The following is a 56501-nucleotide window of genomic DNA, read 5'->3' on the forward strand; positions in this document are numbered from 1 at the left end:
CGGTGAACGCACCGGCGCCAGCCGGTTGCAGCCCTTGACCTCAGCCATCAGACCTTAGCCGGGAGGCCCGAAACGCGTCCCTTTGCGGTTCGGCGGAGACGGGCGGCAGCTTTATCGCCGCCGGTCGGAGTAGGGCTGACGACTGCCCGCCAGGGCAGGAGCCGAAGGGGGCCATGTTTCACAGGGGTTTGCTTTAAGAAGAACCGGAGAGAAAAACCGAGGCGAGCACTGAGAAAATGTATACCGGGAAGGTGAACACAGACAGGAAAAGGCCGGAAAAGTCCGCCTCAGGACAACCACTGAACAACCCCGCCCGGCTGAGCGGGGCCATCATTCAGCTTCAGCGCATCATACTGAGCAGCCTGATAAAACGTACAGCCCTCATTCCTGCCTGCCAAATGACATACAGGCTGCACACGTCCATGACCGCCATCAGTGACAGCGCCAGCGGATTATTCACCCCCGTCATCACCTCATGTATTTTTACTGCCTGGACTAAATCCATAACAACCCTCTCTGTCTCATTCTACTGGTTAACAGGTTTATCGGTCTTCGCCTCAATACAGCGCACTTTACCTGGCCGGGGAACGTTAAACTCGTAACCGGTATACCCCTGTGGTTTGATAATACTGTTCCTGAACTGCTCGCAGACATCCATATTGGGCATCCGGGTGACGTTCCAGGTACTGCCACCCGGTACGCCGGATGCGATAACGAGGTAAACAAATATGTGAGTCACAGTTTTTCCCTTATCAGAAGCACCTCATCAGGCGCTATATTACCGAAAATTAATCTGTTTATAGCTCTGCGATTAATACCCGTTTCTGAACGTCTCTGTTATTCATCGTCAGAATCACCGCCGCTGCGCCAGTACTCAATGTCTTCATCAAGCGCTTTGATGTGTTCGTCCAGCGCCACAAGAAGCTGCTCCGTACCCGTCTCCAGCGGCCCTGAAAGGCCGTCCCATTCCGACACCATTTCCGTTATTTTCGCGCGAATGGTGGAAAGTTTGCGGCGCTGGCTGCGTGCCGTTTTCAGTTCGGTAACGTAATCGCCTCTGCTCATGCTACCTCCCTGCCCTGCGTGAGCTTGTTCGGCACCATCCAGCGCTCCAGCACCCGCACCGCTTCGCCAGCCTCCTCTGACCGGAAACCGGCCTCGGCGGTGAGCCGCCACAGCGGTTCGCCATAAAAATACAGACGGACAAAACCGGCCATCGAGGGAAAGCGATCGGCCCAGCGGTAAAACTGACTGATAAGCTCGCTCTCGCTCACCTCTGTGTCTGACCACTTTGACGCCCAGCTGGCGACCGTGGCAGGCGTATGGAAGGCGAGTTCAATTTCAGCCTGCGCCGTCAGCGCCTGAACCGCCCGCGCCTTCAGCGCCTCCCTGCGGCGAAACTGTCGGCTGTATTTTTCGTCGCGCATCTCGGCCTTCCTGTGCCGCCGCTCGCCGCACTGGAAGATGACTTCCGGAAAGAGCAGGCGGGCCGCGTCCGACGGCAGCGGGTGGGTGGCGCAGCCCCCGCTTTCGATGAGCCAGTCAACGGCCCGCAGCCACTCGCGTTTGCGACCGCGTAATTCTTCCTCGCGCAGAACGGGATCGAAGAAGCGCAGTTCACGCAGGGTGATGCGCTTGCTGCCCTTCAGGAAGCGGAAGAACGCCTGCGCATAAGGGAAATCAGCGCGAAGCGTCTGACGTTCGCGCCTGCGCTCCACGTACTCAACAGCCTGAAGCATCGCGCGCCGCGCCTCGCACAGAGGCACCAGTGAACGGTTTTTCGGGATCATGCGTTGCCCTCCTGTACCAGGTAATCAGCCAGGCCGTTGACGCTGTACTCCAGCAGACAGGCCTGCGCCGCAGCGGCGATAAGGGCGCTGATGCGCGGCGGGTCGAACGGCGTCAGCCGAAGAACGTCGCGCACGCAGCCGCCATCCGCCGACGCGATCAGCACAATCCACTCTCCTGCGACTTCGCCGGGACTGCACACGCACAGGCAAAACGCCTCACCGGGCGGCGCGAAGCGCAACTGCACCGGGAACAGGCCGCCGAATTCAGCCCGGTACTCGCAGTTGACCGTCCAGCCCTGCGGCACGGTCAGGAGGGAAAGCACGGCGCTGGTCAGCACATGCCTTTCGCCCTCGCCCCGCTCACGCCACTCTTCAAACTCACAGGGATGCATTGACGCCAGCATACTGAGATTGTTGATTACGGTATTTTCCATGATGTTCTCCATGCGGCCCCGAAGGGCCGCGCTCCCTGTCAGGCCGCGCGAGCGGGATCGTTGTTATCCGTGTCGCTGTCAGCCTCGCTGGCAGCGGCGTCGTCAGTGGCCTTTTCCGGCTCCGGCCCCTTCATCCAGGCAGGCACCCAGCGCGTGTCGCGCATTCTGTTTTCAGCCAGTTCGGCGGCGTCGCCCTTCTTCATCTTCTCTGCATCCCGCGCTGCGCCCGTGAGTCCGGCCTCGTTCAGGGCATCAATGATTCGGGCGTGAGTCAGATCCCCGAATAAACCCGCTTTTGTCGGATGCCACCAGTCGCGAAGGTGGAAGCCCAGCGCGGCCTCCAGTTCAATCAGGTTACTGCGCGAGGTGTGGCCGCATTCGCGGGTCTGGACGCCGTCTACCGAGCAGGCGACACAGAAGGTCATCAGGGCCATGAGCGTTTCGCCGTTCAGCGTGAAAAACGCGGTGAGGTCTTCACCCCAGCCCTTCGGTAACAGTGCTTCCAGCCTTTTGCGCTCCTCCCTGAGTGCCAGAAAAGCAGCCCCGTTTTCGCCAGAAGGCGCATTACCCGTCAGGGTAGAATGTGACTCGGTCAGGCTGATCCGGAACGGCCTGCTGCGGAAATAACCGGCATTGAACACGCTCCGGCAGAGTTTCCAGGTCAGCAGGGCAATGGCTTTTTTCTGCTGCTGCATCAGCGCGGCCTGTACGGCAAGGGTGCGCTCTGAGGACATTTTCGTGAGCAGCGGCAGGCTGATCCCCTCGGCCTCATCGGGCGGTGACTGATATTCAAAGCGGCTGGCACCGGATGGTTCAACAGTGCTTTCCTGCGGCTCCTGTGGCTGCTCCGTGTCGCGGCTTTCTTCCGGTTCCACCGTCTCGATATCCGCAAGGCGGATCACGCCGCGCTGTACGCAGAGATCGCCGTAACCGTCAAAGCCCACCACAACGCCTGACGTTGCGCGAAACTCCGGCGTCCACGCGCGGATTTGCGCGGCTTTTTCAATGGCTTCCCACTCCCTCTCGGCATCGCTGTAGCCGTCATCGTCGCCGGCCTCCGCGCACTCGTCGCCTTTCTCATACAGCGCGGTCAGGCGCTGTTCTTCGTCACTGATGTAAACCGGCTCCGGCGCGTCCGTCAGGCGGTATTCCAGCGAATCCCCGTATGTCCTGATGGATGCCATCCGGCCCATGCTCCACTTCCAGCCCTCCTGCGCCTGGATTTCCTGCGCCATCGCCTCCAGCTTCTGCACGGTCAGCTTTTCCAGCAGCACGATGTCTGCCGTTCCTTCGCCCTCCTGCTGACTGAACAGGTCTTCACGCACCACACCGCCTGCGTTCTCGTAGGCTTCACGGCCTACAAACAGGAAACGACGGTCGGTGACGGAAATTTCTTTGTCGGTGATCTGCTTTTTCAGCATGCTGACCGGCAGTTCAGGCCAGCCCGCTTTGACCGACTCGTATACCCGCACCTGACGTTCCTGATCGTCTTCCAGGCAGAGCACCTGACACTGTTCAACGGTCAGTTTGTCGTCTGCCAGCAGCTTAAGAAGTGTCGGGGCGAGGTTCGCGAGTTTGAGCATGCGCTGGACGTGGCGGGTGCTGTAACCCACCTCTGCACCAATCTGCTCGGCGGTTTTACCCTGCGCCGCCTGCGTACCGAAGCTGGCTATCTGCTCTGCCGCATGCATGTCGCTGCGCTGGGCGTTTTCGACGTAAGAGACGAGCGCCGCCATGTCTTCAGACACGCGCTTGAACGGCACCGGATGATCGGCCCTCAGAACCTGCTGAGACAGCAGCAGATTCAGGGCGGTGAGGCGTCTGCCGCCTGCGGCTACAGCCAGTTGCCCGTCAGGGAGCGCGTGGGCGACAAGATTCTGCAGCAGGCCGACCGACTTAATGGTGGCCGCCAGGCTCTCCACGCTCTCAGCAGAATACGGGATGGTGCGCGCATTGAGCGGCGACACCACGAACGCCGACAGGGGCGCGCGCTCCAGTGGTGCGGCTTCCAGCGCCGCGCTGACCGCCGCCTGTTCGGCGTCGGTAACTTTTTTTACGCTGGTTTTTTTTGCTGCTTTTGCATTAACATTGGCTACTGACATCGTTGATACCTCTCAGATTAATGACTGTCACGCCCTGCGGAGTTCGCGCTCCGGCAGGGCACCTTTCACTGCTTACTGCGTTTTGCGGATGCCGTACTCACCGATATTACGGTTGAGCCAGTAACCCGCCTTTGCCTCAAAATTCCACGCGCGCCAGACCACCTGACCGTCTTTACGCACGACCAGGCGGAAGTGTGTTACCTGATCGTCCTCAATGGCGACGTTGGTGTACTGCGCGGCGACTGCGTTGGCTTCCTCACGCGTAAAGGTGTCCTCCGGTAAGCGCACCACTGCTGACTGTTCCACTGAAATCTCCTCTTTTTTTCCCTTAAAAACCGTCACCCGTTGAGTTGCCGGGGCCGCGGTCCTGACGTTTTGCGGGGAACTGCTGCTTTGTCCCCAGGTTGTATCCTTCACCCGTTTGAGAGCCGTTCGCCGCAAAGGGCGTAACGAGCACGGGCCGGTGCAGGTGTCCGGGAGCGAGCGGAAAAATTTTTAGCCACATCAAAAAATTTTCCGGCGAGAGGCTTCAGCCGTCCCTGGACAGCCAGGCGGTTTGTGCTTGTCTCAGCCCCGGCGAAAGGACTCAGACGGGCGAACACAACCTCTGAGGAAAGCAGGAACCCGCCGCAATGGCGTTGAGCGCGGTTGCGAAACGGCGTTGCCCCTTACGTCCCGCCGTGTGTTGTGGCGGGATGCACGGAGCGACGTATACGGCGCGACTGAGCGGCGCAGCCGGAACGGCTGCTGCAAGCGAGAGGTGTTGCGTCAGGATGGAAACCCGCTGCCCCGGAACGGGGCCGGGCAGAGACGGCTCGCCGGCTCTGTGCGAAGCATGACAGCCGACCGGACGCCCGGTGAGACAGCCCTCAGGCACGGCGCGACGACGAGCTGAAGGGAAAAACCGGCCTGACAGGAACATGCCCTTAAAACCGGCCCGCAGCCGCAAAGGGAAAGAGAGTGGCGCGCCAGCGCCGCTCTCCTTTCCTTTGCCGCAGGCCACAGGGGTTTGCGCGCGCCCGGACGACTGCGGGGGTCGGTTCCCCCGCGATCCGGTCAGACGGCTGGCGGCAGTGCGCCCGGATAGTGACGGGCCACAATGTCATTCACCTTTTCCACCAGGTCAGGCCGCGTAAAGGTGACGTGCGCAGAACCTTTTTTAAACGCGCGGACGGTGAAATAGGCACAGGTCAGCACCTCACCCAGATTCGACGATCGGGCATTGATAAAATCGGCCAGATGCGCACCTTCTGAAACCCGCCAGTCCGGCACGGTTTTGCCGTCAAGCAGCCAGAACGGACGGGCAAGGTCATTTAGCCGCTCCTGCCCGTAAGTGCGCACGGAAAACCAGCGGTTTGCGTTATTGTCTATCACGCCGTTGAGGATCACGCGTTTGCCGAGCATGCAGGGGTTATTGGTTTTGTAGTCCCACGACAGTTTGCGGAACACGTCGATTATCCCCTGCTCAAAGGTCGCAGCTTTATTCGCGTTGAGGTGGCGGAAGGTGGTGATCACGCTGTCAAAGCTGATTTCAGGGCAATCCTCGCCGTACAGTTCCACATCCCAGGCTTTTTTCTGCTCTGCGCTCATCAGCGTCAGCATGCCGGTATCACGCATAAGGCGATCCCATATCGGGCGATCCGCAAGGCGGCCAACCTGGCGGCGGAGGTTTTCACTCGCCTTGTCACCACGTGCCGAACTGAGGCCGGATTCGATGATGTCCTTCATGCCGTAAAACCATTCGCGCCCGGACGCCTGCGCAAACGCGGCCTGCGCCTGCTGTATCAGGTGCATACCCTGCATAAACCACTCCACGCCGCTGTTGCGCTGCGCGATGATGCGCTCAACCGGCACGGACGGGATGAGTTCGCCTGCATCCTCAAAACAGTGCATATCGGCGGTGAGTGCGGTCGTTGTGTCTGTCATGTTTTTCTCCTTCCTGTACGCCGCTGCGGGGCGGCGTGTCATATTGTTAAGGGGGGTGTTCATGCCTGGTGCTGATTCGGTGTTTCTGCTTCTGTCTGTGCCTGTTCTGTCACGTCCTCAGGGTCACCGAGGAACCAGCCCTTTACAGGCCTGAATTCCTCGATAAACCGTCTCTGCGCGCGCTTCGCCGTCACAGCCTCGACGCGTGTAAACAACGGTAACGAGCCTTTTTCGTCGCTGCCGAGAAACGCAACGTTGTAGATACGTTTTGCCTGCATCTGCCTGAACCTCTCTCCAGTCTGTTAAAGAACCATCATCCGCTGAGTTGCCGGGGCCGCGGTTTTGACGTTTTGCGGGGAACTGCTGCTTGCTCACCAGGTTGTAACCTTCACCCGCTTGAGAGCCTTACGCCGCAAAGGGCGAATCAGGCACGGGCCGGTGCAGCTGTCCGGGCGCGAGCGGAAAAATTTTTAGCCACATCAAAAAATTTTCCGGCGAGAGGCTTCAGCCGTCCCTGGACAGCCAGGCGGTTTGTGGCTGTCTCAGCCCCGGCGTACGGACTCATGCGCGTGAAACAACCGGCAGCAGGAACCCGCCGCAACGGCGTTGAGCGCGGTTGCGAAACGGCGTTGCCCCTTACGTCCCGCCGTGTGTTGTGGCGGGATGCACTGAGCGACGTATACGGCGCGACTGAGCGGCGCAGCCGGAACGGCTGCTGCAGGCGAAAGGTGTTGCGTCAGGATGGAAACCCGCTGCCCCGGAACGGGGCCGGGCAGAGACGGCCTGCCGGCTCTGTGCGGAGCATGACAGCCGACCGGACGCCCGGTGCAGAGAACGTTTTTACTGTTAAGCTGCAGCGAACTGAGAACGGGATCATATACCCCTTTTCTGAATTGAATATTAATTCTAATAAATAGCATATTAATTCACTAAAGAGAGGTTAAGTATGTCAGTTACCCGCCCCGTTGCTGCTCAGTTTGAGGCTTACAATGCCCATGATATCGACGCTTTCATGGCCTGCTTTGCTGAAGATTTTAAAGGCTATCGTATGCCTGCTGAAATGCCCTCAACTCAGGGTAAACCGGCTCTGCGTGATTTCTACATCAACAACCGTTTCAACAATCCCGCACTCCGGGCGGAACTGATCTCAAGAACGGTGCTGGGTAATAAAGTGTTCGATCATGAATTTATTCACGGCCTTTCACCCTCGCCCCTTGAAAGCATTGCCGTTTTTGAAATTAACGATGGCCTCATCTCAACGGCCTGGTTTTATTTTCCCTGATCTTCTGCATGCTGCCGGAATCAGCAGTACGGCGGGAAGCGCGCCGCCAGGCGCGTCTTCAGCCGTTCTGCCGCCGCAGGCGCAGGGTTTTGGGCGGACTAACAGGCGGCCGCAACCGCCTGAACATTTGTGGTTATCCTCAGTTGTGCTGCTTTATAAAGCGTCCGCCGATGTAGACGGCACACTGGCAGGTCATGAAATGGCAGATTTCATCCACGACTTCTTCCGTTCTGAGTTCTCTCAGTCCACTGCTGCGGCGGTGCTCGTTAATCAGCGCCCTGTACTGGCGAAGAATGTCGCGGGTTTGCGGTGACAGTTTCATTTTTTCTCCTTACCTGTTTAAAGCCACTCTCGCCTGGGCGACGGCCTGCAAAATCGGGTCGGGGTCGTCCTCTCCTCCGGTCTGGACTAAGCGCCCTGCGGCCTCGATCAGCATATGAAGGCTTCTGGCGTCAAGGCTGACTTCGCGCACCTGATGCATCGCCCGAATGTTGCTGAGATGCTCCCATACGGTCTGTCTGTTGATACCGTGCTCAATGTAGTCCTCATCCTGTGAGATGCGTCTGAGCACCTCGACAGACTCCTGTTCGGTAATGCCCATGTCTTCGCTACAGACTTCCACATCTTCAATTGTCCACACCAGAACGGTCAGGGTGCAGCCAGGGATATAAGTTTCCAGCAGCCAGGCGCAGACTTCATTTACGGTGCCATGCATGTTTTTTTCTCCTGTCTGGGGCGGCCCGCCGCCCCGTGGGTTATCAGTCAAGGGCGCAGAAAATCGCGGCGGCTTCGGGATGAACTTGTGCAAATGCGGTCAGCTGGCGGTAGCGACGGCAGAAATGCGCGCACAGTTCCTCGTCGTCGTGGCGGTCGTAGAGCCAGCTGCGGTGATTCAGTACCAGCGCCGTTATGATGATCCCCGCCGCGTCCGAACTGATTTCAAGGTCAGTCCAGACGTGGGGGCTGGAAAACTGCCAGCGTTCTTCTCCGGCCGGCTTCATGTAGCCGCCGCCGTGGGGCACGCCTGGCACCCGTACAAAGTCCCACACCGCCCCGTCATAGTTGGCCAGGTAGCGGTCAGCGTAGAGGTAAACGTTGTTTTCGGCCCGCATGAAGTCGTGGCCAAACAGCGCAGGCAGAAAATGCAGCCTTTCAGAATCAGCCAGCACGGACGCTGGCGGGTAAACCTGGAATTGTGTGTTCATCAGACATCTCCGCAGTCAGAGGGAATTACCGTTACGGCCTGTGCCGTGCCTGAATGACAGCCCGACGAAAAGCGGAGTGATCAGGAGCGACGACGAGGCCGCAGCGCAAGCGAGCGGAGACGTGATTACGCACGGCGCTGACGCGAATATTGAGCGGAAGCGCGACGGAAGTAAGCGCGGCGGAGGGAGTGCGAACGGGGGAGGAGTCGAGCGAAGCGGTCTCTTGATCACGCAGCGGTTGGGCTAGAGTGAAGGCACGGCACCGGCCGCAGACCGCACGGACCGGGTTTTCTGCCCTCCCCCGCCGCAAGGCGGCATAAAGCGGCGCGCAGCAACATCCGCATTCCTCGTTGTCCACAACCGGCGTGCATATCCCGGCCGGAACCCTGTGGATAACGTTATGCCGGCAGGGAAAGCCACCACACGGGAGAAGATGGTCAATAAACGACCACCTGTATTTTCACTTCTGTAACGATCCCGCCTGTCCGGGCGGCATCCGGAGGCAATGTCAGGGCCGGTAATCTTCCCACCGGCAGTCGCTGCGGTCACAGATGACGGGCGCATCCGGCGTGCCGCTTACCCCCCACTCATCAAGGAACCGCAGGCCGGTCAGGGTGTCGGCCTCCCTTTCATCAAGCAGGACGATGCTTTTGAACCAGACACTGCCCCGATCAAACTGCCAGTAGCAGCCCTGCGAGCAGACGGGCCGCTCCGGTGGCCACCAGTTTTCACCCATCCGCTCGCACGCCGCCTCCGCCAGGGGAAAGTCACTCCCCCTGAGCAGCATGTGATACTCGTGCGAGGTGCTGCCCACCTCTTCCTGCCAGCTGACAAGCCAGGTATTCATACGTCACCGCCCTGTTTCATTTCGCTGATGGCCCATTCCAGATGCCACCAGTTGAACCCCTCGCTGGCGTCATGGTTGTCTTCGGCAGTCTCCATTGCCGACGCGATTTCCTCTCGTGTCAGCGCCGGGTCAATGCTGAGGAAGTCATCTGCCAGCCAGAAGGTGCCGCAGCACAGTTCGTCATCCCCGATGGCATCGAGGCGCGCCTTAAATTCAGCTACCGTCATTTCTCTCACGTCGTTGTCCGGCGGGGTTTCCCCCGCCGCCTCCTGTCAGCCGCCGTAGTGCCCGACGTTGTTGATAATCCAGTCCGGGCCGGTCACGCAGGTGAAACCGTCCTCATCCTCTTCACCCCACTCCAGCGCACTGCTCAGGCTGTCTGTCAGTTCGCCGTTGCTGTACGTGTCATACCCGCAGAAATTGCAGCCGCTCTCGGCATACCAGTGCTCAATGGCCACGCCGAACCGCTCACTGAGGGTGGCAAACACGCAGTCGTTAAGGGGAGACCACGGGGTGTCATAATCCACCTCCAGAAAGTCAGGGCCGCCGTCACCCACTTCCAGCTGGTAGCCCACCGGCCACTTCACGCCGTACCGGGTGAGATAAAACCGGTAAGCATCCGGCACGCCGTCCAGCAGGCCCCCGTTGAATCCGTTGATTTCCACGTCCAGACGGGTCGGCAGCAGCAGGCGCACATCAAACGCGGCCGCCTCTCCGTCACCGGCATTACCGCACACGCGGTTCCAGAACACGCTCAGACTGCCCACGTTCATGGATGCCCAGTCGTAATACTTTTTCTTCCAGAGCGCGGTCATCGCCGCCTGCATGTCACCGTCCAGCGTGTCCCACGTCCGGCTGCTCAGGCCGGTGGCCAGCCACAGGTCGTGCAGCCGGTCGCAGTTTTCCTCTGTCAGTTCCACGCCGTCACGCAGCTGCGTGAGCCACGCTGTAAACGCGGCGTTTTCCGGGGTGTGCTCCCCTCGCCCCGCCGCCGTCAGCGCCGGATAAGGCGCATACGTTTCGTCCGTCACAGGACGCAGCACTCCGGCACAGCCCGCAAGAAACAGCTGGATACCCTGCGCTTTTGACCACGCGTATGACGGACGAACCGCGCCCGCCATCAGCGCCCGCACCTTACTCACGTTCTCCGCTAGGCCGGTCACACGCAGCCTGTTTGCACACCAGTTCGGCATGATTTGCTCCTCAGTCAGTGGTTGCACGGCCTCACCTGCGCCGTGCCGCCACAACAGCCGGGCGAAAAGCGGAGCAGTCAGGGGCGGACGCGCAAGCCGCACGCGCCGCCGGAGCGGACTGAATGTCCCGCGCACGGCGGGGAACGGGTGAGCAGTTGTGTTTAATGTCAATCAAGAAGAGTGTTTGAATACGTGAAGAGATTACAGGTGATGAGTGTCCGCTATGAGCGAGGAGCGGACATCAAATGGTGGTCACAGGGAAGCTCTGGCACATTAAACATAACAACCCTGTTACGATTTTGACGTCAGGCCTCTAAAGTGCTCCCTCATCATATCTGTTAACCCGAAAATACAATCAAGATGTGTACTATCTGCCACAACCCGACTGCTTACATTCGGATTGCCGCAATTCCTGAAAAACTCATCCATACGGCTTACATCAAACAGTTCATCATGCTCAGCAAGCATGATTGTTACTGGAATAGAGATTTCTTTAAGTTGCCTTTTGGGATTACGAGGGGTAAGGGCGTTAGCCATATTAACGCTGTATGTCTGAACAAAGTCAGGCCTCGCATTGATAACCTCACAGGGGAAATTAAGCCTGACCCCTGTACGACGTCCACACAGAAAACCTGCACTCATTGCATTAATTATGAAGCTCAAACGGTTTATCGATGCAAAGGGAGAGGAAAAGTCGCGGTTCAAATCAGGTGGTGAAAAAGGACCTAATGCTGGGGCTAGCAAGATCAGGCTTTCAACACTCCTCGATAGAGAGTATCGAGTAAAGTAATTTATCAGCATGCCGCCTCCACTGGAGTGCCCAAGCATGTGAATTCTGGCATCAGGAAAAGAGGTTCGTACATAATCAATGATAACATCTACATCCCGCCAGATTTGAACAGGACTGGAAGCCTCTCCCCGGACGCCAGCCGAACGACCGTGCCCACGGATATCAACTAGACAAACACAGACGGGCAGAACGTAACTCAACTGTCGCGCAAGAATGTCGTAACCGGCGTCAGAATTTACACCGCCACCATGGTAGACAATAAGAACCTCATCAAGATCCGTCTCTGGCCCGCATACCCGGATATATAAATCATTGATCCGGCTTTCGGTGATGTTATCAGAAGGGAATAATGAGGCGTTAAACTGCTCATAGCGCTCGACAAAGCGGGTGAAGTCAATCACGTCCTAAATTCCTTATTCAATAAGATTCACTACCTGTGAATTTGTAACATGAAGCATGCACCATTCCATGTATGCAGGAGAGTATTTTTAACTTAAGGCTACTTTGCAGCCCCGCTAAAACGCCCAGAGCGCGCTTTTGCGGCCAGATGGGCGTTTCCGGCACTTTCCCCGGCGCAAACCCTGAAACCTCCCACATGATTCCGGCGTATCTGCATGGCTATGCAGTGAGAGCTCTTCTCGAAAGTTTAATACATGCAGATGTTGGAAACGTCCGCTTCTGGCACAGAGCGGAATTAGGAACAGGCCGGTTTTCGCTATGAGCGAAAAGTGGACGTTCAGACGGCATATTTAGATCGAGATGTTTTCAACAAAAGGCGTAAGTCAGCTTGGGGCCGCTATCTGGAAAAAGCTTCACCTACAAAAAGTTTCGCCAGCTTTTCTTTTCACCTGGTTCAATGTATTGGATTGCTTAGTCAGTCATACTCCTTCCTTAATGTGTATACCCAAATGGGTAATAGCCGATTGCAGGTGTTCTAGAAACACCTTCACTTTGACCTGTAGATATTTTCTGCCGGAATAGAGCGCGTATAGCACCAGATCTTCAGGTTCGCGATTACAGTTAATTTTAACAAGCGAGCCGTTGTTGATTTCTGATTCACAGGCATGAAGAGGCAAAATGGCGAAACCAAGTCCTTTTAGCGCCGCAGCCTTGGCCATCTGTCCACTGTTCACCTTGTAGCTGGACTGCACCTGGACGGTTTGGTTCTGTTTGAATCTCCAAGGCATTCCCTGGAGCACCGACATACTTGTAATACAGGGGATTTTAGTTAGGTCATCAACTAATTGTGGTGGTGGATGACGTTCCAGAAGTTCTGGTGCGGCTACCACACAACTCGGCCAGCGCAGAATTTCTCTGGCAACCCAGCAAGAATCCTCCAGTGGCCCACGTCCAAAGCGCAATACCAGATCGAATCCATCCAGTAGTCCCTCTGTTGGATCTAATTGTGTGTCACAACTGAGCTGTATTTGTGGATGCTGAATGCAGAAGTCAGCGAGAATGTCTGCCATGAATGGAAGGTCTGGTGTAATGATCTTCAGGTGGCCTGATAGTGAATCACCAAATAATGATACTTGCTCCAGAGCATGATCCAAAGCGTGAGTGAGCGGCGTGATGGATTGATACAGCAGTTTCCCAGCTGCGGTTGGTATTATCTTACGCGTCGTGCGCTCCAGCAGCCGCACATGAAGTTGTTGTTCAAGTAAAGCGACATGTCGACTGACATTGGATGATGGCAATTGAAGCTGATCTGCCGCGAGCTTAAAACTCAACTTTTCATAAACGGCCTGGAAGCAGATCAGCCACTGCATTTCTAATTTCTTAAACATTTATTATCCCAAAAAATAAGATTAACAAAACTATAATTCCATATTTATCACTAATCAGGTGGTCATTACAATTTCCGTTAACTTTGGTAATAGGAAGGTAATGATGACCAGAACTAAGAGAATTGCCATCATAGGTGCCGGGATTGCTGGAATGTCTCTGGCAATCCTCGCAACCAGGCAGGGCCATCAAGTTAGCCTGTTTGAGCGTGGCAGCAACGTGTTGTCTATGGGCGCGGGTGTGACGTTATGGCCCAATGCCATGTTCGTTATGCAGAAGTTGGGGCTGGACAAAAAGGTCATGAAAGTGGGGGGCACACCACGCATAATGCGGCAGTTTGATCAGCATGGTCTCCTTCAGTCTGAGTTCAATATCTTAACGGTAAACTCACTTTGCGGTTTTCCCAGTGTGGCAGTTTTAAGGCGTGAACTCATGAGCTTATTGGCCGGTGAGTTAGAGAGTCTGGATAGGGGGATCAAGTTCAATTGTGTAATCACTGCAACGGACGTGATGAAGTTGAGCCATCAATTTGATCTGGTAGTCGGGGCAGACGGGCGTATGAATTCAGTCGTCCGCCGCGCATTATATACGGAGAAAGTCACTGCTCGTTATCATGGTTTTGTGAACGTAATAGGTATAGGAAAACAACGAAAGGGCATCCTGAAAAACGCTATTGATGAATTTCGCGGTCAAGGTGAGCGTTTTGGAATAGTACCAGTGAATGATGGGTGGTGCTATTGGGCAGGAGCCTGGAATGCGCCTGCTGACAATGAACATACCCCGACGCATTGGGGCGATGAGTTGCACCGGCGTTTTCGGAACTGGCCTGATCCTGTGCAGAATATGCTGCTGTCATGTGAGCGTTCATCAGTGAATGGTATTTTTGTTCATGACATTGATCCTCTCCCATTTTGGCATCAGGGCAATATCTTAATGATTGGAGACGCAGCTCATGCATCCTTGCCGACATCTGGACAGGGAGCATGTCAGGCGCTGGAAGATGCCTGGCATCTTGCTCGTTTACTGAATGAAACCGAAGATATGGAGAGTGCTCTGCAAGGATTCTACCAACACAGGCATATAAAGACCTCAGCAGCACAGTTGGTTGGAAGACAATTTGCTAAGAAGATTTTTTGTGAACAACCTGAACCCCTGCTGCCCGCATCCGCTATTTCCGCTGCAGAACTCAGTCGGTTTTGGATGCAAGGTTTAACGTAGTTAGCTTTTTAAACGAACTCATCTGAATTCAATATACCCTCATGTCAAACGAATAATGATAGATGCATGTTTTTGATAAGCATTGCCCTGCTGTGATAATAACACAGTACGGATCTGGCGATGTCCGCTTTTGGCACAAGGCGGACGGACGGCGCTGAAGGTCCGCTATGAGCGAAAAGCGGACGTTGACTAGTATAATTTGCAAATCTTACATAATACGCCAGCAGATATAGTGCCGATATGGACCTGAAAGTTTTTAAAGAAGTGCTTCTCAGGCTGTGTCCGAAAGATTACTGTGTTTAAAAAGCATTTTAATGGAAAGGAAGAGCTAATGTACTGGGAGTCAGAAAGACTACTCTACAGACCAGTAATTATGTCCGACGTGGAAGCACTGTTTCGCATATACGGTGACGTAAGAACGCACGCGTTTAACCCACGAGGTCCACATCGGGACATCGAGCAAAGTCGTAGTGTTATCCTTCAGCGAACTGCAGACCGTGAGCTGTACGGATTTGACGACTGGGCTGTTTCTGAAAAGATGGCTCCAGAAAGGATCATTGGATTTGGAGGCGTATTTGTCAGTCAGTTTAATGGCCGACAAACTAACAATCTGGGCTACCGGTTTGAACCAGAATCATGGGGGAAAGGTTATGCAACTGAGCTTTGCTGTCGCGCTTTGATATATGGATTTGACGAGCTAAAACTGCCTGAAATTGTCGGAGTGACACGCGAAAATCATATCGCCTCTCGCCGCGTTCTCGAAAAAGCAGGTTTGCTGTTTACCCAAAGGGTGGATAATCCTGAAGATCCACCGGCTAACCTGATGTTCACTCTGACTATCGAGCAATGGAAGAGGTTAAAATAACAGGCTTGAGGCATGGTTATAGCTTTTGACTACATAATGTTATGAGCGAGAAGCGGACTTGTTATTAGGGCCGATTACGCATTAGTAAATTAACCCCTCGGAGATTTAATCTGGCTTGTTCTGGTAAAGATCCCAGCGGTTGCCGTAAATGTCCTCAAATACCACGACCATTCCGTAATCCTCCTCGCGCGGCTCTTGGCAGAAGTGGACACCCTTCGCCTTCATGGCGTTGTAATCGCGCCAGAAGTCGTCAGTCTGCAGGAACAGGAATACCCGTCCGCCGCACTGATTGCCGATAAAGTCTTCCTGCCGCTCGTTTGAAGCACGGGCCAGGAGAAGATTACAGTCGCTCTCCGGGTTCGGCGTCACCACAACCCAGCGCTTGCCCGGTTGCGGCGTGTCTTCAACCAGCGTAAAGCCCAGCTTGTCGGTGTAGTACTCAATTGCGCGGTCATAGTCGTCGACCACGATGGCCACATAACCTATGCATCGTTTTTGCGTTCTCATTTTTGCTCCATCAGGGTTCAGATATGGCTTTCTTGAAACAGCTTTTTAATACGAGCTAACTCTACTGGCTGTATAGATGAGGCCAGAATAACGTCCGCTTCTGGCACAAAGCGGATATGAGTACCCGACCTAACATTAGATGCAACTATCGGTTGATAGTGTCACTTTAATGTACGCAAGACTTCTGAATTGAGATCGCCTGCCCTACGGTCTTTTTTTCTCCATCACGGACTATTGCATTTATGATTGTTATCAGCTTTCGCATACATGCCGTTATGGCAACCTTGAAAACCTTTCCTCTGGCGATCAGGTTTTCATAAAAAGCCTTAATTTCCGGGTTATAACGTATAGCCGAAAGTACAGCCATATACAGCATTGAACGGATATCAGATCGGCCCCCCCATATAGTCCTCTTCCCCCTGAAATTACCACTATCCCGCGAATAAGGGCAAAGCCCTATGAGGGCACTGATTTTGCGGCGATCAAGCGTTCCCAGTTCAGGCACCTGAGTAAGTAATCCTGCCATCACAACCGGCCCTACCCCTTTAACTTCCCTTAGCAATTTCACTTTTTCTTTCAGCATGGGCATTTTACCGATTCTTTCAGCGAGGACTGCATCGATGCGCTTGATTTCTGATGTCAGCCAATGAATATGACGTCGTATATCGGACTTGATTTCCTGATCTGTCTGCGCTTCGAGACGATTCGTTTCCATCGTGCGACTGGCAACAAGCTGACGACGGCGGCTCGCCATTGCTTTAAGCCTCAAGAGCTCACTGTCACACTTTTGTCTGATCGGCGGCTCCATACGCACGCCGTACTCGCGAATAACCCTGGCATCCTGAATGTCAGTTTTTGATCTAATTCCCATAGCCCGGCTGAAGTTCTTTATCAGGCGGGGATTAACCACAGCAACGGCAAAACCATTGAGTTCCAGTACATCTACAAGTGCTCTGTGGTAGTTACCCGTTGCTTCAATAACAAAAAGACTGATCTGTTGTTTTCTCACTGAATCCAGATTTAACAGTTCATCAAAACCTTTCGCCGAGTTTTCAAAATGAAAGGTGTCTGAGTTGTCACTGATACACACATCAAAGCTCTTCTTGGCTATATCAATACCTATGACAGTTTTCATGTTCATTTCAGTTCTCCCGGTCTTGCAAAATTCGGGCTGGTATTAACCGCCCAGGCAGTTGTTCGGGCTGCTTATGAAAAGAATGCTGCGCGGTCCGGCTCACCCTCGGGCTTCAAAACCCAGCAGGACGGTCGTGCTGCAGCATCGTGTAGCCAGTCTAAACGGGCTTTATGAACATACAAGCAGGACGCCCTTGACGGCGACGCGGCCCGGCTAACGTGAAGGCACGGTGCAGTCCTGAAAAATGAGGGGAAAAGGCGTCAGAGGGAGGGAACAGATCCGGCGTCAGGCGAAGCCGTCACGCCGCTTAAAAGCGGAGCGCAGCGACGGCCGCAAAAAACGGTGATTAACGGCCGTTAACTGATAAGAAACATTTGCCAATAAAGACATAGAACCCGTGATACCGCGTGCCGATAGTAACCTGTGGTTAGCAAACACAAACACAGCAGATAACTTTAAAAAGAGAACGTTTATGAAAATTTCCACACGCCTTGTCGCAGGTTTTGGCCTGCTCATTATCCTGCTCACGCTGTGCACCGGCACGGCACTGCGGGCGTTTCATCATGCCCGTGAGGGCATGGACGACACCGTCAACATCAAAATGAAGAAATACCAGCTCGCTCAGGCGATGTTCGGTGAAAACAGGGACATCGCCATTGCGGTCAGGAACATTATCCTGTTCAGTGATCCGGCGCAGATGAAGCCTGAAGTTGAGCGCATCAACAAACAGAAGGCTCTGTTTATTGCCAACCGCCAGGCCCTGGCCGACATCATGAAGACCGATTCAACACCTGCGGGCCGGGACGCCTTCAGACGTATCACCGACGCCGAAGGCCCCACCTTTACAGCCGTGGATAAAGGCCTTCAGCTCGGGCTGGCCAACCTTGACCAGCAGTCAACGGATTTCCTCATCCGGGAGTTACGCCCGGTCCAGGGTAAGCTCCTCGCGGCCCTTAAAGATATGGCTGAGATACAGGAGCGCAACAGTCAGGTTGCGGTGGAGCAGAACAGTTCCGCCACCGACCGCGCCTCGCTCATCCTGATGTTGCTGACGGGCACCTCCGTCCTTGTGGCGGCAGGCGCCTGCTTTGTGGTCATCCGGATACTGATGCGCCAGCTGGGCGGCGAACCCGCACAGGCGCAGGCGCTGGCCGCAACCATCGCAGCCGGTGACCTGACGTCACCCGTAACGCTTCGCCGAAACGACACAACCAGCCTGCTTGCCTCCCTCGGTACCATGCAGGCCAGCCTGCGCGGCCTGGTGACGCAGATTAAAGAGACCGCCGCCTCGGTCGCGCTGGCCGCCGACGAAATTGCGCAGGGCAACACCGAGCTGTCCTCCCGGACCGAAGAGCAGGCCGCCGCGCTGCAGGAAACGGCCGCCAGCATGGAGCAGCTCACCGCCACGGTGAAAAGCAACACGGCCGGTGCACAGCAGACCGCAGAGTCCGCCCGCGAGACCGCGCGGACGGTGGATGGCGACAAGGAAAAGGTGCACCACATGACCGAAACCATGCACAGCATTCAGGAAAGTGCCCTTAAGGTCCGGGACATCACGTCGGTGATTGAAGGCATCGCATTCCAGACCAACATTCTGGCGCTCAACGCCGCGGTAGAGGCTGCTCGTGCCGGTGAAGAGGGCCGCGGCTTTGCCGTGGTGGCCGGTGAGGTCCGTACGCTGGCGCAGCGCAGCGCCACGGCCGCGAAGGACATCAAGGAGCTGATTGAACAGGCCGTCGATCAGGTGGAAAGCGGCGTGGAGGTCGCGTCGGGGACCGGGCAGAGCATCCTGAAGATTGTCGGCATGGTCGGCGAACTGGCCGACTCCATGGACACGCTTGCCCTGGCCTCGTCGGAGCAGATGCAGGGGATTTCCCAGGTGAGCGTGGCCGTGAGTCAGATGGACGGCGTGACGCAGAACAACGCGGCTCTGGTTGAGGAGTCCTCATCAGCCTCCCGCTCGCTGTCAGAGCAGGCGCACGCGCTGAGAGGTATGGTGGAGGCATTCCGTGTCTGATGATAACCAGCCACATCCTGACGAGAAACTGGTGAAGGCCGTCAGGTCGATGAAAGCGGATCTGGATGTGATTTACACGCAGCTAAGGGACGGAGCCTATGCTGACCCGGACACCTTCGTCAACAACTGGGCGCATCTGATAGACCGGGTCAACAAAATAAAGCCGGTACTCAGTGAGCCCGGCGTCATGGAGGCGCTGCTGCGTACGGACGTGATGACTGCGGCAGAGCTGCTGGCCATGACGCATGCCGTAGGCATCATTGAGAACTTTATGCGGTGCCTGGAGCATCAGACCACAGAGAGAAGCCTTAAACCGCGCTAAAATCTGACCTCACCTGACAATTGCATGTCACAAAGTCAGGGTTTACTGTACAGCGGCTGTGTTGCATTCGTTGTCATAAATTTGCTCAGCGCCTGATGGCGCGCCCGCCGTGACCATTCCGGCGGTTTTTTTTGCCAGAATACCGCCCGTGTCCGGGATGAGTAGTCAGAAAACTGCTCATAAGCCCCCTGATAATCGCAACAGGGCCGGTTTTTTTTCCGCACAGCCCCCCTTTTTTACCCCGGCTAAAAGATATCCACCGGTTCATCTGGCGTGGGTACATACCCGTCCGTAAGGCCCGTCTTTATCTGTGATTTTCACCCATATCAGCGCTCCAGAAACACACAAAGTTTCTGGTTGAGCCTGTCGTTGAATGTTAAATTTCTCGGATCGAACCGGGTTAAGACAGGGAACTGACGATGTTAAAAGCGCTTGTTACAGGAAAACTGAGTCTGGCGAAGACATTCTGGGGATGGGGATTTGGCGGAACCGCGCTGATTGTGGCCATCAGCAAGGCAGGTGCATATGCAGGCCATTACTGGGTGATCCCGGTGAGTCATGTACTGCAGGCCCTGCTTTCACTGGCAGTGCTGTCCGGACTGACGTTCATCCTGAAAGAGAAGCACTCCTTTCTGGGTGTCTTACTCGGCGGCATCGCTTTTGCCATTTTTCTGGCGCACTTCATCCTGAGCGCAATATTTGCCGTGCGCTTTTCGTCAGTGATTTTTTTCTGATTACCGGCAGGCTTTAAAATGAGATGGAATGCTTCAGCTAAAAAACCTGCACAGTGTATCTGTGCCAGATGACATTCAGGACCGGCGTCTTACCCCGGCCCTCTCAGGAGAGGGCTGCAGGTGAAGCCGGTAACGCCCTCTTACAGACTGACAAATTTTTTGAGTACCACTGCACGGTACGTTGTTTATCATGAATGTGCTGTGAGTTTCCAGAAGCCTCATAAGAGTAGTCACTTGTCCTTCTTGCCCGGTTACCCGGGCTTTTTTAACTCCCCTGACTGAGTTTCCTGAGCTCCGACATCGCCTGACGGACCATCCAGAAGCCGGGCGAGTAAAACACGCGCCCCAGCTTTTCTGCCACGGCAGGAGTGACAGTCAGCACGTCCCGCAGAATAAGCCTGACCTCATGCTCCTGCAGCCTGGAACGCCGGCAGAATTTGTCCACGCTCATGTCGTATTCGGCCAGCAGGGACGCTAGTAAACGGCCAACTGATTCATTCTCATCCATAAAACCCTCCTCCGTCTGTGGCTTTCCCGGAAGATAAAACACCCGGCCGTCCTGTTCAAGGCTCAGACAGCCCGATAATTCTGCCCTTAAAACGTGAGCCGGCAACGCTCGCCGCAGAACACGGCTGAGGCGTACCGCAGCGCAGCGAGGAACGAACAGCCGTGTTGAGGAAGCGTAATTTCACTTATGTCAGCAACGACTGCTTACGCGCTCCCCTGACTGAAACTGCCCGACAAAAAAATAATTAGCCTGCTCAGTAACATAGGCATCCCTTTGACAGAGTACCGTTTCGTTCCTCTTGCCATGCGTCTCCGGCTCAATAATACTGTTTTTATATACAGTATTATTTATGGAGGAATTTATCATGTCAGAATCATTCACTGCCGCACCGGCTTCAGGCCATTCAGTCCGGAGAACGGCGCCATGAAAGCAACATCCTCCCGGGGCGGACTGACAGTATTCAGGCCTGCCGATATCCGCCCCGTCATGCGCATCCCGCTGTTTGTTGAGCGCTGCGCCGCCGGGTTCCCCTCCCCTGCCACCGATTATGTCGAGGCAGAGCTGGACCTGAACGAGCTCTGCATCACCCACCCGGCCGCCACGTTTTTCGTGCGCGCCAGCGGCAGCAGCATGGAAGATTTGGGTCTGTATGACGGGGACGTGATGGTCGTCGATCGCGCGAAGGAAGCCACGCACGGTGACATCGTCATCGCAGAGGTCGGCGGGGAGTTCACCGTCAAGCGCCTGCAGCTGCAGCCACAGATTGCGCTGCGCCCGATGAACCCGGCCTATCCGGTGATATACCCCGAGGAGCTGCACCTGCTGGGCGTGGTCACCTGGTTTTTCCACAATACCGAGGTGCGCCGGAGGTAACCATGCCGATGTTTGGTCTGGCTGACGTCAACAGCTTCTATGCGTCCTGTGAGGCCCTGTTCAGGCCTGATTTGCGGGGAAAACCTGTCGTCGTCCTTTCGAACAACGATGGCTGCGTCATAGCAAGAAGCAAAGGAGCCAAAGCCCTGGGCATAAAAATGGGCGCGCCGTGGTTCCAGATAAAGACGCTGGATTTCCCGGAAAAAGTGCATGTCTTCAGCTCAAATTATGCTCTATAGTAAGTTAAGTGGAATGCAACATTGATCGTATAGACTTTGAACAGCAACGCTGACCTCAGAGGTAAACGCAATGACGACTCCACTAAACAACAGTGCCATTTTACTGGCGGAACGCTGGCTGAAGCTGCTGTCCGACCTGGGGCGGGCACCCGCCACCCTGACCGCCTACCGCGCAGCCCTCTGTCATTATTTTGCGTTCTGCAGCCGGAACAGGATTGAACCTGAAAAGGTCAGGTTTGATGACATGGCTGCCTACATCCGTCCTCAGTTACCCGGTATGCCTTTCCCGGCCGCAAGCGCCACGCTCCAGCTGCGCCTGTCGGCTGTCCGTCTCTGGTACGACTTCCTGATGTATCTTGACCTGTGTAAGGTAAATCCGCTGCCCCGTTCCGGCACGCCGGGCATGCTGTGTTCCGCACGGGGGCTGGTTCCCCGTATCGTAAAGCTGCCGCGTATTCCTGACGATGCACAGTGGCAGCTTTTTCAGGCTCATGCCGCGGATTCTCCGCTTCGTGACCGGCTGATGCTGGCGTTAACCTACTGCGGTGCGCTGCGACGATCGGAAGTCACCGCGCTGAGTACTGATGACCTTGACTTTACCCACCGCCTCATCCGCGTCCGGGCTGAAACCACCAAGAACCGTCATGAACGGATCGTCTGTTACAGTCCCGCCCTGACGCCGGTGCTGGCGGCTCATCTTTTACAGATGAAGCTGTCGGGGATGGTAAAAGGAGCCCTGTTCCGCTCTGAGTCCGATCGTAATCAGGGGGCACCGCTCTCTTACTGGAGCTGGAGCAAAACGGTACGGAAATGGGCGCTTGAGTCAGGGCTGCCCGACATTTCAACCCATACTTTCCGCCACCTGCGGTTGACGCATCTGGCCCGTGCGGGCTGGAAACTGCACGAACTTGCCACCTACGCAGGTCACCGTGATCCGCGTACCACTCAGATTTATATTCACCTTTCCGGCAGGGATCTTGCCGCCCGGATGGCAGGAGCAATTGAAACGGCAGATATCAGGATGGCGAACCTCATTTTCGGCACGGAGGAATAATATGGCAGCGTCTGAACAGCCTGAGAATGTGTGGCTTCCCTTCGACCTCTCCGCTTACAGGCTTGATGCTTTACTGACTGAGCCTGAAAAGGCCGCACTGGCCACCTCTCACAGCCGGGGCAGGCTGCTGCGGATGAAACCTGCTCCTGAGTTTATCAGGCCGCTGAAAGACATCGCAGCAGAAAGCGGATGCAGCCGCGAGGTTGCTGACCTGATAATACTGGACCTCCTGCGTGAGATGCACCTTTCGGGTATACCGTACTGGCGATGGCCGCAGGAACGCTGGCAGACATTCAGCCGGACGGACGGAAAAGGACGGCCGCTGATGGCCGCCTTTGCATGGCATTTCGCCGGACGGTATGATCCCCTCAGCCTGCCAGACATCAGAAAACCTGCCCTGTATACCTGTGCCATTTTTGGTCAGGCTATTTACTTCCGGGAGCTTCACCGCCTGACTGAAACCCTGAAATCGCTGGGCTATGCTGCGGGTAGTCAGGTCACGCATCTGTCGGGCATACTGGCCACGCTGATGGTCATGAACAGAGATCCTCGTCTTGAAACCTTTACGCCTGAACTGCTGTGGGAAGCCCAGAACAACACAGATAGCGGGACATCCCGGTACATTGGCCGGATTTCACACGGCCTTGCTGCGCTGGGCATCTTCAGCGCCCCGATGAGGATGCGTAATTATACCCGATGGTATGAAAAACCCGTAGACGGGATCGATCCGGCCTGGGTCAGGTGGTGCCGGCGCTGGCGGGAAACGTCTGTGCTGAGGCCTCGCACCCGTGAAGGCCAGTACAGCTTTATACTGCGCTGCGGCCTCTGGCTGGCAAAGGCGCATCCGGAGGTGCGTGAACCGTCAGACTGGAGCATGGAAATCTGCGCCAGCTTTATCGCTGCGGTCGGCCGGATGAACGTGGATGAGCTACAGTTGGGCACGGAAAGGGGCACCCGAAAATCGGTGCGATCCGGTGAGCCTATGATGCCGCATTCAAGGGCGCATTTTATCTACTCACTGCGCCGTTTTATGGTCGACTACGAAAACTGGGGCTGGGGTCGCCTGCGCTTCAGCCCTGCCCGTCATCTTTCCACACCGGATACCACCCTGTTTCGGCGCGACGTCAATCCCCGTGTTATCAACGATCCGGTCTGGCTCAAGCTCATCTGGGCCAGCCTCAATCTGCGTCAGGAAGACCTGCTTACTGAAATACATTATCCGCTGGCCATGCTGCAGGCGATGGCCGTCATCTGGACCCATGCGGGGCTGAGGAAAAATGAGCTGCTCCGCCTGACTACCGGTTGCATCGCGCCGCAGGCAGATGAAATAACGAAAGATGACGGCAGCGTCATCCCGGCCGGAACCCTTTGTTACCTGCATGTCCCCGCCGGAAAAACATCAAAAGCCTTTGTTAAACCCGTGGCGACAGTGGTAAAAAAATATGTCGACATCTGGCTGGCCGAACGCCCGGCAGAACAGGCCATGCTGGCTGATGAGCGGACCGGTGAGAAGGTCCGGCTGCTGTTTCAGTACCGGGGGAAGCCTGCCGGCAGCGCTATCCTCAACCGCACGGTGATACCGATGCTCTGCGCAAGAGCGGGCGTTCCTTCTGAAGACAGCGGCGGAGTGATAACCAGCCATCGGGGACGCGCCTCAGCCGTGACCGCACTGGCCAGCGTACCGCAGGGCATGTCACTGTATGAACTGATGCAGTGGGCTGGTCACTCAACGCCCCAGTCCACCATGCATTATCTCCGTATCCGCCCGACACAGCTGGCCGCCTCGTTTGTAAAAGCAGACAGAGTCGCGCACATGATCAGCGTACTGATTGATCGCGACCCTGACGCCGCCAGCCTGACCGGACCTGCAACGTATTATGATTTAGGTGATTCATACTGCACAAATCCGTTCTGGAGCAGCTGCCCGCACCGGATGGCCTGCATCGGCTGCGATTTTAACCTGCTGAAGGACAGCGCGCGCGGGCTTATTCTGGAGAGTAAAGCATCCATCCGGCGTTACCTCGAAGAGGTCCCGCTCACTCCCGATGAGAAAGCCGTACTGGAGCAGGATGCTGAAAAGGTTGAGCAGGCTCTTACAAAATTGGGCCCAAAATCCTGAGTGCTCAAATGCTTTCAATGTCCGGTCTGAGGGTGTCAGTTCAGAGTCAGTACAGACGACCGAACGTCGTATTTGATATGAATCTGATTATAGCGGGCGTTATGACGTAACTGATGGAACAGCAGATGAGAAAACAGAAGCGATGTATGGGGTATGTGGCTGTCGTGGTCGATGACTACGATCGTGCAATTGAGTATTACACCGATAAGCTGGGCTTTACCCTGATTGAGGACACGCCGCAGCCGGGTAAGCGCTGGGTCGTGGTGACGCCGGACCCTGACAGCGACTGTGCTATTCTTCTTGCCCGCGCGTCGAACGACCGGCAGGAAGGCTTTATCGGCAACCAGTGCGGCGGACGGGTTTTTCTGTTCCTGCAGACCGACGACTTCTGGCGCGACTACAATGCTATGAAGGCAAAAGGCGTCCACTTCTGTCAGGAGCCGCGCGAGGAAGAATACGGAATGGTTGTCGTGTTTGAGGACATCTATGGCAATCGCTGGGACCTTTACCAGAACAGGCAGACCTGAAACTCTGTCACGACAGTGTCCCGGATTTAGGGGAAGCCTTACAGGCGTAAACCCTGTCGGATCAGGCCCGCAGAGAGCGCTTCTGAACAATATACTGAACTGTCTGACCTCAGTGCAGCGGTCGCTGCACTGAGGTCTCCCCTGGATAGAGGCCGTACGGTCCGGGTTAACCACACAGCGTCATGATATAAAATCCGGCCGCCGTCATGGCCAGCGAACCCAGCACGTGTATCAGCACCGAGGCGGCTGCCCAGGCATAGCTGCCTGACTGCAGCAGGGCAAAAACCTCAGCTGAGAATGTGGAGAAGGTCGTCATTCCGCCACACAGCCCGGTGGTAATGAGCAGCCGCCAGGCCGGATCGAGGCCGGGATGGCGCAGAAAATACGCCAGCGCCGCCCCGATGATAAATCCACCCAGCAGGTTGACCAGCAGCGTCCCCGGCGGCAGGTCCGGAAAAAGCGCGTTCAGGCGCGCGCCCAGCTGCCAGCGGATAACACACCCTAAAGCACCGCCGGTGATGACGGCAAAAAGCTGATTCACGTTCACTCCTTTTTTTTAATATTCAGAACATAACGGCACACGACCTGTGCGGCCGTATCCATTTCATATACAACCGGCACGCCGGTCGGGATGTGCAGCTGTGCCACGCTGTCGTGGGGCATGCCGTTCAGAAAGGCGGTCAGGGCGCGCAGCGTGTTGCCGTGCGCCACAATCAGAACGGTACTTCCGCAGCGCAGCTGTGGCACCACAACGTGGTGCCAGTATGGCATGACGCGACGCAGGGTCATTTCCAGGCTTTCCGTTGCAGGCAGGTCGGCCAGCGCAACGCGGCGATAGCGCAGATCCCGACGCAGCTGCGCCGGAGCCTCCGCGTCTGCGGGCGGAATGCCGCTGAAGCTTTTGCGCCATAGCCGGACGGTCTCTTCCCCCATCATCCGGGCAGCGTCCTCCTTGTTCAGCCCCTGCAGCGCACCGTAGTGGCGCTCGTTCAGTCGCCAGCTCTTTTCCACGGGCGTCCAGCTTCGGTCAAGACGGTCCAGCACCCGCCAGACCGTGTGAACGCAGCGTGTCATCACCGAGGTGAAGACACGGTCGGGCATAAGGCCCACTGCCCGCAGCGCGTCACCGGCCCGGTCGGCCTCCTGCCGCCCCCTGACCGTCAGCGGCACGTCCGTCCAGCCGGTAAAACGGTTTTCCCGGTTCCACTGGCTTTCGCCGTGCCGCAGGAGGATCAGCGTTGCAGGGGCCACAGGCATTCCTTCTTTGCCGGACGGGGACCGTCCGGCGGATGTGTTACGTGCGGCGCACAAACGCATGAAGCCCCGCGTAGTGCGCGTCCTCACCCAGCGCCTGCTCAATGCGCATCAGCTGGTTGTACTTTTCCACGCGTTCGCCGCGGCACGGCGCGCCGGTTTTCAGGTGTCCCGCGCGCAGGGCCACCGTCAGATCGGCAAGGAACGTGTCCGTGGTTTCCCCGCTGCGGTGAGACATGAACGCACCCCAGCCGTGCCGCTGGCAGAGAGCCACGGCGTCCAGCGTTTCGCTGAGCGAGCCTATCTGATTGAGCTTGATCAGCGCGGCGCTGGCGAGGTTTTCGTCAATGCCGCGCTGGATGTACTTCACGTTGGTTACAAACAGGTCGTCACCAACCAGCTCGGCCCTGCCCGCAAGCTGCTGGTGCAGATGCTTCCAGCCCGCCCAGTCGTCCTCGGCCAGGCCGTCTTCCAGCAGGATGACCGGAAACTGGTCCATCAGCTCGCCGTAGTATGCCGTCATTTCCGCCGCGCTCAGCGCGCTGCCCTCGGTGCGCAGATGATACTGACCGTCAGCGAAAAACTCACTTGAGGCAGGGTCCATGCAGATGCTGATGTCCTCTCCGGGCCTGTATCCCGCCTTCTCAATCGCCTGTACGATAAACGCCAGCGGGTCACGGTTCGACGACACGGCGGGCGCAAAACCGCCTTCGTCGCCCACTGCCGCTGAGAGTTTTTTTTCCAGCAGGATCTGGCGCAGCGCCTGGTAGACCTCGCTGCCCTGACGCACGGCCTCGCGCAGCGTGGGTGCCCCGTGTGGCGCTATCATGAACTCCTGGAAGTCCGCGCCCTGACCGCGGGCGTGCACGCCGCCGTTGATGATGTTCATGCACGGCACGGGCAGCAGATTCGCCTGCAGGCCCCCCAGGTAGCGCCACAGCGGCTCGTGCGAGGCCTGTGCCGCCAGCCGGGCCACCGCCAGCGATACGCCCAGAATGGCATTGGCACCCAGGCGACTCTTGTTCTCCGTGCCGTCCAGCATCAGCATGATGTTGTCCAGCTGCCGCTGCTCGCGCACGTCCAGGCCGCGCACGGCTTCGCAGATTTCCGTATTAACCGCCCTGACGGCATCCAGCACGCCTTTGCCGCCAAAACGTTGTGCGTCACCGTCGCGGCGCTCTGCGGCCTCGCGCGACCCGGTGCTGGCCCCGGAAGGCACCGAGGCGCGTGCCATCATCCCGTCCGGGGTCCGGGCCTCAACTTCAACGGTGGGGTTGCCGCGAGAGTCAAGAATTTCCCGGGCGGTCACGTTATCCAGTGTAAAGTGCATAGCGTTTCTCCCGGTTTAGTCATTCAGGTGAGTAATAAGCACATCCACCGTGAGGTGGTTGATGTATTCCGCCGAGCGGGACGTCAGCATTCCCATAAAGCGGTTGCGGTGCCCGGCAAGCACGAGGTCCACGCCCAGCTCATTGATGCACTTCTCCACGTCCTCAAAGCGGCGCATGGTCACCAGCTCCCGCGTGTCTACCGCCTCAGGCACGGAGGCCGCCAGCTCGCTCATAAACGCTTTGGCTTTCAGCACCTCTTCCGACACGACGTCGTCCATCAGGCTGTCGGACACGTAGTTCATTTCCCGGTAGTCGTCGCTGATGTGGGCCAGGGTGATTTTCATGCCGAGCGGCTGCGCCAGCGCGACCGCCCGTTTCAGCAGGAGGGTGCCGTCGTCTTTGTCGTTCACAAGTATCAGTGCGTGGGTGTAGCAGGTCATAATGAACTCCCGTTCTGGTTAAGGCGGGACTCAAGCCACGGCAGAAGCTGTTTTTTGCGGCTGAGCATGCCCGGTACGGAGCAGGAGGCCGCGTTAACGCTCTCCCGCCCGGCGAAGTAAAGCGTTGAAAACCCGGCGCGAATGTCGGTCAACATCAGCACCGTCAGCCCGGCACCCGACTGGTCCGCCAGATACGCCAGGGCAGCGAGCAGGTCGTCCATCACGGGGGCAACCTGTGTCGGTGAGCTGACCTCAATCTGGGCAATGCGCACGTCGGTGCCGGCAATGACGAAGGCCTTGAGGTCCCTGCCCAGCAGCTGCTGGGCGCTGAGGCCGCTGACGTCCGTTTTGGCGGTGAGGAGGTCACGGGCGAAGGCTCTGCGGTTTACGCCGGACAGCACGCCCAGTTCGGTCGCCGAACGGATATCGTCTTCGGTGGTGGTCGGCGAGCGAAGATTCACGGTGTCACTCAGGAGTGCGCCCAGCAGAAGCACGGCGAGCGTCGGGGGCAGCGTGCGGCGCGCTTCAGCGTCCATCAGCAGCCAGAGCAGCGTGGCGCTGCTGCCAACCGGGCGGATATGCACCTCCGGCGGCAGTTGCGTTATCAGCCCGCCCAGCCGGTGGTGGTCAGTGATGCCCACGACGTTGCTCCGGAGCAGGTCGTCAGGCCCCTGCGCCGGCTCGGTGAAATCGACCAGCCACACCCGTTCATCCTGCAGCGGAATAGCGAGCAGCGGCGGCAGCGTAAGACCGGCGGTGTCAAAGATAAAGCGGGTTTCCCGGTTAGCCTCGCCGAGACGCCATGCGCGGGCGTCCATGCCGCGCCCGGTCAGCCAGTGAGCGGTGACGACCGCCGTGCAGATGGCGTCGCTGTCAGGATTGATGTGGCCAAAAACGTGTATCAAGGGTCTCTCCCCGTAAAGGGAAGTACGCAGGCCGGGAGGAAAGTAAGGACGGCCTGACGCACCTCCTGAAAATCAAGAGTCGCATCAGGCGTCATCAGCTCCGGAACGGAGCGGTTGGGAAAGGTGGAACGCCATCACCCTGTACTCTGAGTATAGAGCCAGACGGAAAGCCTGTCAGTATTATTCTGCTGGCACCCTCAGCCCGCCAGCGCAGCGCGTGCTTCGCGGAGCACCCGGCGGATGTTTTCCGGCACCGCCGGGCTTGTGCAAAGTGAAAGCGGACTGGGGTGAGGCATCTTCAGCACCGTGACGCCGGGGCACTGATGACTGACCGTCCCGCGGGCCTGAGCCGCTACGGCACCGGCCAGCACCACCACGCGCAGCGCGGGCAGATACGCCAGCACGTCCTCAAGCCAGGCGCAGCCGCTGCGGATGTCCGCCGCTGAGGGCCGTTTCTGCGGCCCGTCGCTGACCCAGGGCACCGTATTCCACAGCACGCTGTCCCGGCGCGCAATACCGGCTTCCGCCAGAAACCGCCCCAGGTTCTGCTGGGCCGGCCCCGGGTTATCCCGCGACACAAACCGGGGTGACGGGCTGCTGCGCGCCGGCGACTGCAGCAGGACGAGCAGTCCGGCCCCGGTCCCGCCGTCGGCCGGATCAAACCACGGCAGCTCCACGCCGTGCTGACGCAGCCCGCTGACCCAGCGATTCAGCGCGGCCACGTGCGGCGCGGCGACTGCCGCGAGGCGTTCCTCGCGTAAAAACGGGTCCAGCAGCGACGTGCAGGTTTCACTCACGGCTTCCGGTCCAGGCCTGCCAGACAGGGGGAAACAAACAGTTTCCCGCTCCATGCCCCGCGCACCGTCTTCACCGCGACCAGCAGCCACATGGCGGCCAGCATGACGACAAGAAGCGCACCGAAGCCTTTAAAGAACGCCAGGTCAACGAGGGTGGACAGCTTCAGCGTGGCGACCGTGTACACGCCCAGCGGGAAGGTAAAGCCCCACCATCCCAGATTGAACGGAATGCCTTCACGGAAGTATCGCACGGTTATCAGCGTGGCCAGCAGCATCCACCACAGGCCGCAGCCCCAGAAGAGAATGCCGGCAACGAACCCCACGCCCTGCGCGATATGACCGATTTCCGGCATGCCCGCCGCGGCAAACACCCCGGGCGCATCTCCGCCGATGACCAGCATCCCCAGCGAGCCGGTACCAATCGGCCCCAGTGCCAGCCAGCTTGAGGCCGCCATGCTTTCGTGTGGTAGCTTGTGCAGCGCCATACGCAGCAGCAGGATGGCGAGGATGCTCAGCGCCACCGGCACCGAGTACGCCCACAGCACGTAGCTGGTAATAATGATGCCGAGCTGCGCGTGGGGGTCGGCAATGTGCGGTGCCAGCAGGCCGCCACTGACTGCCGCAACCTCGGCGGCCACGACCGGCAGTAACCAGACGGCGGTCATCTGGTCAATGCTGTGCTGCTGCCGGGTAAACATCATGTAGGGAATACACACGCCACACAGCAGCGACATCGCCACGTCCAGCCACCACAGGGCGTGCGCTACGGGAATGACGTCAGCCCCCCACCGGGGGAGGCCAAACGCCAGCAGCCCGTTGATGATGGTGGCCATGCCCATCGGGATGGTGCCGAAGAACATGGACACCGTTGAATGGCCAAAGATGCGCTTTGCCTCACCGAAGTACATCACCCAGCGGGCCAGATACATCACGGCAAAGACGCTGAACAGGAAGATGTTAAACATCCAGAGTCCCTCGGCGACGAGGCGTAATCCCGGAACCGGCCAGGGGAACTGCGCCAGAGACAGAGACAGGATACCGGTCCCCATGGTCGCGGCGAACCAGTTAGGCGTGAACTGACGTATAGCCTCTTTCGGGCTGCTCAGCGCGCTCAGCGGGCGCGCTCCGTTATGCAGGGTAAATATTTTATCGTTCATGCCGTAATCTCCTGAGTAGACAGAAAGAGTATAGGCACGTCGGGTTAAATCTTTAAAACAGGTTATTCAGTTAAAATAAACCAGTAAAAGTGGTTAGACTCTCCCACTCCGGGAAGGACCGTCACACCGCCGGAGTGAGGGAAGGACTGAATCAGGCCTGCGGCGGGCTTTTAATCGTGGCCGTGACGCGGTTCTGTTTCAGGTCAACGACCGCAATGCTGAGGTCTTTATTCAGCACCCACGCGCGGGCACCGTCTTTGCTGAAAACGATGGCCTGACGGGGCGCATCCAGTCCGGTAACGGTGGAGACCACCTTACCGGCGGCGGTATCAATAACGGAGAGGCTGTTGTCGCCCAGGTTGCCGCTGTAAACATAGCGGTTATCCGGCGTCAGGGCGGCACCGTAAGGATCCTGCCCCACGGGAATGGTTGCCGTAATGGCGCGCTTCTGCGTGTCAACCACGGCGATGGTGTTGCTGCCGCTGTTAGCCGCGTACAGTGTGCGGCCGTCGGCGCTGACTGAAATGGCGCGCAGCTTGCTGAAGCCTGTTATCTCGCCGCGAATCTCGCCCGTTACGGCGTCAACCAGGGTAATTTTATCGCCCTTAAAGTTAGTGACGTAGACGGTTTTGCCGTCCGGGCTGATTTTTATGCCCTGACGGGGCTGGGCAAAACCCGTCACGACCGCAACGGGCCGGTTGTGCGTCAGGTCATACACCGAGAGCGTGCTGGCGGCCTCGTTATTCACATACAGGCGCTGACCGTCACGGCTGATAGCTGTGCCGAATGCCCCGGGCCCCAGCGGCAGCGAGGTCTCCACGTCAAGCGTCCCGGTGCTGATTTTTCTGACCACGCCGAGGCTGCTGTCTGAAAGATATACGGCCTTCCCGTCGGGGGAGAAAAGCGCATTGCGGGGCGTGACGTATCCCTTCAGCACCTTTCTGACTTTCCCGGCAGCCAGGTCGTAGACCACCACCTCAGAGCGCTCACTGTAGGACGCCACCGCCGTTTTCTCATCGGGACTGACAGCAAGGGAATTGTTGTGGATATCGCCGTCAAACGTCCAGCGTTCCTCTGCGGCACCGGCGAGGGTGCTGATAAGAAGAAACGCCACCGCGGTCAGTCCCGGGATCCTGTATTTTTTTATCATCATTTTTCCTGCATTGGGGTGGGTAAGGGATAAGACTCATTGCCCGATTGAGGGCTTCAGAGTAAGCGTGGCAGATTAAATCCTGGCGGGGAAATCGATTTTCCGACTATGTCTTACCACCCTCAACCTTCCCCCCTGTCAGTAAGCATACTGAGGTAGTTCAAGGCTGAATAATTCCTGTTCAGAAAATAAACTTCAGAGGAATGGTAACTGAATTTTTTGTTTAAATTGCATTCCACATAAATCATAGCCTTAGCCAGCGTGTGATGTCTGCTCTGGAGGATAGGACGCCCAAAGTCGAGCAGTATTCTATCGATGAAATGTTCCTAGACCTGACCGGCATTGATGGCTGTGAAGACTTTGAGCACTTCGGCCACCGGCTGCGTGCCCATGTTCTGGCCAGAACCGGACTGACGATTGGCGCCGGCATCGGCCCGACCAAAACGCTGGCCAAATCAGCACAGTGGGCCTCCAAAGAGTGGCCACAGTTTAAGGGCGTGCTGGCGCTGACGCCCGGAAACCCGAAGCGGACCGAGGCGCTGCTGATGCGCCAGCCGGTCGAGGAAATCTGGGGCGTCGGGCGCCGTATAGGTAAAAAGCTGAACCTGCTCGGCATCACCAACGCGCTGGAGCTGGCGCGCACGCACCCCGCCTTCATCCGGAAGAACTTTTCGGTGGTGCTGGAAAGGACGGTGCGGGAGCTGAACGGCGAGGCGTGCATTCCCCTGGAAGAGATGCCGCCGGCAAAGCAGCAGATTGTCTGCAGCCGCAGTTTCGGTTCACGCATTACCACCAAAGTGGCCATGCAGCAGGCACTCTGCCAGTACGCAACGCGCGCCGCCGAGAAGCTCCGGGGCGAACGCCAGTACTGCAGGCACATCAGCGTTTTTGTCCGTACCTCACCGCATGCTGTAGGCGAGACGTTTTACGGCAATACGGCCGGGGAAAAACTCACCCTGCCCACCCAGGACACGCGGGACATTATCGGCGTGGCCATGCGCGCGCTGGACCGCATCTGGATAGACGGCCACCGGTACATGAAGGCTGGCGTCATGCTTGATGACTTCACGCCTCACGGCGTCAGCCAGCTCAACCTGTTTGACGACAACCGGCCGCGGGCGAACAGCGCACAGCTGATGCAGGTGCTGGACGGCATTAACCAGTCAGGCCTGGGACGGGTATGGTTTGCGGGTCAGGGGATCGATACGGAGTGGAAGATGAAGCGGGACATGCTGTCACCGGCGTGGACGACGCGCTGGAGCGATATACCGGTCGCAAAAGTTACCTGATGAATACTGCAGCTACGGGTATCAGAAACGCCGGGTTCAGCACAGATAATACTCCTCCCACTATTGCCAGCATCAGGAAAACAAACCGCAGTTTTCTTCGCTCGGGGGAAAGCGATAAATAGGTCACCGCGCCTGCAACCGCAATGGTCAGGATTAAAGGGAAGGCATTCATCATCGCCAAAAATGAAGGTAATGGTAATTCAGCGATGAGGTCGATTACGGATTTCACTGTCATATCGCCATGTCACCCTGTACCAGCGCCTTGAGCGAGTGACAGTGCGAACTGTCATTCAGATTGTCCGTCATCCGGAATGAACCGGTGGGCCCCGTATTACAAATGTGACTCGTCAATAAGCACAATCCTGTCGCCTGTGGGGGAGATGACATTCAGGTTTTCGTCGGCGGCGCTTCGTAAATCTTCCATGCTCTGTACCACAGATGCCACCGTCGTGACTGACGAGAAGCGTAAGAACGGATCATTATTTCCTGCCACTACGGGTACAGCGGGAAAGAAAATGGATGCCGTCGGCTCGCCGAGAATATCGCGGATGCGTGACAGTTTCTCGTCCGTCAGCGAGGCCGCAAATGCCCGCTGTCTTTCCCCACTCAGCTCTTTCACGCTGATCGTGACTTCCACCCGGTTGGCCGGTTTGGCCGGGCGTAACTTAGACAGGTCCCGCAGGTCTTCCTGCAGAGTTTTGTCCGTAAGCTCAACAGTCATGAGCTTGCCTGCTTCAAACCCGAGCCGGTATTCCACCCAGTAAACCAGCTTTTGATTGCACTCTTTAACTGAGGTGTAGATATCGACTGTGCCCGTATGCGGCACAGGCACCGCGGCGGACTCCCCTGCCCCGGCATCACTGACATTCCTGTAGAGCTGCGCGTTGAAGATACAGTATTCGGCCATGCCGTATTCCATATCCAGGTCTTTGGTCTGGAAATACTGGCCGTTGTGGCTGCGGTCAAACCCTTCGTTGGTAATGTTAACCGGCCGGATATCGCTGAAGCTGCTCATGGTGCCTGCGTTAATTATTAATTTTCAGACTGTCGTTAAGCTGCGCGCTAAGGTTCATCGGAAACTTAAGCTCAAGTTTCAGCGCTGCTGCTTGTTCTTTTTCCAGGTATCATTGGCCAGAAAAGCTGAACGGGTCAGAAAACCTGCCCAGAACAGCTGCAGCACAATTTTAATGACCTCTTTTTCAATCATCCCCAGTAGCAGCGGGACAATAAAAAGCATACTGAGCAGAAAACCCCACTCTCCCGCACTCTTTCTGTCTTTGCCGGTGAGCTTTCTTAATCCCAGAAACCCCGTTACCAGCAGTATCAATCTGTTCATGATGACCTCGTTAAATTAACTGCCGCCAAACATGCCTCTGGCATTACTGCGGGTTTCATCGACAGTGGCATTCGGGGATGCTTCAGCCGGCTCAGGAACGCTTTCAGCCTGAGGCGGAGTCTGCGCTGTGGCGCTTTTAGGGCTGACAGCACTTATCACCTGAAGCACTTCTTCTGCAGTCGTGTTTTCGCTCAGCAGTTCCGACAGCAGGAACGGCAGACGCGGATCAATGCGCTCAAGTGCAAACCCGCTGAGCATGGCCGCTTTCCAGAGGCGGCCGCGCTCACCCTGCGGTGTTCCATCGGTGTGACTGTCTGCATAGGCCTCACCGAGGCTGCTTTTGGGATTGATGTAAAACTGGATCTTTCTGCGCGTATCCATGTCGTTATCCGATAGCAATCATCCCCCTGACCAAATCGAACTGGGATGAGTCGGTTTTATAAAAGCGCTCTGCCCTCACACCGCAGTGCGTGCGAACGGCCTCAGCAATAATTTCAGCCCCCCCGCCAATGACCATGACATGGGTATAGCCTTCAAACGCCTTCATGGCGCTAAGAACACGCTGCGTGAGACGTTCAAGTGATTCGTTAATGGTACTTTTCACCAAGCTCACGCGTGAGAGATCGTTAATCCGGCGCTCCAGGTATGCATCATCATTACGATGGACAATTATATCATCGGCAAGATAACTGCTGCCCCGCGTTCCTGCAACACGCAGCGCGTCCGCGACCGCGGTCGTTACCAGTGACACACCAATGGTTGCGTCACCATGAATGCGCGTAATACCGCTCATGCGACCACGGACCTGTGAAATATCGAGCGTCGTTCCCCCCAGATCAACAATGAGAAGTGAATCGAGCGGGTCCAGCTCACTCAGCAACTCAAAGCCGGCAGGGATGGATTCGGGCATGACCGAGACGCTGCGGATTTTGAAGCCCTTACCCCCGTTCAGAGAAACCGGACGCAGCAGGCTCGCCTTTTTCTTTTCGATGTTTGCCGCTGCGGGCTGGTTATTGTGATCATAAAACTCTGTCAGCGGCAGCGTGACCGTAATGTCCACCTCACAGGGTTTGAGGCCGGTCTGCAGGAGCGCATGATGCACAGCAACCACGTTCACGTCGCTGTACTGCCATGCAATATTCGTGGTTTTCACCGCTTCCGGCGCAATCGGATCATAAGAGTACTGCTCGCCGTTCATGGTGTAATTGAAAACCGGTTTCTCACCAAATGCCACTGACCATTCGCGCTTGAAGCTGTTCGGGCTCAGGTACGTTCTGATACTGCCGTTGTCTTTCCAGGCCAGCTTTACGTTTGTAGAACCATCATCGATGAACACTTTCATATCCCAGATCACCCATTAATTGAGAAAAATATGAGACAAATATACACTATGGAGGAACTCAGATATATACCCAACCTCAATATTTCTCAAATTATTCTCTTAAATATCTCATTGAGTGTTTTGATCTTGCAGCAAGATTGCAGATAACATGAGCAGTAGGTCTGTAAATTGGTTTCCTGAGAGCAGAATTTTGAAGCAAGATGACAGCAAGATTGCTGCTAGCTTGCTGTCATCTTTTAACCAATTATCAATAAGCCACTTAGATTACATGCAGCAAGATTGCAGCAATCTTGCTGCAAAACAAAAATAAAGAAAACATCGGCCAATGAGTTAAAACAGATAGCAGCATGATTGCAGCAAGATAAAATCAATAAAAAGAAAGAACCTGAAGTAACAGAATGCTGCAAGATAGCAGCTATCTTGCAGGCAAATAAAAACTAACTTCAGGCTCCAGATGGATAAAATTAATCATGCTGCAATCTAGCAGCAATCTAGCTGCTACTTATAACCCTGTTTTTCTGCATAAGCTTGCAGGGCCTTTTCCAACAGCTCAACTATTTTGAGATCTTCCTGATAGGCTATATCCCGGAAGCGCTGATCAAACTCAGCAGAAACGCGAGTCGCGAAAGGAATTGTGCGATTGGTTTTGCGCATGCTTCTGCCATCACGCTTGATATAAGGCTCCTGAACAGGTTGTTCCAGTGACGCCCCAGTTGAAGACGGTGCTTTTGCCGCTTCAGCAATATCTGGAGCTGGCGCGACCTCTGGAGAGTTCAGACTCGTAGCGTATTCATCAGGTCCAGGAGGAGAGCCTAACCCTTTAGATTTAGATTTATTTTTCAATGCAGACAAATCAGCCATTTTGCTCTCCCACTTTGTTAATGAGAGCCTGAATCAGTTCATCAGCTCTTTCATTGAGACCTTTGTATCGGGTTTCAGTAACCGCAAGCCCTGCATTCATTGCTTTACGGTAAGCAGGTTTTTCGAAAAGACAGCCGTCGAGAACGTCATAGCCAGCCTCTAAGATATAGGCACGAGCATCAGCTTCTTCAGCATCAGTTCCAACCCTGCTCAATGAGAAAACGAGTTTATTGCGTGGAACGCCTTCTTTAACAAGGGCATGAAAAACTTTGATTGCTGGAACTAAGTCATCGAGTGATGCACCTGTAGGTTGCACTACGAGATCAGCCACTTTAGCAATTTCAGTCGTGCCCTTACTTGCACGAGCGGGACCATCCAGGATGAGAAGATCGACGTTGTCTGCAACGGATAGTGCCTGAGAAACAGTCTTGAAAAGCTCAACTGAACAGGCAGGGGGAAGACCATTGGAAAGGCGTCTACGATGCCAGTCAGTGGTAGTAGCCTGTTCAGTATCAAGATCAGCTATTTTAGTAACAATACCTCCAGCGTTTGCCTCTCGGCCAAATGCACGGGACATCGTGCTTTTACCAACACCACCTTTCTGGGAAATGAATCCAACAATCCAGGCCATACACCCTCTCAATTACGCAGCAATCTTGCTGCAAGATAATCTATTAAAAAAACAAGGCGCTTTCAACTTGTTTGCAGCAATAATGCTGCATGCTTCTATATTGCTGCAAGATATAATTTTTTTAGCATAATCAAATGAACCGCTAGCACGCCTAAAATTTATACAGATTTTTAATCTAAAAAAATGCAATCGCGGCATATAATTAACCTGACTTATAAAAACACACTTAATAGTGTTAAAAATCAATAGGTAACCTAATGTCTTTTTTTAAAGACTGAATCGCTGTATGTTTGTAATTATTAATAGCGCAGTGTGACATTACATATGATACCTATATCCAAACTACTACAGAAACAAGGTCCCTGTTTAAGCTCAACGTTAGCAGATCTGCTCATACGCGAGCGGGGCATTAGCCCAGAGAACGCAAGGAAGCTGATTTCAAGAGCAGTCAAGTCAGGTGAGATTAACAGTATAAAGAACATGTTTCCTAAGCGTGAACACTTTGTGTATCCAAAAGAAGATTACGGTAGTGGCAAGTTCTGGAGGGTCTTTACAGAACAGTTAATAGCTACGGGTTCGGCATATGGCTTAGCATTGTCAGCAATGTTGGCCAGAGGGGGTATTGTACCAGTTAATCACTTCGGGGCCGCCAGTGGCTCGCCTCTGGCTATGAAGAAAAAACTATCTTTCAATACAGTCATGGAGAATCTAATCAGTTTAGGTTTATGCAAAAAGTTAGCCCTACCAGGCACCGGTGAGTGCCTAGTAATTAGTGAAAAGGAAGATAAACGTTTTGCTCGACAAGCAAGACAGGTCAATGCACGACTTGTAACCGAGTCTGTATTTATCTCATCCATCGTTCAGTGGGCGCAAAACTTAAACCTGGTCAGTCACGACTCTGTCAAAACCCGGCTAAATGACACGCCATTTATTTCGAATTATCCGTTTGATATTACAGCCCCCTCATACCTGTCACCACTAATCACAAGAAACATTGAAAATATTAAGCCTGGATTTTTTGCGTGTGATGTTTTACTTGGAGTCAAGGTGTCGCTGACTGAAGTTCAGCCATTCATAGCAAAATGTAAATCTGTTATGTCCCTCAAAAACGTCGGGCGTACCCTTTTCGTATTCGCTGCGACAGAGTTCGATAAAGACGCGTTTATTGAATTAAAAAAGTTAGGAATAATGCCAGCGACACCTAACAATCTTTTCGGAGAAGAAGTTGCGCGTAGCTTGTACGAGCTAAATACTTTTCTTGCGCAATACTTTTCCCATAGAAATGATAAAGTTGAAAAAATAGACTCCATAATGACTTGTTTCTCTCAGATTAGAGGCGCAAACGCACAGCTGCAGGGCGCACTGTTTGAATACCTTGTCGCTGAGGCAGTCAGAAGTGATGGTGGAGAGGTCCAGATTGGTAGACTTTGCAAAGACAAGAAAGGAAAATTTGCTGATAGTGATGTATGCGTGACTAAAAGACACAGAGAAATCAGATTCATAGAGTGTAAAGGGTATAAACCCTATTCTATTGTAAAGCATGATGACATAAAGAATTGGGTGGGAAAACAGATACCTGTATTTATCGATCAGGCTAAGAATGATGCCCCAAATGCAGAAATAATAATTGAATTATGGACAACCGGAAAATTCAGCTCAGAATCAAGCGATGCTATTAGCCAATATAAAAAAAATAACGATATACGAAGGAGATGTGAAATACGAGTACTTGAAGCACATGAAGTGCGACAGAAATTTATTGAGACAAAGAATAAAAGCTTAATCAATGTTTACAACAAACACTTCGCAGAAAATCATTTCGAAGTAAAAGAAAAAAATTATGTACCCAGTTCACACAGACTTGCAGCAGGACCGCTATATGAATTTGAGGATGATGATTCATTCTAAGAAAAAAATAGCCCTTGCAGGGCTATTTTTTATTGTAGAGAGAAATATATTCAGATTTTCTAGAACCACGCCTAAATCTTTTAGGCTCCATAATTAAATCAACCGTATTAGCGATAGATTTTTTTGGGCCGATTTTTAAAGGTACAAACTTGCCCATTTTCGCGTCATAAGAAAATAACTCGCCATGAGCCGGTTTTCCATCTTTAGCTATTATAGATGCAAGTACATGAGCAAATATTTCATCTATATAACCTCGGATACTGCTTCGATAATGTTGTACTGCTTCGCTTCCGTATAACGGACCTGTACGCAAGGCATGACTCACACACTGAGCCGTTGCGTTTGGTAAACCTGGTCCAAAAAACTTATAATTACCTAAGTCAAAGCATTTATTTAAACGAGAATCTGACTTCGTTTCTTTCTCAATTGCCTTTAACGGGATTTGTTCTTTGTGAGCATGTGATACGTCTTCAGAGGCGGACACTGGTACAGGAGAAGATGTGACGACAGTAGTTCTGCCTTCATGAATAGCTTGCATCATCGCTTCCATACGCTCAGCTTGTCGTTGGCGATATAGTTGCAATCTGCTAGTAGAATCTTGGCGTTCGTAAGACATTCGCCTTCCCCTCTGGTTCCAGCCCAACTTCAATAGTTGAACCTTTATGCTTCTTTTTTGAAATTAGTCGGCAATATACACTGGTAAGCTTCAGATCAGCAGGAGCAAACGAGTATAGTCCAACCCTATACTCATTATAGTGGTCAAAAATTATTCTTTCAACGCATTTGATAACCCTTGTCCCAGCGCCCTCAGGTAAGTCAACTCTTTCGAAATGTGTTTTCTGATTCATATTTTGAACTGAATCAAAAGTTACGTCGTAATGATTAATATATTGCGGCATGTAAAATCCCTTCGGTAAATCTACAGCAGCATCTAAGGGATTCTTTGAAGTTATTTGTGTAAAAAAAACGACATATTCAATCTCTGCCACTTTGAACCGACTCGATTGCTGTCTTGGTAAACCACTCATATTCAGATCGTCAAAACGTGTCATATTCGATAATTTTCATTGGTTTTAAGTAGTATTTTCTTAAAATGCTTTCTGACAAAAAGATGTGTAAATAGACACTTTAACTTATTAGATCGCAAATTACTCGATAATTAACAAGTTAGCCAACATAGCGATCATCTCCAAAGTGACAGTGAAAAAGCAATACTAACCTAACGAAAATGCAACATATGAAACTATAACTACAGTTTATAAATATAAATTGAACCTATAGTTATATATAGTTTTCTAATAATTATGCCTTATACTGGCCAATTAGGATAGCCAAATACTGGCTAGCCAATTTAAGTCGCTCAATGTTAATATTGGCCTGTAAAAACAAACAGGCCAAATAGAGTATACCTCCTGAATCTTCCCCCTGGCACCATTCACGACAGTACTATGACATTTTGGAGGCTGGGCCCTTTATTTAGGGGTAAATACGCTTTATTTTCTCAGCCTATAAACCACAATTCATCCCTGACGTTTCCGGTCAGCCTCAGCCGCTCAGGCCCTGTTCGCCAGTGTCTCAGGGGAAGGCAGATAAGATAGATATGTTAAGATAGCCGGGTTTACAGGGGACACGAGTGATCGGGGGTGATTTATGGATATATCAGTGTCACTGGAAGAACTCGGCCATCGCATCTGCATTTTGGGCCCCTCCAACAGCGGTAAATCCACGCTGGCCAGCGCGATAGCAGCCAAAACATCTCTGCCTTTAATCCATCTGGACCAACTCCATCACCAGCCGGGTACAAAATGGATCCCCAGGAAATCAGAAGATTTTCATCGATTACATACCGAAGCCGTGAACACGGAAAAATGGGTGATGGATGGTAATTACACGAAGTGTTTACAACAGCGACTTGCGCGTGCCACTGGGCTGATACTGCTGGATGTTTCGATGCCTCTGGCACTGCTGCGATATATAAAGCGGTGCTATTCGTCGATTCCCAGAATCGGTGGTCTTTATACCGGAAAGGATAACGTGACCTGGGAAATGCTCAAATACATCACGCTGACTGCGCCTAAAAACCAGCTCCGTCACAGAGAGCTTTTCTGCAAAAGCACTCTTCCCAAAGTGATGCTGAAGTCATCCCGTGATATTAATGCCTGCTGTCAGCAATGGGGGCTGGAATTACTCCGCTGAAAGTAATACACAGCAGTACGCCTCGTCTTTTGCAGGCCCCGGTTAAAAACGATGTAAGTTCACGGCAGCAACAGTACACCATTTCTGTGCTTCACCGGCATCCGGTGGCTTTTTACGCAGGCCGTGGTATTTCATGTTGAGTCGGACGGTGCGTGACATTTTCCCCCGGGACGTTGTTCTGCAACTGCGCCGTCCGGTCCTTCCCGTGAATCCCGTGCGGGACGACTTTCACTGGATTAGAATTTTACTCGACAGCCTTTTCTTCACAGCGTACCGAAACGGCCGGGCAGAGGTGCACATCCTGAAACGCGGGGTATTGGCTGTCAGGTTTTTTTAAGAATAGCCACTGCGTCGGTTCCGGGCATGTGAAACTGCACCCGGTGACGCGCCGCCACATCGAGCGCAAAGACCTTCGTGTATACCTCAGTTGACTTCAGGCTCTTGTGACCCATAAGGCTCTGCAGCGCCTTCAGCGGGATCCCCGCGTAAAGCATGTGCATGGCATAGCTGTGCCGGAAGGTGTGCGGCGTCACCGGCACCGAGAAGGTCACACCGTCGGCCGCAGCGGCCGCCACGGCTTCATTGATCCAGGTCCTGACGGTGCGGTCGGCCACGCTCCACAGCCGCACCTTTTCCGTCCGGCCGGTGTCAGGATTGCGCCGTTCGACCGGGATCCGCAGCGTGGCGACCATCATCTCCAGCTGGGCGATATACTGCGGATCGGACAGCGGAACCAGCCGGTGCGGCACCACCCCGGACGGCGCGCGCCCGGGGCTACGGGCCGCCTTCTCACCACGTTGTTTCAGGGTGGCCAGCTGCACAAACGGGTAGGGCGGCGTCAGGGTGAAGTCGGCCCGCGTCAGGGCCAGCGCCTCATTGATGCGCGCGCCGGTGTTCCACATGGTGGTCAGCAGCATCTTTCGGTGCAGGTCCGGCACATAGTGCAGCAGGGCGCTGACCTCCGGCGCCAGCAGGTATCTGGGTAAGTCGTCAATCAGCGCAGCCATCTGTCGCAGCGCCAGCGCCGCCGGATAATCGATCGCGACGGGCAGTAAAGCAGGGGTCACCGCGGACGCCTGTGTCGGGTAAATCTGCAGATCAGTGTTAATAGTCATGTCTCCGTTGTGACGGGTTCCGGTCATCAGGCAGGTCGTCCGGCCGGCCGGCCTTCGTTCTTTTAAACAGGCGGTCTGCCCTGTTCAGCAGAAAAAACAGCCCGGCCCACAGCCCCGTGACAAGACGCACCTTCCACTGACGTTCAGTCAGGAAGCAGATACGTTCAGCCTGCCTTGCCACTTTCGCCTTCAGGTAATCAAGCTCTTGCTGCTGTTGCGTGCACGTCCGGCTCAGCTCGCTGACGGCCAGGTCCAGGCGAACGGCAGCCAGCGAAGAGCGCCGGCCTCTGGGGAACCGGAGATCACGGATACGCAAAGAAAAGGACTTATCACTGTTCTCTGCAAACCGGAAACCCAGCCCGCGCCAGAAGTTCTCACGCCGCAGGTAATTTTCTTCATCAGCATCGTCCCGGACTGAAAGTTTGATACGGCGGACACGCATATCCGCGGGCAGGGTTCTGGCCCAGCAGACAAGCTGCTGCATGATCCAGGATCCCAAACCGCGCCCCCTCAGTCTGCTGTCAATAACGAAATCCCCGCCGGTCAGATCCAGAAATGAATACTCACTGCCGTCCGGACGGATGTAGGTTCTCAGCACAGCCGCAAAAGTCTGGTCCAGGGTATTGCCTTCATATTGGCAACTGAGAAAAAGCGTGCAGGAGAGCCCATCCTCGTAGCGATCGCCACCTACAGTCCGGACAGCGACTATCTTGCAGGCCGGTATAAGATGCCCTTCCGTCCGTATTTCCGGCAGAGTCAGCAGCCACGCATTTTCATTTTCCCTGAACCACATATCTTCAGGCCTGTGAGTAAATCGGTCCATCCATCCTCCTTTGCTCTAAAGACGATCCGCCCTCAGGGGTGCCCGCATCGAGCAGCGGCATGGTTCCGTTTTGGACTGTCAGAAACCGGAGCTGAGCTTCCGGCAGCGATACAGGACGCTGGGGAAATAACAGATCCCGGCACTGCCCTCTGTTCATCAGAACCGGTAACGCCCTGAACAGTTACGCAGTAAATGTGTCCGTTTAGATATTGTCACGGAAAATTACTTGTTCATGCATGAAAATTCACCAGGTGATTATCAGAAATCATTTAATTTACCTGAGTGACTGACTTCGGCATAACGGTCACGCCTGAACAGATAACACACGATATATTCACCAATATGAAAAATAGCCTGCTTATATTCCTGCACCGCAATTACCGGAAGCCCTCAGTTGCCGGATCCGACTTTTTCCGTATCGGGCAGTAACCGGAAGGGTAGCACGGCGGCGGGGCGGGCGGAAGCGGGGTTTTCCGGTCGGGATTTCGCTGACGCGTCCCCTATGTTGTGTCATGTGCAGCTGAGTGAGCCACAACATGTGGTGTGCTGCGCAGAAAACGGCCGGTGGCGGGGAGAAGATCCGGTTTCACCTTTTTCCGGATCTGCGGAAGTTAACAAAAAGCCAGTATGCTGACTGCAGTGAATAAAGGTTAAAACCAGCCTGTGACAAAAAATTGCGATTACAGCAAGCCAGTTCAGCATAAAGACAGGAATCCTGAACACAGAGGGTAAAAGCCGCTGTATGCAGGATTTATGGTGATAAACGCTAATGATGCCTGAAAGCTGAACTGCAGTGTGGAACAAACCTGATGCGCTGACGGGCTTCATTCACGTTTAGGGACTGGATGAATCCGGCCTTTTCCAGCAGGCGCGCCATTTTGATGAGGGCCTTCGTGTAAGGCACCGAGCGGTGGGCTTTGGTACTGAGAAAAACCCGGTAGTCATCGTCGGAAAGGGAGCTGAGAACCAGCGTAATGATCTGATGGGAGAGATCCCCGGCGCTGAGCGCCTGCAAAAGCAGAGCAAGCCGCAGGTCATCATTTTTCAGCGCAGGCACAATGTGCCTGAGAGACTCTGCCGGTATAAACAGCGGCCCTTCAAAGATGTCAGGGTTGTAGCCCCACAACCAGTTCAGGGTACTTATGCCAGCGGATTTCATGACTTCATCATTGCTGAACAGCCTCTCAGCCAGGGGAAAATCGAGCTCATCATCATGCACAAGGACCGTCAGCGGATGGTTTGTGAGCAGAGACGGGTACTGAGAAACGAGGCTGGCCAGTATTTCACTCACGCCCTCATCATTATCTGTATAGGTGTCACGGATCTCCGTAAATACCTCGCCTGTCGGTGCAAGCCTCCCGTATTCAACCATAAGAGCGACCTGTTCAGGGGGCAGATTCCCGGGCAGAGACAGAAACACCACATGGAGGTTGGCAAGAATCTTTTTGCGGGAAGATTCGCTCAGTGCCGGAGAATTAAAAAAATGCTGCATCAGGTGGTAAGGCGAATCAGATGAATGTGAAAGGATATTGGTATCTTTAAATGCGAGGTGAATATCATTAAACCATTTTGCGATAGTCAGGACTGAGACGACTTCCTGGTGGAGCAGGTAACTCAGCTGTTTCCAGTTTGTACCGACCCGGTGATATTCAAGGAGAAGAGAATATAAATCATTGCCTTCCGGCTTACTTTCAGCCCCGTCGAACATTACTGAGCGGTTTTTGATCCCGCTGACTTCGTCTATAATGAACTGCATTCTGGTTACTATATCAAAACATCTTTCAGGGATGACTGAATTGTTATTGAGCAGCTCCGGTATGCGGGAGTGTTCCTGTGATTTAATAAAGTAATCGACTATAAAATTATTGATATTTTTCCACACGAGTGTTTTAAACGCCGGAATATTCAGCCCTTCAATGGCTGATAGGGGAAAGTTATGAAGATATTCACGATCTGTTTCCGCGCCGTCAGTCAGCATCACGAAAATATTTTTTAGGTTATCCGCAGAGTATGACCACTGCCCGTTATCGACAATACTTCTGACAATTTTTCTTCCCTCCGCTGACTCACACACGTCCAGCCTTGAAAGGTACAGACGCGTATTAATTACATTCCTGATGAACGTGCTGAGGTATCCTTCCGGCACCTGGTCAGGGAAAGTGCCGTTACTGGCGAGGATGGACCGCGCCCACCGCTTCATGTCGGTTGTTTCATGATTCCACCTGAGCCGGGAAGAACAGAGCTGCAAGATCAGGAGTTCAGACGCGGCCACACTTGCTTTCATTTCAGAGAGACGCTGGACAAACGCGAATGCCTTTTCTTTACTGGAAGCAACCCGTTCAACGTAACGAATACGCTGCGGCATACTCCACTTTTTAAAGGTATGTTCAGCCAGTCGGGCCAGGCGCCAGTCATGTCCGGCCTGAACCTGAATGATGGGCTGAAGTTCACTCAGGTTATTTTCAAGCAGGTAAAGCAGGACGTCAGGATGCCAGGCATTGTCGTCCATCATCAGCCCCAGACTGAACAGCTTGGCTGCGACGTTTTCGATCTGCCTCAGCGGCATGTCCAGTGTATAGGTCAGCCCCCGGCCGACACTGACCGCCTTGATAAATTCATTGTCCTCATGGCTGAGGCTGCCCGGCCTGAATACCGACCGGTAAAACATGTAGTCAGACGCAATATAGCTGTGGATCAGAAGAAAATAGAGGAACTCCAGGTGTTCAGTTCTTTTTTTATCTGTTTCAGGCGTTGGCTCGTCAGCGTTACCGTTTACGTAAACCCATTTTAAAAAACCCTCATGGCCCAGAGTGCGGGCCAAAGCAGCCAGGCTGGTTTGATTTAGCGCATTGATCTCATCATTAAGGCTGTCAATATCATTTCTCAGCTGAATGACTTCGCCATTCGTCTTTTTATCCAGAGTGGTTTTTCTGTCCTCATAGCAATCCATTATCTCCTTTATTGTATTCTGATTAAACGTACAAACAACCGCTCCCGCTTCCTTAGACCACAAATAGAACCTGGTAATATTCCTTAATTTATTGAATATATCCTCATTTTCTGAAAGTGAGCTTAAATCATAAACCTCACCTCCTCCAAAATGGAACTGTAAGTTTTGCTCCATTCTGGGCGTTATGTATTCGGAAAGGATGCTTCTCCTTATTTCTGCTAAACTTCCGGCGTCATCACTGAGAAGAGAAGCAATTTCAATCTGAGTTTTTTTTATTTTTTCAAGCCTTTCCTTAACCGGTTCTTCTTTTAACCCACCGGATACGAAGGCTCTGACGAAGGAATACAGCACCCCTTTTTTTTCATCAATACTGTGATAGTCCTCAGCGAATATATTTTTGTATGCAATCATAGAAAGAAGGCGCGTGATGTCACCGGCACCGTTTACCAGATTCTGATAGACCCTGAATTCATTCGCAATATTCCTCATGATCCGCATATCCGGTATGAAAAGGGCAAGGCTGGAGACACACTTAGTGAAGTCAGGATCCCCGAGTTCAGTTTCCCTGAACATACTGCTGAAATGCTCTGCGGCATTTTCGCTGTCCATGACCGGTATCACCGGGATCACAAAATCGAAAAATTTCGTCCTGGCTTCAGCGGTTGAGAAAAGCCCGTCCCTGACGGCGTAAATGAACCGGACAGGTTCGTCGTCGGGGCGGGTGTTATTGATAATCTGATTTATTTCCCGCAGCTTGATAAAAATGGCCCCGTCGTTATGGCGATCCAGATCTTCGAAAATCACCACGTTGTGCCCGGTCTGCTCAAAGAAATACACAATTTCGTCGATGTAGACATTAAGAAGGGACGGGGAAGAGGGACGGGTTGATATGGCCCCTTTCAGCATGTCGATCTTGTCAACGCTGACACGGCGGTCAAAAAGGCCGATACGGTGAAGTTTTCTGACAGACATAAACAGCGCGGTAAAAAGCAGTACTCCGGCCAGAACAAGTCTCCATGCTGTCCTGTCGATAAGATACTGGCTGATCATCCCGGGCAGGGAAAGTTTATTACTGACGTACTCCGGAAAGAGACAGAGCAGGCCGGCCAGCATAACAATCAGGATTAAAAGCAGGTCTGCGGCGACTCTAGCAACCTGAAATGAAGAGATATCGGTAATGCGTTCAATACGTGAATAAGGAAGCGCACTCTTTTTTTCTTTGTACAGCAGCTGCTGAAGGATGCTGTACTCGATGGTTTTTTCTTCCGCTGCGGCTTTTTTATCGTCGGCAGCGCTCGTGTTTCCTTCCTTGTCGGCGGGCTCAGCTTTTGGACGTGAAGCGGACTGCATCTCGAAGTCAGCCAGTGAGACAGTCATGATGCGTAAATCGTTATCAGGACACTCCTTCCATGTCCGCAGGACAGAGCTTTTACCCGCACCATAGGCACCGGTGACGGCAATGTTTCTGATATCCCCACGGGAACAGGCGAAGTTTAGTGCATCTGTATAAGTGGACGACTCCTGCGGCTCGATGATGCTGGGCGTAAGCGCTTCATACTCATCAGCGGTACTTATTTCGTCTGGCTCCGGAGAGGCTGCGTGAAAAAGAACATCAGCCAGCCTTGGCTGTTTAAGCATGTTGTCACCTTATTATTTTTTGTAATTCACATCAGTATATCTTCACTTTCCTGGTGAGTTCACTGTAATAAAGTACCCGAATGGTGGCAGCGACATATATATTGAGAAGGAGCATCAGACAGGGATGCGGTACCGCCTATTTACGAATGCCGGTACGTTAAAAAAGGCGTCATCAGGGTCAGCATCCCGGACTGTTGCGGGATTAAACCGAATCCGATGAACGGCCTGATGCGTTTTAGATGATTCAGGGGAAAGTTAGACCGGGGGTAGAGCTTTTACATACGAAAACCGCCCGTGATATTGCACACCGATAACACCAATCCCGGCAGAAAAGAATCAGTACTCCTGTGCTCAATGAATTCTCCCTGTCAACTCGTTGACGGACTCTGCACAGAGTAAAGGCCCGGTAATCCCGGTGCAGGGCCATCCCGGCTTTAATCCACCGGCGCAGCGGAATTCTCCATTTCGCAACGGGCTGCATTTTTTTTCAAGTAAAGATAAATATTAAGGGCAAACAGAAGAAAAAGCAGGACGGTATCAGCAGATAAAACCCAGGCAATTTCACCGGACTGCAACGCTGTACCTATAGTGGTCATCCCGAAGAATGTCACCACTGAACGCGGAACGCGGAATGCGGCCATGGTCTGGCCATATTCACCTTCATGACTTGCAGCCCTGACCTGACCGGCAATAAAAATTGACCACCATACTCCCGTGAGTTCAAGACAGAGGGCAAGAGAGGGAAGAAACCACGGCTTTTTGTCGTAGTCCCAGAAAGTAAGTAAGACCGCTCCCGAAAAAATAACTAAAAAGGTGCACAGAAAAAAACGCCACCGGAAGTTAACCGTAGTTTTCCCCACCGAGCGGGGATAAAACCACGAAGCCAGGCTGTCAAGAACGCCGCTGATCGCGCCCAGAATAAAAACAGCAGCGAAAGGTGTGGTACCTAGTGAAAATGCAATCACGTCAAAATTGGTATTAAACGACGTCTCCGTAAACGCCATCACGCACATAGCCAGCGCAAGAAACCAGTTTCGTTTCAGGCACCGGAAAGTCTGACGATAGATCCCGGAGAAGTCTCTTTTATCCGTCTCAGGGACAGCCTCATCCGGACCGGCGCAGCTCTTACCGCGGATCAGGGGAAGAAGAGTAAGGGCCGAAAGGAGGAAACAGCCGGCGGCCACACTGAAAAACAGGGGGGGTGAATAGCGGTCATAAAGGGCGGCAAGCACCAGTCCGGTGACGAAAACGGCGATCCCGCTGATATATGACGCCACAGCCACACTCGTTTCATAATCCCTGTGAAGTTCAGGCAGCAGATACTGATTAACGATAATCGTCGCAAAATTTACGGTGAGGGAAAGGGATATAACCAGCACAGGTGTGACTACGAGACTGAAATGCGACTGGTTTCCGAAAGCGAAAACCAGAAAGCCACAACACGCCTGCGCAGTCATCAGCCAGAAGAACCGGTGACGGCTCCTGTCGATGAGCCGCCCGGCCAGAGGCCCCCACGCCAGGCTGGACAGCGCAGTTGAACCAATCAGTACTGAAATAAAAAGGGGGTCGGTTTTGATTTTAACCAGATAAAAGGAAAAAAAACCCAGATAAAGGCAGAAACCGAGTGTGGACAAGAGTATGAAAAGACACAGCGTAAGCTGCCGGAAGCTCTTAATCATGCACATCTTCCCTATCCAGAAAAGCATACTCCATCACCCGCTTTCTCCCGGCACGCTCAGCGGCGCGTATTGAAGGATGGTTACTGCTTTCAATGGTTCCCCACAGCGATGCCGGTGTGCGGGGCGTGCTGAGAAAAGAAAGTAAGGCCTGTTGTGCAGAACCCGCAACGTGCTTTCCGCGAAAGCGCGGAATAACGATCTCTTCGGTGATCCACAGTCCTGATATAAACGCCCTGCGTCCGTTCTCACAGATGATAAAACCGGCATGCGCCCCTTCATAAACTATGATGAACAGGTTTCCATCCTTAATGGCGTCGCGAATGTCTTCTTCATCTGCGGGAAACACCTTATCCTTCAGGAAAGGATAGCGGGAATACGTCCCTGCATAGGCCAGTTCCAGAGCCTGAAAGCACCACTCAGCTGACTGTGGGCAGGCCCGCTCAATGCAGACAGTCTGGCCGCTGATAACCGCTTCATTGCTTTCATGCATGCTTTCGCCGACATAGAAAAACTGATCGGCACAACCACGCGTGTCCTCAGACACGGGCCGGAGAACGCGAACTGAACAGGCGCCCATGGGATGCCATACGTCCAGTATTGAGGCCATTGCCCGCCGGGTCAGAGGAGCAGAGCTGGCGACCAGATCAATGAACGGCTTCTTCAAATCGCCGCCTCTGTATCGTGGACCGGTGAGGTAGTCATTACCGTCGCAGGAAACGATTTTCTGAAGAAAAAAATCCTGAGGCAGGCCGGTCTCCCGGAAAGGAAAGTTTGATGAAAAATTGCTGTCCTCACACCAGAGCAGCTGTTCATCAATATAGTCTTTCATGCCGTTTCTGAGTAACCCGGAGTCAACAGGCAGCCTGCTGAACTGCTCAACCATGTAATCAAGCATTAACTTGTTCCTTTTATTTCCACGGGGATGCCTGTTTTATAGAAAGAAAGAATGAGGTTGATGACGTCTTTTCTGTCAGCTCCGGGGCGTGCAGAGAAACTGGTGAGGCTCCGGCGTTCAAAGATGTGATGAAAGACTTCTTTCGTTAATTCAAGGACATTTTCCCTGTAAATGAACCGGATGTAAGAATCCTCCTCATCCAATAAAACATCCTGCCCCGTATGCAGTACCGGTTCAGCCCCCCCGAGCAGATTGCCCATACTCCGGAAAAATGTCACCGCTGAGACATCGCCAGGGTGATCTCCTGCAGACGCGGGTTCGGGGAAAGCAGGGAAAGATGACACCCCGTAAACGAGCCCCACCGTCAGGTGCAGCGACTGGTGTCCGTCTTCCGTAACCGGGTCATGAAGCGTCCCTTTACGGACGAAGAGAATATCGCCTGCTTTTAGCGTGATGTCTTCGTGTTCAAACCTCCATTTTTTCTTACCCGCGAGCTGCACGATGACCACATCATGGTCATCAGTGTGGGCACCGGCACCGGTGCTGCCAGCGGGCGACCAGTAAATATTGTAGTGTGAAAGGATCCCTTTTTTATCAGCCAGATAAGTGTACAGAGAAAAGTATTCCGGCATCCTTTTCTCGAGGTGGTTGAATACGATGGTCCGCTTACGAAGCAGCATAAGGGCCATAGTGTAAAATCCCAGTATTCCGTCAGTACACGTCTCACTGGCAGGATAGTAGACATCGCCGCAGCAGAGCAATTTGATGTCTTTTTCAGGATGACGGATCCCGCGAAAAAGATAGTGAAGTGAGTAATTAAATAAAGCCTCAGAGAAGGAGGCATTTCCCTCTGACAATACGTAGTCCTTTTTAAAAGGTTCAGTGTCTGTCAGCAGAGCCGTCAGCTCATTCATCGGAAAGGTAATCATACCAGCACTCCGGTGCGGATCAGTTGCGTGATAACCTTATTGAAAACACCTTCCGCGTCAGTATCACGGAATTCAAAGCTGAAACCAGATCTGGCCATCTCATTTTTAAGATCAAACAGCTTGTCCGCCACTTCATTTCTGACTAAAAAATCTTTTCCACGGAGGTATATCCGCGTTGAGCTGCCTTCCGTTTCACCGAAGACGATGTCACCATGATATTGATAAGGCCTGTTAACGGTCATTCGGGCGGGTGAAGTATATTTGAAATAACTGTTACTTTTGAGCCGGTTTATCAGCCGGGCCAGACCTTTGTGTGCAATATCACCGAGGCTGTTTTTTGCAGAGTCAGGAGGGATAACGGCTGTAATAATATCGTTAACGTCAGCTTCGGCCCTCAGAGGCAGAGTGATATAAGGATCCTCGGTATCATGGACAGCCAGGAAATCTGACAAAAAAGACGTCAGTAATTGTGATCGTTTCATTTCATAAGGAGCAATACCCAGCGTGACGGAAAATTCGGGATTTTCCAGAACATGATACCAGTTCTGAGGAATAAACAGCGCATCCCCCGGACGCAGAGTGACCTCCGTCGCCCATGAGAGGGTTTCCTTCAGATTAAAGGAGTCAGACTTCACCACCGGCGCAATGTCTTTTATGGCCGGATCCCACACCCATGCTTTTTTGATTCCGGGGCCGAGGTGATAAAGAAACGTATGCTCCTGATCTTTGTGAATACCAAATGGTGTCAGGCTGTATCGCCCCATGAAGCTGTAAACATCAATCCCCTGGCTCGGAATACCGTATTTCTCAACCCATTCTTTATTGAAATCCCGGTTAATTTTCTGTGCCAGAGAGTCGGACCATCCGTTAAGCCCGTTAATAACGGCACAAAAACTGGAGGCGCCGGTTATTCGCTCAAGCCATTCACTGAGGTGCTCGTCTTCGCGAGGGGGATGATTCGACACACTGTAACCAAAGTCATCACGGGTGCCATTATTAATAAACACACGGGCATTGAGCAGGCTTTCTGAAATACTCCTTCTTTTACGGATAATATGCTCTATATCGGCAAGCAGCGCGCCAGGATCCGTCAGAACTCCTGCCTGATGGTAGAATTCATTGATATTGAATTCTGTCAGGTGACCGGTTAACATGCTTACACACATCTTTACCTCCTGATCTATCAGCTGATAATGAGAGAAATTATTTTATCCAGCAAGGGCATTTCATGGTTAAACGGATTTCCTTTTTTATCAAAACCACAGGTGAACTCCATGATATCGGCACCCACGACGGAAAGGCATGAATTCTTAATCAGGCTCAGAACATCCGTTATATTTTCCTCGTTCATCCCCTCATCCAGCGGCGTCGTGACGTGCGGAAAAACATCAGGATCCATCACGTCTGCATCAAAACTTATATAGACATTTTTCCCCTCGATTAACGACGCAAGCTTTATTTTATCGCCGGTGCTCATTACTGCACTGAACTGATTAATGGATGAAGATTGAAGATAATCCATTGAATATCTGATTGTTTTCTCTCTGACACCAATCTGTATCACTGACCTGATTGCGTTATCAGCAATGAGTTTTGAAACAAAATTTGCATGGTAAAGAGGCGCGTTTGACTTATCCGTGCTGGTATTGATATCGGAATGCGCATCCAGTTGTATCAGCACGAGTTCAGGGATAAACCGCGCGGTTTCTGCCACGGAAAAATAAGTCAGCGAGTGATCGCCACCGAACATCATAGCTTTATTGTTTTTCGCTCTGATTTTGGCGACAACATGCTGAATTTTCTCCCCGAAGCTGTATATATTATCAGTTGTACTATAAGCGATGTCGCCAACATCCCTCATTTCAGCGTGGTTGCGTCCTAATTTACGGTAAATGTAAGGGCCATGCGCCGGCGATCTGGGGGGGTCTAATGCAAAATCTGCCGGGGCACCAAAAAAGCACCACTGATCCTGCGGGGTGTCAGGTATGGATAATGCCACCTTTTGTATTCGCGCAGGGTTATACAAAATGCCGTCTTTTAGTAACTCATCGTCCTTCCGGGAGATTAATATATCGTTAAAGTACAGAAGTGAAGTAATTTCTTTAAGATGCGCATTGTCTGTCGAAAGCAGGTCTTTAAAGTTTATGTCCTGTTCTGTTATTTTTCTTAAAAGCTGATACAGCTTACCACTGACCGTCACACTGACTCTTCTTTCATTAAGCGTGAGCTCAACCTTGTCACCTTCTTCGTTGATAACCGTATTTCTGTTAATAACAATATCATCTTCATGCATATTTCACCCCCGCCATGGATAAAAAATAATTACCTCATATTCAGGTAATTTCAATATCCTTTTCCAGACGATTCAACTTTTCTCAAAAAAAATAACCAATAACCTCATGATTATCTTATTAAATTACATCTAAAAAAAACATAACCATCCCAACTTAATAGTTTAAACCTATCAATTTTGTTCAGGTTAAATTAGTTTTATTATTAATAATAAAAGGAAAATTTTTTTTAAAACTGCATTTTTTACTATTCAACTGAAGATAAAAGAAATTTATCCTTGCGCACTTTGTTTACGCTTTTAAATAAGTTTTTTTCATAGCTTTATGAGTTGACTTTCATTCAGGCCCAATACAAGAATTCTTCTGCCAGGCGTTGCTGGCAGTTTGACCAACTTTAAATATTGGAGGTATGTATGTCCTTGAATAAATATGGTGAGTCACAAAAAGATAATCTGGATAAGATCGCGGCTGAGCTGTCAGCTTTCAGCCACGATGATGTCATTGTGGAAGTAAAAAAAGACAGTAACAATCACATCGACATCGGTGGTGGTGGATTAGGACGTGATCGCCGCGATACTGGTCACTGATGAAAAAGAGGAGCAGCCGACAGGCTGCTCCTTTGCTGATTAACAGGGCTTTGCTGGCTGAGTTCAGAAAATTACCATTACTGATACCCGCTCAGGAAAATACACTTACAGCACCCGGAAAAATTGCTCCTCCTGGATGTGACAAGATTCTTTGTACAGTTTTAAATTTTCACTATCAGTAACAGGGTAGACATCACAATAAGAGAGATGATAACCAGTTTTCTCCGGAAGTTCTTCTCTCCGATGAATAATGCGGACAGAATGAACCCCACCACAAGGCTCATTCTCCTGAATACCGAAAGATATGTCACATTAGCATCGGGGTCTGTGATTGCAAAAAAATAGATGAGTTCCGCAATAACCCATGAAAAACCAACCAGGGGAATGTACAGACTCCACATGCAACGCAGGTTGCTCCGCCCAAGCCGGATAAACGCAAAGAGAAACGCTGCAGCGAAGATAAACCGGTAAAGTGAAGAATAAGCCTGAATGGTATAAGCCGATATATCGAGATTATGAACGATATATTTGTCAAAAACGGTTGTTAATGAGGAAAGTATGGTTGCAAGAAGCATCATGGCCACGGGGAGACTGCGTAGCGTGTTGATCCCTTCCTTTTTGCCTGTCTGTGATAACCCGTAATAACAGAGCACGGAAACGAGTACCGCTGTGAACTGCAGGGGGGACAGGAACTCGCCGAAAACCACGCTGCCGCCCGCAAGCGTCCATAACGGCCCTGAGGCCCTGACGGAACCTGAAAAGGACATCGGCAACTCTCTTACAGAGAAATAAGCGAAAACCCAAGACAGGGTCATCATCAGACTCTTTACCAGAATAGGCCACTGCTCTGTAAAACGAACAGGACCTATTTTCAGCTGCGGGCTCAACGCCTGTACCTGAGGCAAAAATACGGGCAGCCACAGCAGAGCTCCAAAAAAAGAACTGTAGAAAACCACCTGAAACAGACCATTACCTGACATGGCCTTTTTAGTCCAGAAATCATAAAAACCCAGAATAACGCCGGCTGAAACACCGTAATAAATCCACATGTTCGATCGGTCCTTCAGCCTGTCAGGCCTTTTTCACTGGGTGATAAACTGACTGCAGTTCAATTCCGCTCTCTTCAAAGCGTCCGGCGCCGTTGATGACGCGGCCTCGGGGTATGTTAAGGTTTCGGGCTGTACCAAATCCCTTCAGCAGCCCGGCTCTTTCATCAGGTGATGGCTCATGCCAGCCACCGCCGCTTTCGAGTGTGCAGCTGTCAACGGTAATCTGCCCCAGAATCTGGCTTCCGGACTGTAGGTCGGAGACGCCAAAAACTGACGCGCCCCCCAGATAACGGCCGTGGTTACCTATTTTTACAACGGCACCGGTTCTGTTAGCCTTAACGGTGAAGCCACCTTCACCAAACTGGTTTTCTGACCCAATGAAAACCGGTCCGGCCGAGGCATCGATCGATGTATTGCTGTAGAAGGTGTTGGAATCTCCTATCTCAAGGGTGTTTCCGTTTTTGCCAGCAAGAATT

59 protein-coding genes, 2 pseudogenes and 1 riboswitch (1 of these 62 running past the window's edge) are annotated in these 56501 nt (G+C 53.3%); of the genes and pseudogenes, 15 read left to right on the forward strand and 46 right to left on the reverse strand.

Going from position 1 to position 56501, the window contains the following annotated elements; translation table 11 throughout:
• Nucleotides 1-340: 340 nt before the first annotated feature.
• The 9 genes from QLG08_RS18215 to QLG08_RS18255 form a co-directional block, all read right to left on the reverse strand.
• Nucleotides 341-505 (reverse strand): hypothetical protein, encoded by a 165-nt coding sequence (locus tag QLG08_RS18215; protein ID WP_282473093.1) that lies wholly within the window; start codon nt 503-505, stop codon nt 341-343.
• Between the two features lie 21 nt (nt 506-526).
• The gene (locus QLG08_RS18220; RefSeq protein WP_282473094.1) at nt 527-739 is read right to left on the reverse strand and encodes a hypothetical protein; all 213 of its coding nucleotides are present in this window, start codon (nt 737-739) and stop codon (nt 527-529) included.
• A gap of 98 nt (nt 740-837) precedes the next feature.
• Nucleotides 838-1065 (reverse strand): hypothetical protein, encoded by a 228-nt coding sequence (locus QLG08_RS18225; RefSeq protein WP_282473095.1) that lies wholly within the window; start codon nt 1063-1065, stop codon nt 838-840.
• Nucleotides 1062-1790 carry a plasmid SOS inhibition protein A gene (locus QLG08_RS18230; RefSeq protein ID WP_282473096.1) on the reverse strand — a complete coding sequence of 243 codons (729 nt, stop codon included), beginning with the start codon at nt 1788-1790 and terminating at the stop codon, nt 1062-1064. Before QLG08_RS18230 ends, QLG08_RS18225 begins: the two co-directional genes overlap by 4 nt.
• Nucleotides 1787-2224 carry a conjugation system SOS inhibitor PsiB gene (gene psiB, locus QLG08_RS18235; protein ID WP_282473097.1) on the reverse strand — a complete coding sequence of 146 codons (438 nt, stop codon included), beginning with the start codon at nt 2222-2224 and terminating at the stop codon, nt 1787-1789. Before psiB ends, QLG08_RS18230 begins: the two co-directional genes overlap by 4 nt.
• Nucleotides 2225-2262: 38 nt before the next feature.
• A complete protein-coding gene (locus tag QLG08_RS18240) occupies nt 2263-4326 on the reverse strand; it encodes a ParB/RepB/Spo0J family partition protein (protein ID WP_282473098.1) in 2064 nt (687 codons plus the stop codon).
• 72 nt (nt 4327-4398) lie between these two features.
• Entirely contained in the window at nt 4399-4632 is a 234-nt protein-coding gene (locus tag QLG08_RS18245) for a DUF905 domain-containing protein (RefSeq protein ID WP_282473099.1), read from the reverse strand.
• A 750-nt stretch (nt 4633-5382) separates the two neighbouring features.
• Nucleotides 5383-6252, reverse strand: coding sequence for a DUF4942 domain-containing protein (locus QLG08_RS18250; RefSeq protein WP_282473100.1), 870 nt, complete (start codon nt 6250-6252; stop codon nt 5383-5385).
• A 59-nt stretch (nt 6253-6311) separates the two neighbouring features.
• Complete coding sequence (locus tag QLG08_RS18255; RefSeq protein ID WP_282473101.1) at nt 6312-6530, reverse strand: hypothetical protein; 219 nt, start codon at nt 6528-6530, stop codon at nt 6312-6314.
• Between the two features lie 668 nt (nt 6531-7198).
• On the opposite strand from QLG08_RS18255, the gene QLG08_RS18260 reads away from it, so the two are divergent.
• Nucleotides 7199-7534 carry a nuclear transport factor 2 family protein gene (locus tag QLG08_RS18260; RefSeq protein WP_282473102.1) on the forward strand — a complete coding sequence of 112 codons (336 nt, stop codon included), beginning with the start codon at nt 7199-7201 and terminating at the stop codon, nt 7532-7534.
• A gap of 139 nt (nt 7535-7673) precedes the next feature.
• Here the strand turns inward: QLG08_RS18260 and QLG08_RS18265 are convergent, their stop codons facing one another.
• The 8 genes from QLG08_RS18265 to QLG08_RS18300 form a co-directional block, all read right to left on the reverse strand.
• A complete protein-coding gene (locus QLG08_RS18265; RefSeq protein WP_282473103.1) occupies nt 7674-7856 on the reverse strand; it encodes a hypothetical protein in 183 nt (60 codons plus the stop codon).
• Nucleotides 7857-7865: 9 nt separating this feature from the next.
• Complete coding sequence (locus QLG08_RS18270) at nt 7866-8249, reverse strand: DUF1380 domain-containing protein (RefSeq protein ID WP_263794421.1); 384 nt, start codon at nt 8247-8249, stop codon at nt 7866-7868.
• 43 nt (nt 8250-8292) lie between these two features.
• Complete coding sequence (locus QLG08_RS18275) at nt 8293-8739, reverse strand: antirestriction protein (protein ID WP_019105478.1); 447 nt, start codon at nt 8737-8739, stop codon at nt 8293-8295.
• 508 nt (nt 8740-9247) lie between these two features.
• Nucleotides 9248-9586, reverse strand: a complete 339-nt coding sequence (locus QLG08_RS18280; protein ID WP_019105477.1) for a hypothetical protein — start codon at nt 9584-9586, stop codon at nt 9248-9250.
• Nucleotides 9583-9813: a hypothetical protein gene (locus QLG08_RS18285; protein ID WP_019106877.1), complete on the reverse strand. Its 231-nt coding sequence runs from the start codon at nt 9811-9813 to the stop codon at nt 9583-9585. The genes QLG08_RS18280 and QLG08_RS18285 overlap by 4 nt, the downstream gene beginning before the upstream one ends.
• A 45-nt stretch (nt 9814-9858) precedes the next feature.
• Complete coding sequence (locus QLG08_RS18290) at nt 9859-10779, reverse strand: DUF1281 domain-containing protein (RefSeq protein ID WP_019105475.1); 921 nt, start codon at nt 10777-10779, stop codon at nt 9859-9861.
• 291 nt (nt 10780-11070) lie between these two features.
• Nucleotides 11071-11970 (reverse strand): alpha/beta fold hydrolase, encoded by a 900-nt coding sequence (locus tag QLG08_RS18295; RefSeq protein WP_019105473.1) that lies wholly within the window; start codon nt 11968-11970, stop codon nt 11071-11073.
• A 477-nt stretch (nt 11971-12447) separates the two neighbouring features.
• Nucleotides 12448-13356, reverse strand: a complete 909-nt coding sequence (locus QLG08_RS18300; protein WP_282473104.1) for a LysR family transcriptional regulator — start codon at nt 13354-13356, stop codon at nt 12448-12450.
• Nucleotides 13357-13456: 100 nt separating this feature from the next.
• On the opposite strand from QLG08_RS18300, the gene QLG08_RS18305 reads away from it, so the two are divergent.
• Together QLG08_RS18305 and QLG08_RS18310 are read left to right on the forward strand one after the other, a co-directional pair.
• Nucleotides 13457-14572: an FAD-dependent monooxygenase gene (locus QLG08_RS18305; RefSeq protein WP_232285083.1), complete on the forward strand. Its 1116-nt coding sequence runs from the start codon at nt 13457-13459 to the stop codon at nt 14570-14572.
• Between the two features lie 331 nt (nt 14573-14903).
• On the forward strand, nt 14904-15437 hold the full coding sequence (locus QLG08_RS18310; RefSeq protein WP_019105470.1) for a GNAT family N-acetyltransferase: 534 nt from the start codon (nt 14904-14906) through the stop codon (nt 15435-15437).
• 105 nt (nt 15438-15542) lie between these two features.
• Here the strand turns inward: QLG08_RS18310 and QLG08_RS18315 are convergent, their stop codons facing one another.
• Together QLG08_RS18315 and QLG08_RS18320 are read right to left on the reverse strand one after the other, a co-directional pair.
• The gene (locus QLG08_RS18315) at nt 15543-15944 is read right to left on the reverse strand and encodes a VOC family protein (RefSeq protein ID WP_019105469.1); all 402 of its coding nucleotides are present in this window, start codon (nt 15942-15944) and stop codon (nt 15543-15545) included.
• Between the two features lie 166 nt (nt 15945-16110).
• Nucleotides 16111-17085: an IS110 family transposase gene (locus QLG08_RS18320; RefSeq protein WP_019105468.1), complete on the reverse strand. Its 975-nt coding sequence runs from the start codon at nt 17083-17085 to the stop codon at nt 16111-16113.
• 466 nt (nt 17086-17551) lie between these two features.
• On the opposite strand from QLG08_RS18320, the gene QLG08_RS18325 reads away from it, so the two are divergent.
• The 3 genes from QLG08_RS18325 (at nt 17552) to QLG08_RS18335 (ending at nt 20152) form a co-directional block, all read left to right on the forward strand.
• Nucleotides 17552-19096 (forward strand): methyl-accepting chemotaxis protein, encoded by a 1545-nt coding sequence (locus QLG08_RS18325; protein WP_282473105.1) that lies wholly within the window; start codon nt 17552-17554, stop codon nt 19094-19096.
• Entirely contained in the window at nt 19089-19418 is a 330-nt protein-coding gene (locus QLG08_RS18330) for a hypothetical protein (RefSeq protein ID WP_104933918.1), read from the forward strand. The genes QLG08_RS18325 and QLG08_RS18330 overlap by 8 nt, the downstream gene beginning before the upstream one ends.
• A 419-nt stretch (nt 19419-19837) precedes the next feature.
• The gene (locus QLG08_RS18335) at nt 19838-20152 is read left to right on the forward strand and encodes a hypothetical protein (protein WP_176017435.1); all 315 of its coding nucleotides are present in this window, start codon (nt 19838-19840) and stop codon (nt 20150-20152) included.
• A gap of 265 nt (nt 20153-20417) precedes the next feature.
• On the opposite strand, the gene QLG08_RS18340 is transcribed toward QLG08_RS18335, so the two are convergent.
• Nucleotides 20418-20660 carry an XRE family transcriptional regulator gene (locus tag QLG08_RS18340; protein WP_105088004.1) on the reverse strand — a complete coding sequence of 81 codons (243 nt, stop codon included), beginning with the start codon at nt 20658-20660 and terminating at the stop codon, nt 20418-20420.
• Nucleotides 20661-21083: 423 nt separating this feature from the next.
• On the opposite strand from QLG08_RS18340, the gene umuD reads away from it, so the two are divergent.
• The 5 genes and pseudogenes from umuD (at nt 21084) to QLG08_RS18365 (ending at nt 25472) form a co-directional block, all read left to right on the forward strand.
• Nucleotides 21084-21533, forward strand: coding sequence for a translesion error-prone DNA polymerase V autoproteolytic subunit (gene umuD / locus QLG08_RS18345; RefSeq protein ID WP_282473106.1), 450 nt, complete (start codon nt 21084-21086; stop codon nt 21531-21533).
• Nucleotides 21534-21541: 8 nt separating this feature from the next.
• Nucleotides 21542-21769: pseudogene (locus tag QLG08_RS18350) on the forward strand (DNA polymerase V subunit UmuC); the annotation flags it as partial.
• A gap of 73 nt (nt 21770-21842) precedes the next feature.
• Entirely contained in the window at nt 21843-22826 is a 984-nt protein-coding gene (locus QLG08_RS18355) for a tyrosine-type recombinase/integrase (RefSeq protein ID WP_282473107.1), read from the forward strand.
• A 1-nt stretch (nt 22827) separates the two neighbouring features.
• Nucleotides 22828-24945, forward strand: coding sequence for a tyrosine-type recombinase/integrase (locus tag QLG08_RS18360; RefSeq protein WP_282473108.1), 2118 nt, complete (start codon nt 22828-22830; stop codon nt 24943-24945).
• Nucleotides 24946-25070: 125 nt separating this feature from the next.
• Entirely contained in the window at nt 25071-25472 is a 402-nt protein-coding gene (locus QLG08_RS18365; RefSeq protein ID WP_014606795.1) for a VOC family protein, read from the forward strand.
• Nucleotides 25473-25638: 166 nt separating this feature from the next.
• Here the strand turns inward: QLG08_RS18365 and crcB are convergent, their stop codons facing one another.
• The 8 genes from crcB to QLG08_RS18405 form a co-directional block, all read right to left on the reverse strand.
• On the reverse strand, nt 25639-26013 hold the full coding sequence (gene crcB, locus QLG08_RS18370; protein ID WP_010260804.1) for a fluoride efflux transporter CrcB: 375 nt from the start codon (nt 26011-26013) through the stop codon (nt 25639-25641).
• A 2-nt stretch (nt 26014-26015) separates the two neighbouring features.
• Entirely contained in the window at nt 26016-26723 is a 708-nt protein-coding gene (locus tag QLG08_RS18375; RefSeq protein ID WP_282473109.1) for a 2,3-bisphosphoglycerate-dependent phosphoglycerate mutase, read from the reverse strand.
• Between the two features lie 43 nt (nt 26724-26766).
• Complete coding sequence (gene eno, locus QLG08_RS18380) at nt 26767-28056, reverse strand: phosphopyruvate hydratase (protein WP_282473110.1); 1290 nt, start codon at nt 28054-28056, stop codon at nt 26767-26769.
• A 15-nt stretch (nt 28057-28071) separates the two neighbouring features.
• Nucleotides 28072-28497 carry a universal stress protein gene (locus QLG08_RS18385; RefSeq protein ID WP_014606791.1) on the reverse strand — a complete coding sequence of 142 codons (426 nt, stop codon included), beginning with the start codon at nt 28495-28497 and terminating at the stop codon, nt 28072-28074.
• Nucleotides 28494-29402, reverse strand: a complete 909-nt coding sequence (locus tag QLG08_RS18390) for a DHHA2 domain-containing protein (RefSeq protein ID WP_014606790.1) — start codon at nt 29400-29402, stop codon at nt 28494-28496. Before QLG08_RS18390 ends, QLG08_RS18385 begins: the two co-directional genes overlap by 4 nt.
• Before the next feature lie 78 nt (nt 29403-29480).
• A riboswitch (Fluoride riboswitch) is annotated at nt 29481-29550 on the reverse strand.
• A 49-nt stretch (nt 29551-29599) separates the two neighbouring features.
• Nucleotides 29600-30199, reverse strand: coding sequence for a uracil-DNA glycosylase family protein (locus QLG08_RS18395; protein WP_042677661.1), 600 nt, complete (start codon nt 30197-30199; stop codon nt 29600-29602).
• Nucleotides 30196-31356 (reverse strand): TDT family transporter, encoded by a 1161-nt coding sequence (locus QLG08_RS18400; protein ID WP_014606788.1) that lies wholly within the window; start codon nt 31354-31356, stop codon nt 30196-30198. Before QLG08_RS18400 ends, QLG08_RS18395 begins: the two co-directional genes overlap by 4 nt.
• Before the next feature lie 151 nt (nt 31357-31507).
• A complete protein-coding gene (locus tag QLG08_RS18405; RefSeq protein WP_348996724.1) occupies nt 31508-32506 on the reverse strand; it encodes a beta-propeller fold lactonase family protein in 999 nt (332 codons plus the stop codon).
• A gap of 248 nt (nt 32507-32754) precedes the next feature.
• Between QLG08_RS18405 and umuC the strand changes: the two are divergent.
• Nucleotides 32755-33795 (forward strand): annotated as a pseudogene (gene umuC / locus QLG08_RS18410) (translesion error-prone DNA polymerase V subunit UmuC); the annotation flags it as partial.
• Here the strand turns inward: umuC and QLG08_RS18415 are convergent.
• The 7 genes from QLG08_RS18415 to QLG08_RS18445 form a co-directional block, all read right to left on the reverse strand.
• Nucleotides 33788-34030, reverse strand: coding sequence for a hypothetical protein (locus QLG08_RS18415; protein WP_019105461.1), 243 nt, complete (start codon nt 34028-34030; stop codon nt 33788-33790). The pseudogene umuC and the gene QLG08_RS18415 overlap by 8 nt on opposite strands.
• Before the next feature lie 96 nt (nt 34031-34126).
• Nucleotides 34127-34810, reverse strand: coding sequence for a hypothetical protein (locus QLG08_RS18420; RefSeq protein WP_282473112.1), 684 nt, complete (start codon nt 34808-34810; stop codon nt 34127-34129).
• A 78-nt stretch (nt 34811-34888) separates the two neighbouring features.
• A complete protein-coding gene (locus tag QLG08_RS18425; protein WP_105088000.1) occupies nt 34889-35131 on the reverse strand; it encodes a hypothetical protein in 243 nt (80 codons plus the stop codon).
• A gap of 15 nt (nt 35132-35146) precedes the next feature.
• Nucleotides 35147-35512, reverse strand: a complete 366-nt coding sequence (locus QLG08_RS18430; protein ID WP_105087999.1) for a plasmid partitioning/stability family protein — start codon at nt 35510-35512, stop codon at nt 35147-35149.
• Nucleotides 35513-35516: 4 nt separating this feature from the next.
• Nucleotides 35517-36473, reverse strand: a complete 957-nt coding sequence (locus tag QLG08_RS18435) for a plasmid segregation protein ParM (RefSeq protein ID WP_282473113.1) — start codon at nt 36471-36473, stop codon at nt 35517-35519.
• Nucleotides 36474-36971: 498 nt separating this feature from the next.
• Nucleotides 36972-37334, reverse strand: a complete 363-nt coding sequence (locus QLG08_RS18440) for a hypothetical protein (protein WP_282473114.1) — start codon at nt 37332-37334, stop codon at nt 36972-36974.
• Entirely contained in the window at nt 37327-37965 is a 639-nt protein-coding gene (locus QLG08_RS18445) for a ParA family protein (RefSeq protein WP_116585293.1), read from the reverse strand. The genes QLG08_RS18440 and QLG08_RS18445 overlap by 8 nt, the downstream gene beginning before the upstream one ends.
• A gap of 480 nt (nt 37966-38445) precedes the next feature.
• Here QLG08_RS18445 and QLG08_RS18450 point away from each other — a divergent pair, with 480 nt between their 5' ends.
• Nucleotides 38446-39873: a hypothetical protein gene (locus QLG08_RS18450; protein ID WP_282473115.1), complete on the forward strand. Its 1428-nt coding sequence runs from the start codon at nt 38446-38448 to the stop codon at nt 39871-39873.
• Nucleotides 39874-39895: 22 nt separating this feature from the next.
• Here QLG08_RS18450 and QLG08_RS18455 read toward each other — a convergent pair whose 3' ends face one another.
• Nucleotides 39896-40489, reverse strand: coding sequence for a hypothetical protein (locus QLG08_RS18455; protein WP_282473116.1), 594 nt, complete (start codon nt 40487-40489; stop codon nt 39896-39898).
• Between the two features lie 1034 nt (nt 40490-41523).
• Here QLG08_RS18455 and QLG08_RS18460 point away from each other — a divergent pair.
• Nucleotides 41524-42069, forward strand: coding sequence for an AAA family ATPase (locus QLG08_RS18460; protein ID WP_116197922.1), 546 nt, complete (start codon nt 41524-41526; stop codon nt 42067-42069).
• A gap of 323 nt (nt 42070-42392) precedes the next feature.
• Here the strand turns inward: QLG08_RS18460 and QLG08_RS18465 are convergent, their stop codons facing one another.
• The 8 genes from QLG08_RS18465 to QLG08_RS18500 form a co-directional block, all read right to left on the reverse strand.
• Nucleotides 42393-43184 carry a site-specific integrase gene (locus tag QLG08_RS18465; protein WP_282473117.1) on the reverse strand — a complete coding sequence of 264 codons (792 nt, stop codon included), beginning with the start codon at nt 43182-43184 and terminating at the stop codon, nt 42393-42395.
• Nucleotides 43174-44007, reverse strand: coding sequence for a GNAT family N-acetyltransferase (locus tag QLG08_RS18470; RefSeq protein ID WP_110268920.1), 834 nt, complete (start codon nt 44005-44007; stop codon nt 43174-43176). Before QLG08_RS18470 ends, QLG08_RS18465 begins: the two co-directional genes overlap by 11 nt.
• Nucleotides 44008-44773: 766 nt before the next feature.
• The gene (locus QLG08_RS18475; protein WP_282473118.1) at nt 44774-48595 is read right to left on the reverse strand and encodes a pcar; all 3822 of its coding nucleotides are present in this window, start codon (nt 48593-48595) and stop codon (nt 44774-44776) included.
• Nucleotides 48596-49029: 434 nt separating this feature from the next.
• Nucleotides 49030-50274, reverse strand: coding sequence for an MFS transporter (locus QLG08_RS18480; RefSeq protein WP_282473119.1), 1245 nt, complete (start codon nt 50272-50274; stop codon nt 49030-49032).
• Nucleotides 50267-51169 carry a hypothetical protein gene (locus QLG08_RS18485; RefSeq protein WP_282473120.1) on the reverse strand — a complete coding sequence of 301 codons (903 nt, stop codon included), beginning with the start codon at nt 51167-51169 and terminating at the stop codon, nt 50267-50269. Before QLG08_RS18485 ends, QLG08_RS18480 begins: the two co-directional genes overlap by 8 nt.
• Complete coding sequence (locus QLG08_RS18490; protein ID WP_282473121.1) at nt 51169-52098, reverse strand: cupin domain-containing protein; 930 nt, start codon at nt 52096-52098, stop codon at nt 51169-51171. Before QLG08_RS18490 ends, QLG08_RS18485 begins: the two co-directional genes overlap by 1 nt.
• Complete coding sequence (locus QLG08_RS18495) at nt 52095-53264, reverse strand: cupin domain-containing protein (RefSeq protein WP_282473122.1); 1170 nt, start codon at nt 53262-53264, stop codon at nt 52095-52097. Before QLG08_RS18495 ends, QLG08_RS18490 begins: the two co-directional genes overlap by 4 nt.
• A gap of 17 nt (nt 53265-53281) precedes the next feature.
• Nucleotides 53282-54391 (reverse strand): arginase family protein, encoded by a 1110-nt coding sequence (locus QLG08_RS18500; RefSeq protein WP_282473123.1) that lies wholly within the window; start codon nt 54389-54391, stop codon nt 53282-53284.
• Nucleotides 54392-54802: 411 nt separating this feature from the next.
• On the opposite strand from QLG08_RS18500, the gene QLG08_RS18505 reads away from it, so the two are divergent.
• Nucleotides 54803-54976 carry a hypothetical protein gene (locus QLG08_RS18505; RefSeq protein ID WP_155683843.1) on the forward strand — a complete coding sequence of 58 codons (174 nt, stop codon included), beginning with the start codon at nt 54803-54805 and terminating at the stop codon, nt 54974-54976.
• Between the two features lie 161 nt (nt 54977-55137).
• Here the strand turns inward: QLG08_RS18505 and QLG08_RS18510 are convergent, their stop codons facing one another.
• Together QLG08_RS18510 and QLG08_RS18515 are read right to left on the reverse strand one after the other, a co-directional pair.
• Nucleotides 55138-56025, reverse strand: coding sequence for an EamA family transporter (locus tag QLG08_RS18510; RefSeq protein ID WP_105080074.1), 888 nt, complete (start codon nt 56023-56025; stop codon nt 55138-55140).
• 22 nt (nt 56026-56047) lie between these two features.
• A protein-coding gene (locus QLG08_RS18515; RefSeq protein WP_233255819.1) for a hypothetical protein crosses the window boundary here: on the reverse strand, nt 56048-56501 show its 3' portion. The gene runs 164 nt beyond the window's last position; the window shows 454 of its 618 coding nt (coding positions 165-618); the start codon falls outside the window, past its right edge; it ends in the stop codon at nt 56048-56050.

It is taken from the genome of Pantoea sp. V106_11, from assembly GCF_029967885.1.
Lineage (GTDB): Bacteria > Pseudomonadota > Gammaproteobacteria > Enterobacterales > Enterobacteriaceae > Pantoea > Pantoea ananatis.

Coding starts and splice junctions, on each gene's coding strand:
- QLG08_RS18440 (WP_282473114.1), bottom strand. CDS start 37,334: ATGGCTGATTTGTCTGCATTGAAAAATAAATCTAAATCTAAAGGGTTA.
- QLG08_RS18365 (WP_014606795.1), top strand. CDS start 25,071: ATGAGAAAACAGAAGCGATGTATGGGGTATGTGGCTGTCGTGGTCGAT.
- QLG08_RS18315 (WP_019105469.1), bottom strand. CDS start 15,944: ATGAGAACGCAAAAACGATGCATAGGTTATGTGGCCATCGTGGTCGAC.
- QLG08_RS18435 (WP_282473113.1), bottom strand. CDS start 36,473: ATGAAAGTGTTCATCGATGATGGTTCTACAAACGTAAAGCTGGCCTGG.
- QLG08_RS18230 (WP_282473096.1), bottom strand. CDS start 1,790: ATGATCCCGAAAAACCGTTCACTGGTGCCTCTGTGCGAGGCGCGGCGC.
- QLG08_RS18475 (WP_282473118.1), bottom strand. CDS start 48,595: ATGCTTAAACAGCCAAGGCTGGCTGATGTTCTTTTTCACGCAGCCTCT.
- QLG08_RS18470 (WP_110268920.1), bottom strand. CDS start 44,007: ATGGACCGATTTACTCACAGGCCTGAAGATATGTGGTTCAGGGAAAAT.
- QLG08_RS18340 (WP_105088004.1), bottom strand. CDS start 20,660: ATGGATGAGAATGAATCAGTTGGCCGTTTACTAGCGTCCCTGCTGGCC.
- QLG08_RS18335 (WP_176017435.1), top strand. CDS start 19,838: ATGTTAAAAGCGCTTGTTACAGGAAAACTGAGTCTGGCGAAGACATTC.
- QLG08_RS18430 (WP_105087999.1), bottom strand. CDS start 35,512: ATGGATACGCGCAGAAAGATCCAGTTTTACATCAATCCCAAAAGCAGC.
- QLG08_RS18510 (WP_105080074.1), bottom strand. CDS start 56,025: ATGTGGATTTATTACGGTGTTTCAGCCGGCGTTATTCTGGGTTTTTAT.
- QLG08_RS18405 (WP_348996724.1), bottom strand. CDS start 32,506: ATGATAAAAAAATACAGGATCCCGGGACTGACCGCGGTGGCGTTTCTT.
- QLG08_RS18500 (WP_282473123.1), bottom strand. CDS start 54,391: ATGCATGAAGATGATATTGTTATTAACAGAAATACGGTTATCAACGAA.
- psiB (WP_282473097.1), bottom strand. CDS start 2,224: ATGGAAAATACCGTAATCAACAATCTCAGTATGCTGGCGTCAATGCAT.
- QLG08_RS18480 (WP_282473119.1), bottom strand. CDS start 50,274: ATGATTAAGAGCTTCCGGCAGCTTACGCTGTGTCTTTTCATACTCTTG.
- QLG08_RS18360 (WP_282473108.1), top strand. CDS start 22,828: ATGGCAGCGTCTGAACAGCCTGAGAATGTGTGGCTTCCCTTCGACCTC.
- QLG08_RS18290 (WP_019105475.1), bottom strand. CDS start 10,779: ATGCCGAACTGGTGTGCAAACAGGCTGCGTGTGACCGGCCTAGCGGAG.
- eno (WP_282473110.1), bottom strand. CDS start 28,056: ATGCACTTTACACTGGATAACGTGACCGCCCGGGAAATTCTTGACTCT.
- QLG08_RS18490 (WP_282473121.1), bottom strand. CDS start 52,098: ATGATTACCTTTCCGATGAATGAGCTGACGGCTCTGCTGACAGACACT.
- QLG08_RS18225 (WP_282473095.1), bottom strand. CDS start 1,065: ATGAGCAGAGGCGATTACGTTACCGAACTGAAAACGGCACGCAGCCAG.
- QLG08_RS18325 (WP_282473105.1), top strand. CDS start 17,552: ATGAAAATTTCCACACGCCTTGTCGCAGGTTTTGGCCTGCTCATTATC.
- QLG08_RS18270 (WP_263794421.1), bottom strand. CDS start 8,249: ATGCATGGCACCGTAAATGAAGTCTGCGCCTGGCTGCTGGAAACTTAT.
- QLG08_RS18320 (WP_019105468.1), bottom strand. CDS start 17,085: ATGAACATGAAAACTGTCATAGGTATTGATATAGCCAAGAAGAGCTTT.
- QLG08_RS18505 (WP_155683843.1), top strand. CDS start 54,803: ATGTCCTTGAATAAATATGGTGAGTCACAAAAAGATAATCTGGATAAG.
- QLG08_RS18275 (WP_019105478.1), bottom strand. CDS start 8,739: ATGAACACACAATTCCAGGTTTACCCGCCAGCGTCCGTGCTGGCTGAT.
- QLG08_RS18310 (WP_019105470.1), top strand. CDS start 14,904: ATGTACTGGGAGTCAGAAAGACTACTCTACAGACCAGTAATTATGTCC.
- QLG08_RS18355 (WP_282473107.1), top strand. CDS start 21,843: ATGACGACTCCACTAAACAACAGTGCCATTTTACTGGCGGAACGCTGG.
- QLG08_RS18450 (WP_282473115.1), top strand. CDS start 38,446: ATGTTTCCTAAGCGTGAACACTTTGTGTATCCAAAAGAAGATTACGGT.
- QLG08_RS18425 (WP_105088000.1), bottom strand. CDS start 35,131: ATGAACAGATTGATACTGCTGGTAACGGGGTTTCTGGGATTAAGAAAG.
- QLG08_RS18465 (WP_282473117.1), bottom strand. CDS start 43,184: ATGACTATTAACACTGATCTGCAGATTTACCCGACACAGGCGTCCGCG.
- QLG08_RS18240 (WP_282473098.1), bottom strand. CDS start 4,326: ATGTCAGTAGCCAATGTTAATGCAAAAGCAGCAAAAAAAACCAGCGTA.
- QLG08_RS18260 (WP_282473102.1), top strand. CDS start 7,199: ATGTCAGTTACCCGCCCCGTTGCTGCTCAGTTTGAGGCTTACAATGCC.
- QLG08_RS18215 (WP_282473093.1), bottom strand. CDS start 505: ATGGATTTAGTCCAGGCAGTAAAAATACATGAGGTGATGACGGGGGTG.
- QLG08_RS18485 (WP_282473120.1), bottom strand. CDS start 51,169: ATGCTTGATTACATGGTTGAGCAGTTCAGCAGGCTGCCTGTTGACTCC.
- QLG08_RS18250 (WP_282473100.1), bottom strand. CDS start 6,252: ATGACAGACACAACGACCGCACTCACCGCCGATATGCACTGTTTTGAG.
- QLG08_RS18285 (WP_019106877.1), bottom strand. CDS start 9,813: ATGACGGTAGCTGAATTTAAGGCGCGCCTCGATGCCATCGGGGATGAC.
- QLG08_RS18445 (WP_116585293.1), bottom strand. CDS start 37,965: ATGGCCTGGATTGTTGGATTCATTTCCCAGAAAGGTGGTGTTGGTAAA.
- QLG08_RS18495 (WP_282473122.1), bottom strand. CDS start 53,264: ATGTGTGTAAGCATGTTAACCGGTCACCTGACAGAATTCAATATCAAT.
- QLG08_RS18305 (WP_232285083.1), top strand. CDS start 13,457: ATGATGACCAGAACTAAGAGAATTGCCATCATAGGTGCCGGGATTGCT.
- QLG08_RS18255 (WP_282473101.1), bottom strand. CDS start 6,530: ATGCAGGCAAAACGTATCTACAACGTTGCGTTTCTCGGCAGCGACGAA.
- QLG08_RS18300 (WP_282473104.1), bottom strand. CDS start 13,356: ATGTTTAAGAAATTAGAAATGCAGTGGCTGATCTGCTTCCAGGCCGTT.
- QLG08_RS18420 (WP_282473112.1), bottom strand. CDS start 34,810: ATGAGCAGCTTCAGCGATATCCGGCCGGTTAACATTACCAACGAAGGG.
- QLG08_RS18415 (WP_019105461.1), bottom strand. CDS start 34,030: ATGACAGTGAAATCCGTAATCGACCTCATCGCTGAATTACCATTACCT.
- QLG08_RS18280 (WP_019105477.1), bottom strand. CDS start 9,586: ATGAATACCTGGCTTGTCAGCTGGCAGGAAGAGGTGGGCAGCACCTCG.
- QLG08_RS18385 (WP_014606791.1), bottom strand. CDS start 28,497: ATGACCTGCTACACCCACGCACTGATACTTGTGAACGACAAAGACGAC.
- QLG08_RS18460 (WP_116197922.1), top strand. CDS start 41,524: ATGGATATATCAGTGTCACTGGAAGAACTCGGCCATCGCATCTGCATT.
- QLG08_RS18265 (WP_282473103.1), bottom strand. CDS start 7,856: ATGAAACTGTCACCGCAAACCCGCGACATTCTTCGCCAGTACAGGGCG.
- umuD (WP_282473106.1), top strand. CDS start 21,084: ATGAAAGCAACATCCTCCCGGGGCGGACTGACAGTATTCAGGCCTGCC.
- QLG08_RS18400 (WP_014606788.1), bottom strand. CDS start 31,356: ATGAACGATAAAATATTTACCCTGCATAACGGAGCGCGCCCGCTGAGC.
- QLG08_RS18455 (WP_282473116.1), bottom strand. CDS start 40,489: ATGTCTTACGAACGCCAAGATTCTACTAGCAGATTGCAACTATATCGC.